The 57,671-nt window shown below is 55.4% G+C and carries 38 protein-coding genes and 1 tRNA gene (2 of these 39 running past the window's edge); 17 read left to right on the top strand and 22 right to left on the bottom strand.

Features of this window, described 5'->3' with window-relative positions; all coding sequences use genetic code 11:
- Together NF78_RS13165 and NF78_RS29420 are read left to right on the top strand one after the other, a co-directional pair.
- On the top strand, window positions 1-2,230 hold the 3' portion of the coding sequence (locus NF78_RS13165; protein WP_197064827.1) for an Eco57I restriction-modification methylase domain-containing protein. 1,712 nt of this gene lie to the left of the window's left edge; 2,230 of the gene's 3,942 nt are visible here — the last part of the coding sequence; its start codon lies beyond the left edge, outside the window; the stop codon is at window positions 2,228-2,230.
- Window positions 2,231-2,232: 2 nt separating this feature from the next.
- Window positions 2,233-3,927 carry an ATP-dependent nuclease gene (locus tag NF78_RS29420; RefSeq protein ID WP_072016068.1) on the top strand — a complete coding sequence of 565 codons (1,695 nt, stop codon included), beginning with the start codon at window positions 2,233-2,235 and terminating at the stop codon, window positions 3,925-3,927.
- 45 nt (window positions 3,928-3,972) lie between these two features.
- Here the strand turns inward: NF78_RS29420 and NF78_RS31845 are convergent, their stop codons facing one another.
- Window positions 3,973-4,149 (bottom strand): hypothetical protein, encoded by a 177-nt coding sequence (locus NF78_RS31845; protein WP_197064825.1) that lies wholly within the window; start codon window positions 4,147-4,149, stop codon window positions 3,973-3,975.
- Between the two features lie 179 nt (window positions 4,150-4,328).
- Here NF78_RS31845 and NF78_RS13160 point away from each other — a divergent pair, with 179 nt between their 5' ends.
- From NF78_RS13160 to NF78_RS13140, 5 genes are all read left to right on the top strand, one after another.
- Entirely contained in the window at window positions 4,329-6,803 is a 2,475-nt protein-coding gene (locus tag NF78_RS13160) for a serine/threonine-protein kinase (protein ID WP_035987013.1), read from the top strand.
- A 353-nt stretch (window positions 6,804-7,156) separates the two neighbouring features.
- Window positions 7,157-7,402 (top strand): DUF2281 domain-containing protein, encoded by a 246-nt coding sequence (locus tag NF78_RS13155; RefSeq protein WP_052050338.1) that lies wholly within the window; start codon window positions 7,157-7,159, stop codon window positions 7,400-7,402.
- Window positions 7,395-7,781 (top strand): type II toxin-antitoxin system VapC family toxin, encoded by a 387-nt coding sequence (locus NF78_RS13150; RefSeq protein WP_035987011.1) that lies wholly within the window; start codon window positions 7,395-7,397, stop codon window positions 7,779-7,781. The genes NF78_RS13155 and NF78_RS13150 overlap by 8 nt, the downstream gene beginning before the upstream one ends.
- Window positions 7,782-7,837: 56 nt before the next feature.
- The gene (locus NF78_RS13145; protein WP_035987009.1) at window positions 7,838-8,695 is read left to right on the top strand and encodes a ParA family protein; all 858 of its coding nucleotides are present in this window, start codon (window positions 7,838-7,840) and stop codon (window positions 8,693-8,695) included.
- Between the two features lie 3 nt (window positions 8,696-8,698).
- Window positions 8,699-9,424, top strand: a complete 726-nt coding sequence (locus tag NF78_RS13140; RefSeq protein ID WP_035987007.1) for a hypothetical protein — start codon at window positions 8,699-8,701, stop codon at window positions 9,422-9,424.
- Between the two features lie 24 nt (window positions 9,425-9,448).
- Here the strand turns inward: NF78_RS13140 and NF78_RS13135 are convergent, their stop codons facing one another.
- The gene (locus NF78_RS13135; RefSeq protein WP_035987006.1) at window positions 9,449-11,173 is read right to left on the bottom strand and encodes a DUF262 domain-containing protein; all 1,725 of its coding nucleotides are present in this window, start codon (window positions 11,171-11,173) and stop codon (window positions 9,449-9,451) included.
- Between the two features lie 336 nt (window positions 11,174-11,509).
- On the opposite strand from NF78_RS13135, the gene NF78_RS13130 reads away from it, so the two are divergent.
- Both NF78_RS13130 and NF78_RS13125 read left to right on the top strand, forming a co-directional pair.
- A complete protein-coding gene (locus NF78_RS13130) occupies window positions 11,510-13,618 on the top strand; it encodes a 3'-5' exonuclease (RefSeq protein ID WP_035987004.1) in 2,109 nt (702 codons plus the stop codon).
- 8 nt (window positions 13,619-13,626) lie between these two features.
- A complete protein-coding gene (locus NF78_RS13125; protein WP_035987002.1) occupies window positions 13,627-19,002 on the top strand; it encodes a DEAD/DEAH box helicase in 5,376 nt (1,791 codons plus the stop codon).
- A gap of 22 nt (window positions 19,003-19,024) precedes the next feature.
- On the opposite strand, the gene NF78_RS13120 is transcribed toward NF78_RS13125, so the two are convergent.
- The 10 genes from NF78_RS13120 to NF78_RS31145 form a co-directional block, all read right to left on the bottom strand.
- The gene (locus tag NF78_RS13120) at window positions 19,025-20,632 is read right to left on the bottom strand and encodes a site-specific integrase (protein WP_081972609.1); all 1,608 of its coding nucleotides are present in this window, start codon (window positions 20,630-20,632) and stop codon (window positions 19,025-19,027) included.
- Window positions 20,633-20,925: 293 nt separating this feature from the next.
- Window positions 20,926-22,077, bottom strand: coding sequence for a site-specific integrase (locus tag NF78_RS13115; protein WP_035986997.1), 1,152 nt, complete (start codon window positions 22,075-22,077; stop codon window positions 20,926-20,928).
- A 175-nt stretch (window positions 22,078-22,252) separates the two neighbouring features.
- Window positions 22,253-22,325, bottom strand: a tRNA-Thr gene (locus tag NF78_RS13110).
- A 54-nt stretch (window positions 22,326-22,379) separates the two neighbouring features.
- A complete protein-coding gene (locus NF78_RS13105) occupies window positions 22,380-23,819 on the bottom strand; it encodes a cation:proton antiporter (protein WP_225885292.1) in 1,440 nt (479 codons plus the stop codon).
- Window positions 23,820-23,932: 113 nt separating this feature from the next.
- On the bottom strand, window positions 23,933-24,745 hold the full coding sequence (locus NF78_RS13100; protein WP_035986994.1) for a carbon-nitrogen hydrolase family protein: 813 nt from the start codon (window positions 24,743-24,745) through the stop codon (window positions 23,933-23,935).
- Between the two features lie 131 nt (window positions 24,746-24,876).
- Window positions 24,877-25,617: a hypothetical protein gene (locus NF78_RS13095; RefSeq protein WP_035986993.1), complete on the bottom strand. Its 741-nt coding sequence runs from the start codon at window positions 25,615-25,617 to the stop codon at window positions 24,877-24,879.
- Window positions 25,618-25,741: 124 nt separating this feature from the next.
- Window positions 25,742-27,379 carry an acetolactate synthase large subunit gene (locus NF78_RS13090; RefSeq protein WP_035986990.1) on the bottom strand — a complete coding sequence of 546 codons (1,638 nt, stop codon included), beginning with the start codon at window positions 27,377-27,379 and terminating at the stop codon, window positions 25,742-25,744.
- Between the two features lie 99 nt (window positions 27,380-27,478).
- Complete coding sequence (locus NF78_RS13085; RefSeq protein ID WP_035986988.1) at window positions 27,479-28,870, bottom strand: NAD-dependent succinate-semialdehyde dehydrogenase; 1,392 nt, start codon at window positions 28,868-28,870, stop codon at window positions 27,479-27,481.
- Between the two features lie 316 nt (window positions 28,871-29,186).
- Complete coding sequence (locus NF78_RS13080) at window positions 29,187-31,619, bottom strand: putative bifunctional diguanylate cyclase/phosphodiesterase (RefSeq protein WP_225885351.1); 2,433 nt, start codon at window positions 31,617-31,619, stop codon at window positions 29,187-29,189.
- A gap of 315 nt (window positions 31,620-31,934) precedes the next feature.
- Window positions 31,935-32,075, bottom strand: a complete 141-nt coding sequence (locus NF78_RS31145) for a hypothetical protein (protein ID WP_156119754.1) — start codon at window positions 32,073-32,075, stop codon at window positions 31,935-31,937.
- Window positions 32,076-33,122: 1,047 nt separating this feature from the next.
- Here NF78_RS31145 and NF78_RS13075 point away from each other — a divergent pair.
- Window positions 33,123-34,166: a septal ring lytic transglycosylase RlpA family protein gene (locus NF78_RS13075; protein WP_081972608.1), complete on the top strand. Its 1,044-nt coding sequence runs from the start codon at window positions 33,123-33,125 to the stop codon at window positions 34,164-34,166.
- 13 nt (window positions 34,167-34,179) lie between these two features.
- Here the strand turns inward: NF78_RS13075 and NF78_RS13070 are convergent, their stop codons facing one another.
- Window positions 34,180-35,232 (bottom strand): aromatic ring-hydroxylating oxygenase subunit alpha, encoded by a 1,053-nt coding sequence (locus NF78_RS13070; protein ID WP_035986986.1) that lies wholly within the window; start codon window positions 35,230-35,232, stop codon window positions 34,180-34,182.
- A 251-nt stretch (window positions 35,233-35,483) separates the two neighbouring features.
- Here NF78_RS13070 and NF78_RS13065 point away from each other — a divergent pair, with 251 nt between their 5' ends.
- Complete coding sequence (locus NF78_RS13065; RefSeq protein WP_035986984.1) at window positions 35,484-35,750, top strand: UPF0175 family protein; 267 nt, start codon at window positions 35,484-35,486, stop codon at window positions 35,748-35,750.
- A 90-nt stretch (window positions 35,751-35,840) separates the two neighbouring features.
- Here NF78_RS13065 and ftsH4 read toward each other — a convergent pair whose 3' ends face one another.
- From ftsH4 to glnT (NF78_RS13040), 5 genes are all read right to left on the bottom strand, one after another.
- Window positions 35,841-37,712 (bottom strand): ATP-dependent zinc metalloprotease FtsH, encoded by a 1,872-nt coding sequence (ftsH4, locus tag NF78_RS13060; protein ID WP_035986982.1) that lies wholly within the window; start codon window positions 37,710-37,712, stop codon window positions 35,841-35,843.
- A 148-nt stretch (window positions 37,713-37,860) separates the two neighbouring features.
- A complete protein-coding gene (locus tag NF78_RS13055) occupies window positions 37,861-38,151 on the bottom strand; it encodes a YkvA family protein (protein ID WP_035986980.1) in 291 nt (96 codons plus the stop codon).
- 96 nt (window positions 38,152-38,247) lie between these two features.
- Window positions 38,248-39,708 carry an aldehyde dehydrogenase family protein gene (locus NF78_RS13050; protein ID WP_263970592.1) on the bottom strand — a complete coding sequence of 487 codons (1,461 nt, stop codon included), beginning with the start codon at window positions 39,706-39,708 and terminating at the stop codon, window positions 38,248-38,250.
- 317 nt (window positions 39,709-40,025) lie between these two features.
- Window positions 40,026-41,207 carry an iron-containing alcohol dehydrogenase gene (locus tag NF78_RS13045; protein ID WP_035986974.1) on the bottom strand — a complete coding sequence of 394 codons (1,182 nt, stop codon included), beginning with the start codon at window positions 41,205-41,207 and terminating at the stop codon, window positions 40,026-40,028.
- A 372-nt stretch (window positions 41,208-41,579) separates the two neighbouring features.
- On the bottom strand, window positions 41,580-42,905 hold the full coding sequence (gene glnT, locus NF78_RS13040; RefSeq protein WP_052050329.1) for a type III glutamate--ammonia ligase: 1,326 nt from the start codon (window positions 42,903-42,905) through the stop codon (window positions 41,580-41,582).
- Window positions 42,906-43,218: 313 nt separating this feature from the next.
- Between glnT (NF78_RS13040) and NF78_RS31140 the strand changes: the two genes are divergently transcribed.
- From NF78_RS31140 to NF78_RS28245, 5 genes are all read left to right on the top strand, one after another.
- The gene (locus NF78_RS31140; protein ID WP_156119753.1) at window positions 43,219-44,130 is read left to right on the top strand and encodes a glycine zipper family protein; all 912 of its coding nucleotides are present in this window, start codon (window positions 43,219-43,221) and stop codon (window positions 44,128-44,130) included.
- A gap of 266 nt (window positions 44,131-44,396) precedes the next feature.
- Entirely contained in the window at window positions 44,397-45,125 is a 729-nt protein-coding gene (locus tag NF78_RS13030) for a type 1 glutamine amidotransferase (RefSeq protein ID WP_035986970.1), read from the top strand.
- A 115-nt stretch (window positions 45,126-45,240) separates the two neighbouring features.
- On the top strand, window positions 45,241-46,605 hold the full coding sequence (gene glnT, locus NF78_RS13025; RefSeq protein ID WP_035986968.1) for a type III glutamate--ammonia ligase: 1,365 nt from the start codon (window positions 45,241-45,243) through the stop codon (window positions 46,603-46,605).
- A gap of 357 nt (window positions 46,606-46,962) precedes the next feature.
- Entirely contained in the window at window positions 46,963-47,748 is a 786-nt protein-coding gene (locus tag NF78_RS13020) for a FecR domain-containing protein (protein WP_225885291.1), read from the top strand.
- On the top strand, window positions 47,729-50,767 hold the full coding sequence (locus NF78_RS28245) for an EAL domain-containing protein (protein ID WP_081972607.1): 3,039 nt from the start codon (window positions 47,729-47,731) through the stop codon (window positions 50,765-50,767). The genes NF78_RS13020 and NF78_RS28245 overlap by 20 nt, the downstream gene beginning before the upstream one ends.
- 87 nt (window positions 50,768-50,854) lie before the next feature.
- On the opposite strand, the gene NF78_RS13010 is transcribed toward NF78_RS28245, so the two are convergent.
- From NF78_RS13010 to groES, 4 genes are all read right to left on the bottom strand, one after another.
- Window positions 50,855-52,249: an acetamidase/formamidase family protein gene (locus NF78_RS13010; RefSeq protein ID WP_052050322.1), complete on the bottom strand. Its 1,395-nt coding sequence runs from the start codon at window positions 52,247-52,249 to the stop codon at window positions 50,855-50,857.
- A 469-nt stretch (window positions 52,250-52,718) separates the two neighbouring features.
- The gene (locus NF78_RS13005; protein ID WP_263970591.1) at window positions 52,719-54,209 is read right to left on the bottom strand and encodes a glutamine synthetase family protein; all 1,491 of its coding nucleotides are present in this window, start codon (window positions 54,207-54,209) and stop codon (window positions 52,719-52,721) included.
- Window positions 54,210-54,568: 359 nt separating this feature from the next.
- A complete protein-coding gene (gene groL / locus NF78_RS13000; RefSeq protein WP_035986963.1) occupies window positions 54,569-56,200 on the bottom strand; it encodes a chaperonin GroEL in 1,632 nt (543 codons plus the stop codon).
- A gap of 212 nt (window positions 56,201-56,412) precedes the next feature.
- Window positions 56,413-56,724 (bottom strand): co-chaperone GroES, encoded by a 312-nt coding sequence (gene groES / locus NF78_RS12995; protein ID WP_035986961.1) that lies wholly within the window; start codon window positions 56,722-56,724, stop codon window positions 56,413-56,415.
- A 373-nt stretch (window positions 56,725-57,097) separates the two neighbouring features.
- On the opposite strand from groES, the gene NF78_RS12990 reads away from it, so the two are divergent.
- Window positions 57,098-57,671 carry the 5' portion of a DMT family transporter gene (locus NF78_RS12990; RefSeq protein WP_225885290.1) on the top strand. The gene runs 335 nt beyond the window's last position, so the window shows 574 of its 909 coding nt (coding positions 1-574); the start codon lies at window positions 57,098-57,100; its stop codon lies off the right edge, out of view.

The raw sequence follows: 57,671 nt of genomic DNA, 5'->3' as shown, positions 1-57,671 counted from the left end.
CATTCAGCACTGTGTGTATGGGGTCGATTTGAACCCGTTGGCGGTAGACCTGTGTAAGGTGGCGCTGTGGATTGAGGGGCTGTGTTGCGGGGTGTCGCTGAACTTTTTAGACCACCGCATTAAGAATGGCAATTCGCTGGTGGGGGTGTTGGATCTCGATTGCCTGAAGGAGGGTATTCCCGACAATGCCTACAAGCCGGTAACGGGGGATGACAAGTCGCTGGCCACCCAGTTTAAGAAGCGCAATAAGCAGGAGCGGGAGAGTAAAGCGGCGGGGCAGCTTGCGCTGCTGTATGACAACACCTTTGAGCGCGATCGCGAGGAGTATGCCAAGGCGTGGCGCGAGATTGAGGGCATGAAGGATGATGACCCTACGGCGGTGCGGCAAAAGCAGGAGAAGTATGAGCGCAGTCGGCACTTGTACTCGTGGCGGCGGGATAAATCGGCCTGCAATTTGTGGACGGCGGCGTTTTTTATGCCGCTGACGGAGCAGAATTTACAGCTTTTGCCGACTTCGGCGGTGTTGGATAATTTGCTGAAGGGTAACTGGGCGACGAAGGAGATTGTGGCGGCGGCGGATCGGTTGGCGGAAGAGAAGCAGTTTTTCCATTGGCCGCTGGAGTTTCCGGAGGTGTTTGAGCAGGGCGGGTTTGATTGTGTGTTGGGAAATCCGCCTTGGGAGCGTATCAAACTTCAGGAGAAGGAATTTTTTGGAGCAAGAGATGCAGAAATTTCAGAAGCAAAAAACAAAGCCAAAAGAAGCACACTAATCCAAAAATTACGAGCAAACAATCCTCGATTGGCAGAAAAATGGTTTATCGCCAAACACGATGCGGATGCTCAAGGCAAATTCATTCGCAATTCATGCCGTTTTCCACTCACTGCAACAGGGGATATTAATACATATGCTATTTTTTCGGAGACAGCCAGAGATATGCTTTGCAATTTAGGAAGACTAGGGATAATTGTCCCAACAGGCATTGCAACCGATGATACATGCAAGTCATTTTTTGGTGATTTAGTCAAGAAAGAAAACCTGGCTAGTATCTACGACTTTGAAAACAAACACAAACTTTTCCATGGAGTTGACAGCCACATGCGCTTTTCTCTCCTTGGAATCAACAAGGGCAAGGTAGAGAAAACCATCTTCTCTTTCTTTTTAGCACTACCTCGTCACATGGAAGATGAGAAAAGGACTTTTAGTCTTACTCCTAAAGATATTAGTATCATCAACCCGAATACTTTAACTTGTCCAAATTTCCGAACAAAGGCGGATGCAGAGCTGACAAAAAGAATTTATCAGCAGATTCCAGTGATTGAGAATGAAAGCTTACAAAAAAATCCCTGGAAGATAACTTTCAAAAGCATGTTTCACATGTCAAATGACAGCGGCTTGTTTGAAGATAAACTATGTGATGACTATCTACCTTTATACGAAGCAAAAATGTTTCATATATACAATCATAGATTTGCTCATGCAAAACCTCCAAGGACTGATTCCGGCCTCAGAGGATCTTCTGAAATAATCAGTGAGCAAGATTTAAAGGACACAACTTTAACAGCAAAGCCGAGGTATTTTATAAGAAGAAAAGATATTGAAGATAAAATGGAAGGCAAGTTCTCTTGGATTTTAGCAATCAGAAAAATAACAGGTGTTGTCTCAAATGAGAGAACAGTTGTTGCGGCTTTGTTGCCACAGGTTGGCTTGGCTGATAGTGCCACAGTAATGATATCAGGCATCAAAAAAGTTTCTGTAAATGCATGTTTACTAGGAGCCTTTAATAGTTTGATCTTTGACTACGTAGCTAGACAGAAAGTGGGCGGAGTCAATCTAAATTTTTTCCTTTTAAAGCAGTTCCCTTTGGTACCACCTAGTCAATATAGCCAAGCCGACATCGACTTCATTGCCCCTCGCGTGCTCGAACTCACCTACACCGCCTGGGACTTACAACCCTTCGCCCAAGATATGGGCTACCACGGCGACCCCTTCATCTGGAATCCAGACCGCCGTGCCCACCTCCGCGCCGAACTCGACGCCTACTACGCCCACCTCTACGGCCTCACCCGCAACGAACTCCGCTACATCCTCGACCCCGCCGACATCCACGGCCCCGACTTCCCCAGCGAAACCTTCCGCGTCCTCAAAAACAACGAAATGAAACAATTCGGCGAATACCGCACCCAACGCCTCGTCCTCGAAGCCTGGAATCAGTTGTTTGGAGAGAAATAAAAATGAGGCTTAAGAATATCCGGATAAAATCATACAGAACTATTTCTTCTGAACAGTCTTTAGATCTCTCTAAAGGTATGACTATTGTCGGCCCAAATAATACTGGAAAAACTAATATATTAAGAGCGATTCAGCTTCTTTTCACAGGACTTGATAACAAATATAATTATCAAAGAGACTTAGACTTAACTTTTAGAGACACACGCTCTAGAACAAGTCTAGTTGCTGTCTTCGAAGGCGATCCTCTTGAGAATGATAAAGATATTTATGACTCATTAGATGAGCTACATAGTATTTTAGGTACTAGTCGAAATGATGAGACAGAAATCTCACTTAATCTCCAATTCAGCTCTAATTCTAATCCAACATATCAATTTTTTCCAAATGCCAAAAAGCCTAGAGGTAATAAGCAAGCTCAATTTTCAGCTAAACATCGACAGCTAGTAACAGATCTACTATCAAAATTTGCATGCTTCTACATTCCTTCTGAGAAAGGCGTAAAAGAACTTTACAACGATCTTTTAGTTCCTTCATTGAAAAGCTTAGTGGCGGAAAAGATATATACATATATAGATGATATTCGCGGCATCTTAGATGCTACGGCAGAAAATATTAACTCGGTTTTTTCTGATGTAGGTATTTCAGGAATAAAAGCATCTTTTGGAGTTCCAAATGATTCTTTGGAAGAATTTATTAGTGGCTTTGATTTTAGGCTTCGTGATCCTGAAGAAACGTCGATTTTTAGAAAAGGAATGGGAATCCAATCTACAGCAATGATGGCATCATTCTTATGGATTACAAGCGAAGAGATATCTAGAGGAAGAAGTGTCATATGGTTATTAGAAGAGCCAGAATCATATCTGCATCCAGGATTATCTCTTAACTGCGACAAAATCCTGAAAAAGCTTAAGGAATATGCACTAGTTGTGTCTACTACGCATTCCTTGAGCTTTATTCCTCAAGATCCAAAAATCGTTATAGGAACAGAGTTAGACTCTTCAGGAAGAACTAAATTTAATAGCTTCAAGACATATTTTGAGGCGGGCAAATCTCTGCGTGGTTCATTAGGAGTGAGATTTAGCGATTACTATAATTTCTCAAAATTTAATGTGCTACTTGAAGGCCCAACAGATCGAGATTACTTCTTATGGATTTTAGATTTAATACCTAATAATCATGACGGATTTAGCAGCTCTTGGCCATATCTTAGATCAGCAGAAAACAGCTTCATGGACTTTGGAGGTATCAAATTTTTGACGGGATTCTTACGCGCTACATATGAATTTATAAGCAAAGAAACTATTGTAGTCTCTGTTTTTGATGGCGATTCAGCCGCTGAAGATGAAAGAAGAAAACTTCAACACTACTTCAGCAACAAACAAATTCCGTTCAATCCTAACCTACACTATGTTTCTGTACGAAATCGATTTGCTATAGAAGGACTATTTCCAGATGAATGGATTATTAACGCATATGAAGAACATTCCTCATGGTTCGATGATTTTTCTGTAGATGCCTCTAATTATGTTGAACCTTTCAGAGTTAAGGATACTAGCAAAACTCAGTTTTCTAACTTTATGAAGGCATTGGCAAAAGAAAAAAATGATTACAAATGGGCAGAACGGTGGATAAATGTTTGTCAAGTTATAGATTCTGCTTTAGAAAAGTTGACACAACAAATGGAGTCTCAGCGTTAATGTACTTGGACATTTTCATTTGCCAACACCTTCTTTAGCGAACTGCTAAACCTTCTCTGCGCCGAACTCGATGCCTACCACACCCACCTCTATGGCCTCACCCGCGACGAACTCCGCTACATCCTCGACCCCGCTGACATCCACGGCCCCGATTTCCCCAGCGAAACCTTCCGCGGCCTCAAAAACAACGACATCAAACAGTTCGGCGAATACCGCACCCAACGCCTGGTTCTTGAAGCTTGGGATAGGCTATTTGGGAGTCCTTGGCTTAAACAATGATGTAATTTTAGTGAGTCAAGAGGCTGTTTATCTTTATGTCTTCAATTCCATGAAAATGTTTAATCAAATAATTTTTGTCAGTGAGTTGAACTAACCCCTAAAAAATAATAAGGTAAAAATTTATGGCTATCGACTCTACAAGAATAAAGGAATTTATTAGTCAAGATCCCTTCAGGAAAACCTTGCATGACCTATTAATCTCTTCTGGGTTCAAAGTCACTTGGATACACTTCAAGTCCTTTAGGCTTTGGGGATTCTATCTTAAACCGACAAAGAGAATCAAGGATCTTTTAGGTGTTGGGAACTTAGAGATACTTATCTGGGTTGTGCAATTTGACGACTTTCAGGCAAAAACCATTGAGCAAGCAGTTGAAATTGCGACTCAGGAAAACAGATTAGGCAAAGATTTTGTTCTTATCATTACTGAAGACAAGGAAACAGCTAAAAATGTAGCGCAGATATCTCCACAGATATCCCCCATAAATATCATTGGATTTTCAATCAGCGAAATAAGGGGTTTATCAACTAATCCAGAGAGTTTTCTGTCAACACTCCAATCTAGACTATATGTAAAAGATTTGTACTGGGTTGTTGATCCCATAAAAATACCAAGATACTTTTATGGGCACAATAAGTTGCTCTCTGAGATTTCTTCATCACTTGCAAATTCCACCTCAAATATAGGCTTATTTGGCCTACGGAAAATGGGAAAAACTTCTTTCCTATATCGATTAATAGAAATATTGAAGGAAAGTTATAGTGTTTATATTGCTTACTTAGATATTCAACGGATTGATGGAGTTTCACCTACAGCAGAATATCTTTTGTGGAGTCTTGGCGAATCTATACTAGATTCTATAGGAAAAAAGAGAATAGATAATTTAGTTCTTTTTGGTAAATATGAGCTTTTTTCCGCTATAGATAACAAAGATTTTATCAGAGAAGGTTTTGTTGTAGATTTCCAGAAAATCATCAAAGCGACCAACAAAAAATTTATTATAGCTTTTGATGAAGTAGAGCTGATGGCTCCACCATCAATGATTTACGGTTCTTCTTGGGCACCACAAGACTTTCTTAGGGTTTGGCGTATTCTAAGAGGAATGTATCAAGAGCATTCAGGCAGAATTGCTTATTTTGTGACGGGCACCAATCCAAAAATTGTTGAGCAGACAAGCATTGAATCTTCAGATAATCCAATTTTTAACTTTTTCCAAAAAAAGTATTTAGGCCCGTTTATTTTTGAGGATAGCAAGAATTTGCTCGAAGATATCGGCTCTCTTATGGGTCTTTCTTGGCAAAGTGATGCTCTGAATATGGTTCATCAAAGAACTGGAGGTCACCCTCTCTTAATGCGAGCTTACGGATCAGCAATTCATAACGCAAGATCTAATAAGGGACAAAGCAAGAGCGTCTTAAGCAGTGATGTTTCTAAAGAAGCAGCTAATTTCTTAAAACTAGTAGAATCTCAAGTAAGTCAAATGGTTGATGTGTTGTCTCAATATTATGAAAACGAATTTATCCTCCTTGAAACCTTAGCAAAAGGAAAAATTGGAGAATTTAAGGAACTCGCTGAATTATTTCCTAACGATATTTCTCATCTTGAAGGTTATGGAATTATAGAATTTGATGGCGAGGCATGTAATATCAAAGTCGAACCTCTTCAAACGTGGATGGTTAAAAGGAAAAACACTCGGGAAATAAGAGCAAGTGTTTATCAAAACGATAGTACTCTAGTATTGGGGGAAAGAATAGGAACCTATAAAATTGAGAGCTTGGTTGGTCATTCAGGAGGATTCTCAAAAGTATATAAGGCTGAAAGAGTTGAAGGAGGAAATTTATCAGAGCAGTCGAAATATGTAGCTATAAAAGTTTTAGAGTCGGGATCAATTTTCAAGCTCCAAAGGGAAGTTGATATTCTATCAAAATTTAACCATCCAAATATCGTTAAGTTAATTACATTTGGACAAACAGGGGATGGAAAAGCTTATTTAGTCATGGAATATTTGGAAGGACAATCCCTCCGGTCTAAATGTCAACGCAGTTTTAGATTGGCACCCGATGAGCTAAAGGATGTTGCTGTAAAGCTATTGAAAGCCTTAAAGTATATTCATCCTGACCATGATCTAGTAGAAAAACTGCGCAGCAAGAAGGATCTATTGCCTCAAGAATTTACTCAAATGGAGCAAGCGAGGCATGGAAAAGTGCATCGCGACATAAAGCCTGAAAATATCATTTTGACGGATGTGAGAGGCCCTGTGTTGATAGATTTCAACATATCAGTTGCTGCCAATGAAGAAGTGAGGACTATGTCACATACTCCAGGTTACTTGCCTCCTGATTTTGTAGTGGGTCCATGGACCCCGGATATAGATCTTTACCAATTAGGCTTGACCCTGGCACAGGCAGCCACAGGTATGGATATTAGCTTGAGCCAGGCCGGTGAGTATGATTTGGAAATTATTCAAAATTTATCTGAGCAAGTTAGAAATGACTTACCAGAAAAGTTAGCGCAGGGGATCTTGAAGTTGTTTGCAGGAAACAAGATGGATAGATTTCAATCTGCTGCTTCTGCCCTCAAGTTCATTCGTAATACTTAAGCACTTCCCCTTTAAATTAAGTCCAAAGAAAATGAAGTGTCTACAGATAGAAGGATGATTTAGCCTCTTTATAAAATAGGATAGAATTTATTTTTAGTCGTATAGCATGGGCATTGCCCAGTCATTGTTATCCTGTGACTCTGTCATCTCTCGACTTCATCACAATCATTGACCTGACAGACAAACAGTTCTATAAACTTTGTCAAGCCAATACCGATATCAAGAGCACAACGCTAACGGAACCTTAGCCCTTGTAAGGTAGACATTGCCCACTACTTACCCCAGATTGTGTTGAGCCTAGCCATAACGTGCTACCTAAGCAAAACCGCTGTAAGCTCCCATGCGAGGTCATCATGCCTGCCTTAGACCACATTCAGCAAGATATTCAAGAGCTGCCCGAAGAAGCCCAACAGCTCATCCTCGATTTCGTCAGCTTCCTCAAACAGCGCTATCAGCCCCAACCCAACAAACCCCATCAGCCCATCAGCTTTACCGACCAACCCTTCGTCGGCATGTGGAGCGACGTTCCCGAAATGCAAGACAGCGCTGCCTGGGTCAGGCAAACCCGTCAGCAGCAGTGGCAGCGTCACCATGGCTGATCTTCTCATCGACACCGATATCTTGATTGATGTCGCCAACAAAGAGGCCACCGCCCAGCAACGCCTTACCACCGAAAGCCAAACCGCAACCCTCGGCATCTCCACCATTACGGTTATGGAACTGCTCGTTGGCTGCCGTAACAAAACCGAACAGCAGGCCCTAAACAAATTCCTCCAGCAGTTTGAAGTCTGCCCTCTTTCCGAAACAGCCTCTGACCAAGCCGTCGAACTCATGCAAACCTATACCCTCAGTCATGGTCTCCAAATCCCAGATGCCCTCATTGCAGCCACAGCCCTAGCCCTCAACATCCCTCTACTCAGCAAAAATCAGCGCGATTATCGTTTTATTTCCGGGCTCTCCTTGCTCCCCTATCCCTAAAACTATTACTCCTTAGAGTGGCGCTAGCCATCATTCATCCCCATTAAACAAATCCTATGAAAACCATCGCTATCTATCACAACAAAGGCGGCGTGGGCAAAACCACCACCGCCGTTAATCTCGCCGCCGCCTTCCAAAACAAAGGCAAGCGCGTCCTCCTCATCGACATCGACGCCCAGGCTAACTCCACCTTCAGCACCGGGCTAATCAAATTCCAATTCGAGGAAGACGACGATCTCGTCAACCGCAACGTCTTCCAACTGCTCGAATCCGGCGAGTTCAACTTCATCCCCGAAATCGTCAGAAAGTCCAACGGCTTCAACACGCCAGAAATCGACGTAGTGCCCGCCCACATCTCCCTCATCGACAATCAAGATCGCCTTACCAAGCTGGCCGCCAGCCGGTTTCGCCTCAACAGCAAACTTCAAAAAGTTGAAGACAGCTACGACATCACCATCATCGATGCCCCACCCTCCCGCGACATCTACGCCGAAATCGCCCTCATCGCCGCCGACTACCTGATCATCCCCTCAGACATGAAGCCCTTCGCCAACCAGGGCCTCAACAACGTCAAATACTTCATCAGCGAAGTCAACGAAACCCGCTCCAACATTGGCAAAGCCCCTCTAGAGGTGTTAGGGGTGCTCGCCTCCAAAATTCTGACCAACACTCAATACCTCAAGTTCGTCTTCCCTCGGCAAAAAGAAGCCGTCACCCAACGCTACGGCTTCCCTACCCTAGAGACCGTCATCTACGAACGGGTAGCCCTCTCCAACTGCGTTAACAAAACTCTTCCCGTCGGTATGATAGAAATCCCTGATCCAAAATCCATCTTTGAGTTTGATCGCGACTGCGACTCCGTTAAAGAGTTCAGAAACCTCTCCTACGAAGTCATGACCAAAATGGGGGCCTAATCCATGACCGAATACTACCTAGTCGATGTCAAAAGCATCACATCCACTACACCGCGATCCAACTTCAAAGTAGACCAACTAGAAACCCTGGCCCAAAGCATTCTAGCCACCGGGGCATTGCTCTCCCCCCTCATACTCAAACAAACCGGGGCCGAAACCTACGAAGTCCTCGCCGGAGACCTAGAGTACTACGCCGCCGTTCGCGCCAAAGAACTCGATCCCCGCAAAGGCGAAATGGTCAACGCCTTTGTTATCCCTCCCAAACAGCAGGAGGCAGCAGTCGAGCAGGCTGCCCTTCTCAGCCCAAACCCACAGCCCACGCCAACCTCAGACCAGCCAACCCCGGCGGCAACCCCAGCCCCCTCTGGCAACTCTGACCTCCGCATCACCAACCTAGAATCCCGCCTAGACGAAGCCATCCGCGACCTCAAGCGCTCTCAAGATCGCGAAATCAACCGCCTAGAGCAAACCGTCAACGACCTCAAAGCCCAGCTCCCTCAACGGGTAGAACCCCTAGACGCCTTCAACAACCTCAGCCTACCCGAACTAGCCCAAAAGCTGGCCTCTGCCAACGTGCGCGGCAAAACCGCCGAACGAATGCTCAAAGGCATCGAACAAGAACGCAAGAAGGCCAAGTTCAAGTCCTTCACTGACATCGTCGAACGAGTCGATGGCCTCGGCGACAAACGAATGCTCGCCATCATCGACACCTGGAGCGGCCTGTACTAAATTACTCGCCGCCTTGGCCTATGACTACAAACCATAATGGGCATTTAGCTTTTTCAGCACCAGATTATGGTTCTCTTGGAAGGAATCTGGAGTCCAACTAGAGTACTTGTTGAGAATTCGTAGAGAGTTAGGGCAAGTATCAACATTTTGCTCAAAGTATCTAGTCTTTTTATCTTGGTAGTCGCGCCTACCCTGAGAAGCATTCTTGCGGCGGGTAATTAAGACTAGGTTGCCTAGCTTATGAGTCATTTCCTTTCGCTGTTCTTGAGTGAAGTCTTTGACCCACTGGCTCCCAGCATCTGGATTTTGCGGCAGGATATGCTCCACCGATAAGGTCGAGAAATCCATTTTCTGAGCATGATTCTTATAGAGATAGTCCAGCTTCAACAGAACGTATCGCGCAAACCTTCTTCCATAGACATCTCCCATAACCATGTGCGAAAAGGGATGACGGTCTATATCGAAGCACCCAGACTCAAAAAGAGCCCCCACAGTAGAAGCCTGATCAATCTCCTTGATCACATTATTCATTGCGTCAATACGCACCGTTGGTGCATACTGACAAATCCAATCCGCAGAGAATTTGTTGTCAAGAGCAACTAAGAATTCATGAATTTGCTTTTCGCCAAACTTGTCATAATATCTCAGCAGAGGTGGAATCCAGTCCGTCGATTGCAGACCTGTGAGCATAACCTGAATTAAGTTGTCAAAGATAAAGCTATTAGTGAAGTCGTAGTTATTTCCACTAAATAGCTTCGTGTAAATATCAAGATACCTTTCCAGCACCAAAAAAGTATCCTTGCCTTTCTTCAGCAAGGGTTGCTTTGTTTCGGCAGAAGACTTTCCTTTGTCCTTGCTACTATAGATTTTAGATTCAAACTCTTGAAGCAAGTTTAATCTTGCCTTCTCCTTTACCAAAATAGTTCGGATATGATTTAAGAAACGGTCAAAATCATCGCCGAGTTCGCTTTCTGCGTTTTCCCAGAGTTCAGCGAACTTCTTTTTTTCGCTCTCTAGTTCAATCTCACCTAGGTTGATGGATTTTAAGATGTCACTATTCCTGAGGGGCACTCCTCGATCATTCAGAATCATGAACAACCGAAAGGCGTCTTCTAGATCTTCAGTGGCAACAAATATTAGCAAGACATTGTTGAGGAGAAAAGCAAGAAGGTCTTCAGAGTTGACCTCATACTTCTCAAAAAATCTGCGAATTTCTAAAATTGCAGCAGCCATGTTGCGTGAAGAAATATCCGCTGTACTCTTGCGAACACTTTCTAGTTCATCAATCAGATTGGTGCCGCCAACAACCTTGATAAATTTATCCAAAAACTTTTCAACATCTTCTCTAATGCTAAAGACAAGTCTTGTTCTTTCTGGAATTTTCTTGAATTTGCTAGATTTTTGGTAAATGCACTTCTGGCAGTCTTCCTTAGCTTCTTCATCCGTTGTTAGATCCCGTATGACTGCTAGCAATAGCAAGAGGGTAGTCATCCTCTGTTGACCATCCAGGAGATCGTTTTCATCAAACTCTTGCCCCAACTGAGGATTAGCAGCTTTTGCCTGAAATACAAAAGAACCCAAAAAATACTCAGAGTCAGGCTTCTCTTGCATCGCAAAAGTTAGATCATCCAGTAGATCATTAACTTCCTCATAGCCCCACACATAGGGGCGCTGGTATTCGGGAATGCGAAACCACATGTTGCCAAAAATATCTTTGACAAGAATCTTTTCGCTTTTGATCTCGCTCATGGTCTATCTTCCTGTTCTCTAAATTAGAATAATGCTTGAGTAAAGTCTGGCTGTGTAAACCTTCAATCTTGACTAAGAAGTGCGACGATTTTTCGAGCTAAAAAAGATCACAAGTGGTCACACTAAAAATAGTGCATTAGGTATGCCTTTTCAATAAGATTACCCGCACCGTCCTGATAATGCCCAAGAATGCCAATGAGAAATCTTCATGAAGTTCTCTCAACTTACCGAAGGTTACCCAAGTAGATTGGGCAAAATTACTGATAGCGGAATAATTTACCTGAGCTTAACGCCGTAAACTCGTCCGCTCATTAAGCCCCCCCATTCTGGATTGCCGTGACTACCTGGGCCATCTCCGTAGCCGATACCTTCTTCAACGAGCTTCTGAACCTGCCTCAAGCCGTTCAGAAGAAAGTCAGCAAAGTCGTCAAAACCCTTGAGGCAGACCCCATCTCAGCCCAGGGCGACGCCAAAAAACTGAAAGGCTACACCAACAACGTGTATCGAGTCCGCCTAGGCGACTATCGGCTGTTCTACAGCTTTGGCCAAGGCTGGGTCAAACTCCTCAGCATCCGTAAGCGCGACGAGCGCACCTACGAAATCGAGATCCCTGACTTTGATGCTCCTTCCCCGCCCCCCAGCGACAGCATTCTCACCCCCCAGCCCATTGCAGGCAACCCCGTCCCCTCGACCCCAACCACTAAGGGTGGTGTAGATGTCGGGCCGGAAAGCAGCTCTACCACTGGCCAAATCACCACATCCTTGCCGGTAGCGCTCACCGAGTCACTCTTGCAGCAGTGGCAAATTCCGGCTATCCACTGGCCAGATGTGCTCAAGGTCAGCAACGCCGAAGGCATTCTAGAGCTGCCTATCTCCGAGAATCTCATCAGCCGCATTATCGATAACCTCTACCCTCGCCCCATCGAAGAAATCGCGGCTCAGCGAGAGTACATTCTCCAGCAGCCCGAAGACCTTGATCGCTTTGTAGAAGGCAACCTCAGCGCCTTTCTGCTCAAGCTCGACCCCGAGCAAGAAGCCCTGCGGGACTTTGGCAAACAAGGCCCCGTGCTGGTTAAGGGTGGCCCCGGCACCGGCAAATCTACCCTGGCTCTCTACCGGGTAGAAACGCTGCTGAGCCAAGGGTACAAGCCGATTCTCTTCACCACCTACACCAAAGCCTTGGTGGCCTACTCCGAGCAACTGCTCACCCAACTGCTAGAGCAGCCCCCCGAAAAAGCCGGGGTTAAAGTCAGTACGGTGGATGGCCTGGTTTATCGGCAGTACACCACCACCTACGGCAAACCCAAGTTCGCCCAAGACTACCAAAGCCAAAACCTGCTAGAAGAAGCCATCAAGACAACCGCGATACCCGGCAGCAATGCCTTTGACCGACAGGTGAGGCAGCAATCCCTACAGCGTTTAGGCAGCCCCTATCTGCTCCAAGAATTTGACACCGTCATTGAGGGCTGGGGTATCGACACCCTCGAAGCCTACCTGGCCCATGAGCGCCGAGGTCGCGGCATTCCCCTCAAGGCCCCTGTGCGCGAAGCCCTCTGGGCTACCTACCAGCGCTGGCGGCAACTTATGGCCCAAACCGGGCTGATCACCTGGGCTCAGATGCGAATGCAGGCTCTAGAGGTCGTCCTTAAGCTAGACCTGAAACCTTATCAAGCCGTGGTCATTGATGAGGCTCAAGACTTATCCCCAGTTTCCCTACGTTTTCTGCTGGGGCTAGTGCCAACCCTAGAAGGGGTCTACCTCACCGCCGATGCCTCGCAATCCCTCTATCAGCGAGGCTTTAGCTGGAAGCAAATTCACCAAGACCTGCGGGTCACAGGCCGAACGCTGTTGCTCAAACGCAACTATCGCAACACAGCCCAAATTACCGCCGCCTGTACCGTCATCCTCCAGGGCACCGATGCGGGTGATTCAGAGTGTGTGGTGCAGGAGCCATCTCCTCACCAGGGCGAGATTCCAGCTGTGCTCATGACCGACAGTGCCGATCAAACCGCCCAGTTAGTCCGAGACTTTTTCATTCAGGCAGCTAAGACCTACCGCATGCCGATCCACGGTGGGGCCGTGCTGTGCCCCAGCAACCAGATGGGCGAAGACATTGCCGAGCGGCTGTCGAGCCTGGGCCTTAAAACTCAGTTCTTCCAGGGCAATCAGCTCGATCTCAACGCCACCTGTGTCAAAGTGCTCACCCTGCATTCTGCCAAGGGGTTAGAGTTTCCCTTTGTCGCCGTGGTTGGTCTACAAGAGGGGCGCTTGCCCAAACTCGACCCCAACCTTCCTGAAGAAGAAAGCCCCGCTGCGATCAATGAACAACGGCGACTGTTCTACGTGGGATGTTCCAGAGCCATGCGAGCACTGACCGTAATTGGCTCCCGCTCTAGCCCATCCCTACTGCTCGAATCCCTCACTGCACCCTCCTGGCAAAGATAGGCAAGGTTATGAAACTACCCGTTAAACTCCAAGATCTGATCCAGCAAGGGGATGAATTGATTGCCCAGATCAGCCAACTCATGGCTCTGGGCAATGTTTGGATTGATTGCTCTGGGGTAGACGCAGCTCCCGACGACAAGCTCGACCTGTTGCTGTCAGCAGCTCCCTCAGGCTGGGACTTACTGGAGTTCTCTGAGGTCATCGACTCCAGCACGCTGACAGAAACGTTTGCTGAGCAGCTCATTGCGAGAATTAACTTTCGACTGGGGCGTGTTGTCTCTCCCCCTGCCCCCCTAGCCCTATCAGCAGCCGATTCAGAGCCTTCTACTCCCCTCGATATCTTTAACCTGCGGGATGAGGTTATCAGCGACTACCGTAGCTATGTCAAAAGCTTCCTCAAAATTCGCGACAGCAAAGTTGAGTCCTTTGTCGATCAAGAGCTAGAGAAAGGCGAACTCTGGCCCGACCCACTGGTACAGCTCAACCCCTCCTACAGGCCTGGAGCCTACATTGCGCCACTGGTCGAACAGGGTGTCTTGCACCCAGACTGTGCCCGCTACTTCCCCGACTACGTTTCCAAATACCCCTTTAGGTACCACCAAGAGCAGGCCTTTCGCATTGCTCGCCAAGAGCAGCCCTATGTTTTGACCACAGGCACCGGGTCTGGCAAAAGCATGACCTACGTTGTGCCCATCATCGACGATCTATTGCGCAATCCAGGCATCCGAGGGGTGCGGGCCATTTTGGTCTACCCCATGAATGCTTTGATCAACTCCCAAAAGCAAGAGTTCGATAAATTCCTGGGGGGCATCCCAGGCTCCCCTATTCGCGTAGAGCAATACACCGGCCAGGAAAGCCTGACCAAAAAGACCGACATTCAAAACAATCCACCCCAAATTATCCTCACTAACTACGTGATGCTAGAGCTGATGCTCAGCCGCACCCACGAAGAAAAGCTAGTAGCCTCCAGCGACTTGAAGTTTCTCGTGCTCGATGAATTGCACACCTATCGCGGTCGGCAGGGGGCCGATGTCGCCATTCTGGTGCGCAAACTGCGCCAGCGCTGTGGCCAAGACTTCCTGTGCATTGGCACCAGCGCCACCATGTCCACCGAGGGCAACCGCGACGATCGCAAGCAAACCGTTGCGGAGGTTGCCAGCAAGCTCTTTGGCACCGAGGTCAACGCTGATCATGTGATCGACGAAACCCTAGAGCGTTCGATTAAACGACCAGAACCAACCCCCGAAGAACTCAAGACAGCCCTTGCGCAGCCCTTACCCAGCGAAAATGAGCAGTCCTTAGCCACGTTTCAGGCCCATCCCCTCGCCGCCTGGATGGAGTTGGCCTTTGGCCTGAAGGACGAAGCGGGACACCTAGTGCGGCGTACCCCGATCGCGCTTTCTGCCGGGGCACAACAGCTATCAGAGTTAACTCAGACGCCTCTGGAGCTATGCCAGGCTACACTCCGGCAAATGTTTCTCTGGGGCAGCAAAACCAAAGGCTTGGCCTTTAGGTTGCACCAGTTCATCTCCCAAGGCGGAAGCGTCTACGCGACAGCAGAACCGGCAAAAAGCCGTGAGCTAACCCTAGAAGGCCAGTACGCCACTACCGAAGACCGGCTACTCTACCCCCTGGTGTTTTGTCGGGAATGCGGACAGGACTACTACATGGTGTTCTACAACCGCGATCGCGACGAGATCCAGCCTCTTCTACCCACTCAGCTCGATTTCAATCCCGATGAGTCGGTCATTCAGGAAGGCTACCTCACCCTCAACGAGCCAGGGCTATGGAACGAAAGCGAGGCTGATCGCCTGCCAGATACCTGGTTCCGGGAAACTAAGCGGGAAGGGCGAGTGCCGAAAAAAGAGTACGCCCAATTTATCCCTCAACGCCTGCGGGTGCTACCCAATGGGCGCGTCACCAGCTCACTATTGCAAGGCACTGAGTTTTGGTTCTCTCCCAAACCATTCAGCGTTTGCCTCAATTGCGGTATCGTCCATGACCGCCGCAAGAGCGAGTTTACTAAACTCTCTCGTCTCAGCAGTGAAGGTCGCAGCACCACCACAACCCTGCTATGCCTATCGACTGTCAACCGGCTGAAAAGCAGCAATGCGGTAAAACCTACCGCCCAAAAGGTGCTCAGCTTCACTGATAACCGTCAGGATGCTTCGCTCCAGGCAGGACACTTTAACGACTTTGTGCAAACTAGCCTGCTGCGAGCAGCGCTAAATCGTGCCCTCACGGCCAAATCATCTCTCACCCATGCCGACTTAGTACGGTGTGTCGTGGAACAAATGAATCTGGCGCAGACCGTCTACGCCAAACAACCCGCCGAATTTGATGGCCCAGGCAAGCGCCGCAATGAGCGAGCCTTTCAGAAGCTAGTGGAATATCGGCTCTATGAAGACCTGAGAAAGGGTTGGCGCTTTGTACAGCCCAATTTAGAGCAGTGCGGTTTGTTAGCCATTGAATATGATGGCATTGAGGAAGTTTGCACCTCCAATAGCCTATGGGAGAGATACCCTCACCGCATCTTATTGCAGGCTACAGCTCAGCAACGCTGTGAGGTGGTGAAAGCGTTTTTAGACCAACTCCGCAAAGACTTGGCGCTCGATGCCGACCTGCTCCAGACTGAGAAGGTAGAGCAGCTTCTCAGGGAAGTTAATCAAGCGATCGCCGATCCCTGGTCGTTCGATATGTATGAAAAGCTTCATGAAGCCAAATGGGCCACATACCACCAATCAGAGCGCGGTACAGATTGGGGCAAGGCCCAGGTGAAGCTCACCGCCCGTAGCAAAATAGGCCGTTTTCTGCGGTCTGAGCGAGCTTGGCCCTGGCTGAATCAACCAATTTCCGAGGCTGACTATGACGCGCTCGTTCGAGCGTTTGTAGCGGCTCTAGCCGATGCGGGCTTTCTGCTCCAAGAGCAGGACAAAATTCAACTCCGGGTAGATTCTCTGAAATGGGTCGCCCAAAAAGCAACCCACATCCCTCCAGACCCCATGACCGCCAAGCGGCTTCAGGGAAGTGAGGTGGCCTTCACCGAAGTAAATAAGTTCTTCCAAACCTTCTACGAACAAAGCAGCTCAGGCATCCACAACCTAGAGGGACGAGAACACACCGGCCAAGTCAAAAACGAAAAACGCCAGGAGCGTGAAGCGAAATTTAGAGACGGCAAACTCGCCACCCTATTTTGTTCTCCCACCATGGAGTTGGGTATCGATATTTCCGATTTGAACATCGTTCACATGCGGAACGTCCCTCCTAGCCCAGCAAACTATGCCCAGCGCAGTGGTCGAGCCGGTAGAAGTGGGCAAGCTGCTTTGGTCATCACCTATGCCTCCATCGGCAGTGGCCACGATCAGTATTTTTTTAAGCGGCAAGATCAAATGGTGGCTGGGGTCGTTGTCCCTCCAAAACTAGAGTTGGGTAACCAAGATCTCATTCGTGCCCACATTCATTCCATCTGGTTAGCCCATACAGGGCTATCGTTGGAAAATTCCATGAACCAGCTGCTTGATCTGGAGCAAGTAAGCTATCCCCTCAAGGAAAGCATCCGCAACGAACTGCATCTCGCATCAGACCGCCTAGAGCGTTGTCTAAAGGCAGCCCAGACTATCTTGCAAGATAGGATTTGCCAAAACGACTTAACCCAGGCGGCCTGGTACAGCGAAGATTGGTTGCGCTACGTGCTGGAGACGGCCCTTAATAGCTTTGACAGGGCGTGCGATCGCTGGCGAGCCCTTTACAGCGATGCCGTGGCTCAGCTAGAAACCGCTCGCCAAGTTATTGACCGCTCGGCCCGAGGCAATGTGACCCATGAAGAACGGAAAAATGCCGAGGCCCTGGAGCGCGAGGCCCGGCGACAAATAGACCTGTTGGTTGGCCAAGTAAAACCTGGCAGTGGTCACACCCAGTTTGAGTTTTATCCCTACCGCTACTTTGCCTCTGAGGGGTTTTTGCCGGGTTACAATTTCCCCCGCTTGCCCGTGCGCACGTATATCCAAGCCGGAGATGATGGGGAATTCATCTCGCGACCAAGGGTTGTAGCCATTCGTGAATTTGCCCCAGGCAACATTGTCTACTACGAAGGGAGTAAATTCCAAATATCTAAAACCCGCACCCCGGTTGGGGGTATAGAAGCCGCCTATCAACGGGTGGCGCTATGTCCAACCTGTGGTTATTTCCACGATGGTGACAACTCCTTAAGAGAATTCTGTGAAAACTGCGGTGCTCAGCTCAAGGCTGATAGCCGTAACAACCCGCCGAAGCTAAACCGCTTACTCACCATGGAAACCATGCTGACCCGGCGGCGAGAACGCATTACCTGCGATGAAGAAGAACGCCTCAAATATGGTTACAACGTCACTACACACTTCCGCTATAGCGAAGGGCGAAAAGTCGTAGCCACCGTTGAAGCCGAAGATGGCACTTCGTTGCTCAAGCTCACCTTTGGGGAAACAGCCAAACTATGGCGTATCAATCGAGGCCTAACTCGCAACCGCCAGGAAGCTGGCTTTAAGTTAAACACGGCCACCGGCTTATGGGGTGAACCCAAGCAAGAAAAAGAACAGCTAGCTCCAGACTCACTACACAGCCAGGTACATCTGGTTGTAGATGACACCTGTAATGTCTTAATGGTGGAGCCTTGCCAAGTTCCTGCCGAAAACTCAGAAGCGTTTTTGGCCAGTTTCCAATACGCACTACAGAGAGCTATTCAAGCTGCTTATAAACTTGAGAACGATGAGCTAGCCTCTGAGCGGCTGGGGCAAGGCCACCATATCTTATTCTGGGAGGCCTCAGAGGGTGGAGCTGGGGTGCTCTCACAGATTCTGGAAGACCCCAAATCATTTCAACGGCTAGCTGCCGAGGCTTTGGATATTTGCCACTTTAACCACGAAAAAGAAAGCTGCATCCAAGCCTGCTACGAATGCTTGTTGTCCTATCGCAATCAGTTTGACCATCCATTGCTAAACCGGCATCTGATCCGGCCCTGGCTAAATCAGCTCACCACCAGCAATGTTTGCCTCCATGTAGATAGCGATAAACGAGATGAGCATTATGCGTGGCTTATAGCCCAAACGGATCCTAGCTCTGATTTAGAGCGTCAGGTGTTAGACGCCATTTATCAGCAAGGTCTTAAACTGCCCGATACCGCCCAAACCCTCATTGAAGTTGCTAACTGTAAGCCCGACTTCCTCTACACAAGAGAAAAAGTGGCTATCTTCTGTGATGGCTCTGTCCACGACCATCCAGATCAACGGGAGCAAGACCAGATTGACCGAGACAACTTAAGGTACAGCGCTGGCTACTCCGTCCTAGTTCTTCGCTATGACCAAGACTGGCGCAGTCAGCTCTCGATTCTTTCCAGCCTGCTCCCCTAAGCAGTCTGTTAACCCGTAGTGCTCAAGACGATTGAGCCTTCCACCAATTTTGAGCCTTCTCGGTTCTCTCACGGCTGGTCAACTGGCTATAGGTTCTGTCAGCCTCCCGAACTGAATGCCCCATCATCTCCGCCAACGCCTCATCCTGGTCACGGCTGCCATGTTTTCGCTGCCAAGTGATGGCAATTCGTCGAAAATCGTGGGGTGAAGTCCGCTTCGGCTCGCCGTACAGAACCCCTGTCACCTTGTACATAGTGCGAGTGACTAGCTCGCTAATCCTAGTACCCAAATACGGGCTCCCAAGATTCTCAGGCAGTTGAGGTGAAATTTGAAAGAAAACAAGTTGATGTGCCTTTGTAGCCTTAGGTCTCCAGACATTTATCCACTCATCTAAATCAGCAGTCAAGTGAGAGGGTAAGGCAAATTCCCTTTCCTTGCCGGTCTTACTCCCGGTCTTATGGTCTTCAGGACTGAGTCGCACCACATAGCCATCCTCCTCCCGAAATAAGGTTCTGCCTATCTCTAGTTCTCTCAGTTCCCGCTGACGAATTGGGCAGTATGTCAGAATTGCGATAAGCAAGTATCGTTGCCAACTCTGCATAATTGCTAGATCAGATCGCTTCCCTCCAGCAACATTACGCTTGCCCTCTCCCCTAATCAGGCGTGACAGTTGGGGAGCACAGCACTTTCTTAAATAGTTCACCACTTCAATACATTGTTCGAGAGTAATCAATTTTTCAGCCAGCACCTCCTTAGAAATAGTGCGCTTGGGTTCTCTTTCTCGCTTATGGGAAATTTGAATCATCAAAGCTCGAATATCCTCGATTTCTTCTATATCTCGGTATTTGGCTTGTTTTGAGCGTTTATAGTGTTGCCACTTTGCAACATTTAATGCCGCAGCACTAGTAACAATAGCCCAGCCATAGCTATTTTTACGTTCATTGATTCCCCAGGCTATGAAGTCATCTAGCCAATCTCGGTCAGCCATCATCTCTAACCTAATTTCATCTAAAGGAAGGTCTTGAACCTTATGAAGCCACCCACCGAAAAGTCGGATGGAAAGTTCGTAAGACTTATAAGTAACCTCTCTTAAGGGGCGATCTTGGCGCTTAGGAATTTCTGGTGCTGTCAAAAAATTATGGAATTGCTCTATCTGCTTGACCAAAGTCGAGTTGAGTTCATGAGCTTTAAGGCTATGAGGGTTAGCGGCTCGTGGTCGTCCCTTGCCCCTTCGAGCCCTTTTAAGACTGTAGTCAGTTCTCAATCGAGGAGCGAGCTGACCGTCATAGGTACCAGCGGCATCATGGTACCAAGCTTGATCTTGCGCCCAGCTTAGGAATCGGCTAAGTACTGACTTGTAATTAGCAAGGGTTCCTTTGCTAACACTAGTAGCAGTTTTTAGCAAGTAAAACTCCACATTCTTAAAGTCGCGAAACTTCAGTGACTTCAGGGAAGCAACTAAACATTCCTCCTGCTTCAGCGACAAAGGAGATAAGCCATAGTTCGGCAAGATATATTTCCGAAGAACAGTCTTTAGGTTACCCACAAGCTTTGGGTTACTTCTTGCAGGAGCTGAACTATTGAATAGCTCCAGAACATCAAATAGCGAAACAGGAACATAATAGGCCATCGTCTTGGAGTATTAAAAATGAAACTATAGCACGATTATAATGCTTGTAAAGACGGCTAATAAATACATATCTAATAATATCCAATACCTTTAGACTCCCTTCACGGCAATGCTTTCAGCTGCCGCCTATTGATAGGCTTTAGGATTTTAGGAGAATTAATCCTAGCGCTTTTTCAGGTTATCGAGAGCCCTCAATCGACATTTAGTTTGTTGATTTAGAGAATTCTTGAAAACAAAAACGCCCATAGGTTTTGACCTAGGGCGTGCGCGATTGAGAGCCTTGAGTTTGAGTTTCACAACTCTGGCACCTGAATATGATCTGTCGGCTTAGCATAGACCCGATCAATCATCTGCGCGGAGTTACCTACCCACTTAGCAATTTGAATGCTGGGTATATCTGCCTCTCGACAAAGGCTACAAAACGTATGCCGAGTCTGATAGGGATTGCGGTACTCAATATCTGTCAAAGAAGCCATCACTTTGGCCCAGGCCCGGTTCGCGAAGTTGTGCCAATCGATGAATTTGAATTCCCGACTGGGAAATACCAACGCTTCAGGATCAGCTGAAGCGGGCTTGATCGACTCCAGCAGTTCGGTCAACTGGGCATTGACTGGAAACCTCCTCAACTTCTGAGTCTTGAGGCCTTCCTTCAATACCAGCCTTCTACCGTCATAAATCACCGCTTGCCTAAAAGTTATGACTTTGGATCCGATATGTTTCCACTGAAGCGCGATCGCTTCTGATGGGCGACACCCAGTGAAAAACAGAAATTGCATCAAAGGGGCATAGTAGCCGTAATACCGATTTGCCTTGAAGGCCGCGATAACTTGATCCCGCTCATCGCGGGTGAAGGGATTGATCTCCTCCTCCTCTGTCCCGGCCTTCTGCACTTTGACATCGGCAGACATCCCATCAAACGGGTTTGAGCCAATGATGTCTGACTTCTTGGCCCACCGGCAGCAGGCCCCCAAGTGCATTAAAACCCGCTTAGCCGAGTCAGCGGGCACGTGGGTAGTAACCCAATCAAACACGGCCTGAGAGTCAGCCAAGTGCTTGTGAGGACACCTTTCCAAATGGTTAGCCATCCACCCGTACATCCGAATTGTTGCAGGAGACTTGCCAGTCTTCCTGGCATCAACGTACTGCTGCCACAGCTCATTCAGCTTGGGTGTAGTTTTGGGTGTAATGTCCAGCGATGCCACACTCATTGCTGACTGAGGCTTGTACTTTGCCAGAGTTTGGTCGAAGTTGCCGGAAAGAATATCTAGCTCGATCTCTCTAGCCTTCATCTCAGCTAGTTTGCGCCCTTCTGGGCTGTCAGACAGCCCTATGGAAATGTAATGCCGCTCGCCAGCATGGCGAAATCGGAGCTGCAACCGGCCATTAGAGGTGATTACCGTAACAGTTCCTTTAGAAGCTTTGCCAGTGGGGGTTTTAGAGTACATAGAGCTACCTCAGCAGTACGTTTGAATTACACCCAATTTACACCCAATTTACACCCAAAAAGCTTGGAAGATACCCAAAAGAGTGATGAATTTAGAACATGGGTACTTGGGCTCTACGGATTCACTGACGACAAAAAACCCCTGAAACCTATTGATTTCAGGGGTTTTAGGGATAAGCTGGTGACAAGACTCGAACTTGCGACCGGCTGATTACAAATCAGCTGCTCTACCAACTGAGCTACACCAGCAAAAGCATACTCAGTATAGCAAGGTTGGTCAGGGAGTTCATTCTCCTCAAACACCTATGGGGCGGATTCTACCTCTTCGGCTATAGGTTCACTGATGGCCTGAGCGATCGCCTCCTCGTCATCCTTAAACACCACCCGCAGCAGGGGCGGAGCCAGAAATGTCGTGAAGATCACCATAACGATGATGGCGGCATCGAGGGATTCGGTTAGGACGCCACTGGCGGCTCCGACCCCGGCAAACACCAGCCCCACCTCGCCCCGGGGAATCATACCCACTCCAACCGCCAGGCGATTGATGCCGGGTTGGCCAAAGATCACGAACCCAGCTATGACCTTACCTAGAATGGCCACCACCACCAGAAACGAGGCAATGACCAATCCAGCCCGGTTGGCTGGTTCTAGTGGATTGAGCACGCTCAGGTCGGTGCGGGCCCCAACGGTGATAAAGAAAATCGGCACCAGCATGTCGGCAATGGGGCTGATCTGCTCCTCCAGCTCTTTGTGCTTAGAGGTTTCAGCTAAAATCAGGCCCGCTGCAAAAGCGCCTAGAATGGCCTCTAGCTGAATGGCGGCGGCGATATAAGCCAGTACAAAGGCAAAAATCAGCGAGCTGATGATCACCTGACCGCGAGTTCGCATCTGGTTGACCACCATGACAAAGTAGGGGCTGAGCAGGCGACCAATAAAGATTGACCCCACCAGAAAGGCGGCGGCTCCAGCGATCAGATAGACCACGTTGAGAATTTCAATTTCGCCAGTTTTGGCCAGGCTGGCGACTACGGCCAGGACAATAATGCCGAGTACGTCATCCAGCACCGCCGCCCCGATGATAATCTGCCCTTCCTTGGAGCTTAGTTGCTGCATTTCAGCCAGCACCTTAGCCGTAATGCCAATGCTGGTTGCCGTGAGTGCAGCCCCAGCAAACACCGCCGGAATGGTGCCGATGCCAAACAGCGCAATCAGCCCCGCCGTACCGGCGGCAAAGGGTGCGACCACGCCCACAATGGCCACCATCGCCGCCTGGGGGCCAACCCGAATCAGCTCTTTGAGGTCAGACTCTAGGCCAATCTCAAACAGGAGAATAATCACCCCCAGTTCGGCCAGAATCGAGATGACTTCGCTCTCGCCCTGAAATACCCTGAGCAAACCCTCGGGCGACTGGTTGGTGGTCATACCCACCAGGTTCATCAGCAGCGACTGTACCTCGCCGCCGCCCTCGGGAAACACGATCAGGTGCATGGCCGAGACACCGACAATCACCCCCCCAACCAACTCTCCCAACACAGCGGGGAGGTTGACGCGGGCACACAACTCACCGCCAATTTTGGCAGCCAGGTAGACCACTATCAAACTCAGCAGCACGCTGGCGAGAATCAGCGGCTCTAGCTCCGCTTCCGATTCTGCAACTTCGGCAAGCCAGAGACTGGCACCAGAGGTCAACGGGAGAAAGGGGGGGGAGACACTAATCAGGTCGCTGCCGATGAGGGCACTCATCCAATTCGCCATGCAGACCGCTACAACTCGTCCCATACAATGTACATGAGATTTCTTCCTGTAAAGAGTTCACAGGGATCGTTATAGCCGTTGTTTTCCTTAGGAAAAGAGCCTCAGGGAAAGACCCGGTGGGCCAGGGAGGGCATCTGTCGGCGCACCTGAGAAATGCGATCGGGATTGATTTCGGCGATCGCCACTCCCGTCTCAACCCCGGCATCGGCCAGCACCATACCCCAGGGGTCGATGATCATGGCGTGGCCGTGGGACTGGCGGCGGGCGTTGTGGAAGCCGGTTTGGGCGGGCGCAATCACGTAGCAGGTGTTTTCGATCGCCCGGGCCTTGAGCAGCACCTGCCAGTGGTCTTTGCCGGTGAATTCGGTAAAGGCGGCGGGCACCACCAGCACTTCGGCCCCCTGCTGAGACAGGTGACGGTATAGCTCGGGGAAGCGCACGTCGTAGCACACCGACAAACCCAAAATGCCAAAGGGCTTGGAGGGAAACACATCCGGCAGCAGGTGGCCCGAGATCACGGTGTTGGACTCGCGGTAGGTGTTACCGTCGGGCAGGTTGACATCGAACAGGTGCACTTTTTCGTAGCGCAGTAGCTCCTGTCCTTCGGGGGAAACCAGCAGTGCCGTGTTGAACACCTTGCCCTCTTTGGCCGGTACCGGATAACCGCCGCCAATCAGAGTGACCTGGTAGCGCTGGGCCATGGTTTTGAGAAACGCCTCGCTGGCCCGGCTGATGGCGTCGGCCTGGGCAATCTTGGCGGCTTCGTCGCCCAAAAACGAAAAGTTTTCGGGCAGACTGACCAGTTCGGCCCCCTGGCGGGCGGCTAGGTCGATCAGCTCCTCAGCCTGGGCCAAGTTCTTGGCCAAATCTGGCACACTGGTCATCTGTACGGCGGCGGCCCGATACGCTCTCATAAATTACCTGACTGGAGATGAGACTGGAACGGTTAACAGTTCCCTACGCATCAATTTTATTCGCTCAGGGGAACGGTTTACTCAGTTAGCCCAAAACAGCCGTAGCCCAAAACAGTCAGGCGCGCAAAGACTTAGGGATCTAAGCCGACGGTAATGGCCAGCGCTTCGGGCCGGGTGCTGAGGGCAATGGCCGCTGGGGAAGGGGGCAAGGGGCGATCGCTCTGGGCTGCGCGCAGGCTGTCGAGCAACCAGGGCTGATCCACGTCTGGGGCGGTCAGGGCGACAAACTGGTGGGCGTAGACCATCTGGGCCATGGTAAGTGGAGCGCTAGCCTGGGGACGGGGTAGCACCAGCGTCGCCCGATCGCTCGTCAACTCTACGCTAGCCAGTCCATCGGCGGAGCGGCCAACGGTGCTGGCATTGGGGCCAGGGGCAAAGCTAAAGCCCGGTTGGGCAGCGGCCAGAGCCATTTGCAGGTCGCTGACGGCAGGGGAGGCGGCTCGGGCCGCAGCCAGGCGATCGCCTGCGATCGCCCGATTACGCCGGTACTCCTCGGCTTTAGCCTGGGCCTGGGCATAGTTAGGGGCATCGGCGGGCACGCTCTCCAGGGCGGCGATCGCCTGCCCCCACAGATCGCTGACCCGCTGCCAGTCGGCCTCTATTTGGGCGCTCTGGGCCGCCACCGCCGCCTGCCAGCCCAGGTCAATGCCCTGCTGCCAGGGGGACACCGTGAGGTTGTTAAGGGTCAGCTCAGGCTCCGGGCCAGGGTCGCTGGCGGAGGGCAGGTAAGAGAGGCCGATGACGAGGGCCGCGATCGCCCCCACCCCACCAATACTGATCGCCAGCGGCGACTTTGCCAGATTGAGCACCATAACGCTTTACGCCGTAGGGTAGACCCTCCATTTTTCAGTGGTGCCGTGGCCTCAGCCGGGAAATTTTAAGTGGGGTTAACGGCTCCAGGCACCTGAAACCCAAAACCTGGTTAAATTCAACAACCTAGACCAGACAACTCAAATCTCCCGCTTTCTGGCTAAACAGCAGGTTCTCGCGGTAGTCCACCGGGCAGTCAATCACCGCCGGAACGTCATCTTCCAGGGCGGTCTTCAAGGTGGGAACAAAGTCCTCCGCCGACTCAATCCGGTAGCCCTTCAGGCCCATGGCCTCCGCCAGCTTGACAAAGTCGGGGTTGGTGAAGTGAATGTAGGTCGACTCGCCGTAGTAATTCATCTGCTTCCACTCAATCAGCCCGTAGCCGCCGTCGTTGAAGATGATGGTGACAAAGGGGGTGCCCACCCGCAGCGCCGTCTCCAGTTCCTGGCAGTTCATCATAAAACCGCCGTCGCCCGTCACCGCCACCACCTTACGGTTGGGGTGCACCAGCTTGGCCGCCATCGCCCCCGGCAGAGCAATGCCCATTGCGGCAAAGCCGTTGGAAATTAAGCAGGTGTTGGGGCGCAGGCAGTGGTAGTTGCGGGCCATCCACATTTTGTGGGCCCCCACATCTGAGATCACGATGTCGTCGGCGTCGAGTACCTGGCGCAGATCGTAGATCAGCTTCTGGGGCTTGATCGGGAAGCCGTAGTCATCGGCATACTGCTCGTAGTCGGCGCGGATCTCGTCGCGCACCTTGAGGCTGAGGGGCTCAGGGCGACCCTGGCGCTTCACCCGCTTCAGAATTTCGTGCAGGGAGTCGGAGATGTCGCCAATCACTTCTACTTTGGGAATGTAGCTGCTGTCGATTTCGGCGTGGGTGAGGTTGATGTGCAGAATGGGCAGGTTGCCGTCGGGGTTCCACTTTTTGGGCGAATACTCCACCAGGTCGTAGCCAACGGCGACAATCAGGTCGGTCTGCTCCATGGCGCAGGTGATGTAGTCCCGCTGCTGCAACCCGATGGACCACAGCGCCAGCGGGTGAGTGTAGGGAATCACCCCCTTGCCCATAAAGGTGTTGGCCACAGGAATGTTGAGCTGGGTGGCAAACTCGGTCAGGGCTTCGCTGGCGCCGGCTCGGATGGCCCCATTGCCCACCAGGATCATCGGGTTGCTGGCCTGGGAGATGGCCACCGCCGCCTGCTGAATGCTCTGCAGCGAGGCGTAGGTCTTCTCCTGGCTGTCCTTGCGCAGGGTTGCCCCCACCACTTCCATTTCGGCAATGTTTTCAGGCAGGTCGATGTGCACTGCGCCGGGCTTTTCGGTCTGGGCTAGCTTAAAGGCTTTGCGAACAATTTCGGGGGTGTTGCTGGGCCGCACAATCTGAGCATTCCACTTGGTGACCGGGGCAAACATGGCCACCAGGTCCAGGTACTGGTGCGACTCAATGTGCATGCGATCGGTGCCCACCTGGCCGGTAATGGCGACCAGGGGGGCGCGATCGAGGGTGGCGTCGGCCACGCCGGTCATCAGGTTGGTTGCCCCCGGCCCCAGGGTCGAGAGACACACCCCCGCCTTGCCCGTCAGCCGCCCGTAGACATCGGCCATGAAGGCCGCCCCCTGCTCATGGCGGGTGGTGATGAACTGGATGGAGGAGCGCTTCAGGGCCTGGAGCAGCTGGAGGTTTTCTTCGCCGGGCAGGCCAAAGATGTATTCGACGCCCTCGTTTTCGAGGCACTGGACGAGAAGTTCGGCGGTGTTCATAGGGGTGGGGGGTAGGGGTGGATGGGTAGGGGGTGGATGGGTGGAGGGTAGAGGCAAGCCCACGGGTTTGCCCTGGCGAGGGGCGTGGGCGGGGTAAGGCTATTTGATCCAGATGGTTTTTGGGTTGACGAATTCAAGGATGCCGGGGCGACCCAGTTCGCGGCCATAGCCCGATCGCTTGATGCCGCCGAAGGGCAGGCGCGGGTCAGACTTCACGAGCCCATTGATAAAGACTGCCCCGGCTTCGAGTTCGCTGACCAGGCGATCCAATTCGGCGGGGTCCTGGGTCCAGGCGCTGGCCCCCAGGCCAAAGGGAATGTCGTTGGCCCGGGCGATCGCCTCGTCCAGGCTATTTACCCGAAACACCAGCGCCACCGGGCCAAAGAACTCCTCCTGGTCGGCGGGGGTGCCGGGGGGGAGGGCGGCCAGAATAGTAGGCGGGAACCAGTTGCCGTTTTGCAGTTCAGCAGGTAGTTGGGCTTTGAGCGCGGCGACATCACCGCCGATCAGGGCGGTGCCGCCCAACTCCAGGCAGGTGTTGACCTGCTGCTCTAGCTCGGCGGCAATGCCGGGGGTGGCCAGGGGGCCGACGGTGACCCCGTCGCTGAGCGGGTCGCCCACCTGGAGGGCGGCAAATTTTTCAGTCAGGCCCTGCTCAAAGCGTTCGGCAATGGCTTCATGGACGATGAACCGCTTGGCGGCAATGCAGGACTGACCGCTGTTGAGCATGCGGGCGGTGGCGGCGGTGGCGATCGCCCCCTCCAGGTCGGCGCTGGGCATAACAATAAACGGGTCGCTGCCGCCCAGTTCCAGCACGGTTTTTTTGATCTGCTGACCGCAGGCGGCGGCCAGGCTGGCTCCGGCGGGCTCGCTGCCGGTGAGGGTGGCAGCCTTGATGCGATCGTCGGTGACCAGTTGGGCAATGCGATCGCCCCCGATCAGCAGGGTTTGAAACGCCCCCTCGGGCAGACCCGCCTTCTGAAACACTTCTTCAATCGCCAGGGCACACTGGGGCACATTCGAGGCGTGCTTGAGCAGGCCCACGTTGCCCGCCATCAGCGCCGGGGCAGCAAAGCGAAACACCTGCCAGAAGGGAAAATTCCACGGCATCACCGCCAGCACCGGACCCAGGGGCTGATAGCGCACAAAGCTGCGGCTGGCGTCGGTGGTGGCGGGCTCATCGGCCAGAAACTCGGCCCCGTGGTCGGCGTAGTAGCGACACACCAGGGCGCTCTTTTCGACCTCGACGATCGCCCCAGCCAGGGGTTTGCCCATCTCCAAAGCCATGATTTCGGCGTAGGCAGCTTTGTTGTCGTCGAGCACCTGGGCCGCCTGGCGCAGCCAGGTAGCCCGCTGGTGGAAAGAGGTCTGTCGGTAGGTTGTGAATGCCTGGGCGGCTTGGGCAAGCTTACGCTCGATTTCGGCCTCGCTCAAGGGTTCAAAGGTCTTGAGTACCTCAGCGGTGGCGGGGTTAATACTGGCAATGGGCATGGTTTGACCTCCTGTTGGTCACCTTGAGGTCGACGGCCCGCCCGATCGCTCCTGCAGCCAGAGCTGCCCCTGGAAGGTGGTGCGATCGCGGCACGAATTGCAGCGATCGCAGACAGCAGACCTGGGTCTAAATCTCGACAACCCAGACCGGCCAGCAAGTGGAGTGTATTAGCGCTCGAAGCGAGTGCAGCGTGAGTAGCCAACCTCAAAAACTCAGTCTCTCTTACTGTGCCCTGAAGCACAAAAGCTACCCCTTCATCCTATTACTTCTGCACAAAACATAGTGTTATGTAACGTTGACCAAATACCGCTAGTTTCAAGCCGTTTGAGCATGGTTAGCGAGGCCGGTCTGGAACTGGGGCCAGGGGTTGGCCAGCAGGGCCGTGGCGGCCTCGCGGCCCAGGGGTTGGGCAAACCAGTAGCCCTGCCCCCGGCAGCAGCCCATCGCCCGCAGGCGCTCCAGCTGGGTTTCGGTCTCAATGCCTTCGGCCACCAGATCCATGTTCAGCTTCTGGCCCAGGGTGATGATGGTGTGCACAATTTCGCGATCGTCGTCGCTCTGGTCCATCCGCCCCACAAAGGACTGATCAATTTTGAGGGTATCGGTAGGAAACCGATGCAGATAGCTCAGCGACGAGTAGCCAGTCCCAAAGTCATCGATCGCCAGCTTCAGCCCCAGCTGCTTGAGGCGGTGCATCAGATCGACGGCCCCGTCAACATCGCGCATGATCATGCTTTCGGTAATTTCGAGCTGCACTCGGTTGCCGACCAGGGCCAGTTCCTTTAGAGTGTCGCCAAACTGATCGACCAGGTCAGCCTGGTGAAACTGCCGCCGCGACAGGTTAATGCTCATGGTCAGCGGGTGGTCAGGGAACTGCTGCTGCCAGATCTTGAGCTGGGTGCAGGCGGCCCGAAAAATCCACTGGCCCAGGTGCACAATCAGCCCAGTTTCTTCGGTGACCTGGATAAACTGCCCGGGGGATACAAACCCCTCCTCAGGTCGGTACCAGCGCACCAGCGCCTCAAACCCAGCAATGCGACCGCTCTGTAGGCACACAATGGGCTGGTAATGGAGCAAAAACTCGTTGTTTTCAAACGCATTGAGCAAATGACTCTCCAGCTCCAGGCGGCGCACTGCCTCCTCGTGCATGGTGCTGGCAAATACCTCGTGGCGGTACTCGTGCAGGGCCTTGGCCCGATACATGGCGGTGTGGGCATCGCGCAGCAGGTCCTGGGCCGTGGGGGGGTGGTCGCGGTGGGCCATGGCCACGCCCATGGAACTGGTCACCGAGAGCCGCCGCCGAGCAATGGAAAAGGGGGCCGACAGCTCGGTTTGCAGACGGCTAAGCCATTGGTCGACGGTGGCCTGGTCGTGCACCGGCAGCAAAAAGGCAAACTCGTCGCCCCCCACCCGCGCCAGTTGGGCCGAAGTCGGCAGAAACTGCCGCAACCGTTGACCGATGGTTTTGAGCACGCGATCGCCCGTCAGGTGGCCAAAGGACTGGTTGATCAGCTTGAAGCGATCGATATCTAAAAACACCACCGTCACTGCTGTACCGGGATGGTGTTGCAGCGCCCGCTGCACTTGCAGCAAAAACATATCGCGCCCCGGCAGCAGCGTGAGTTGGTCGTAGCTGCTGCGATACAGCGCTTTCTGGGTCAGCACCAGGCCCAGGGCCAGCAGGAAAGCCGCCACCGGTTCTACGGTGGGAACCCAGATCATCTGGGCCAGGGCCAGTCCGCTAAGGCCCCAAATGCCCAGGAGTACGCCGCCGCTGAGCACCAGCAGCATGGCGGGCCGCCGCACCGTCCAACCGGTGATACCGGCGATCAGAGTACAGCCCAACAGCCAGAGAAACTCGCCCCACTGGGGTAGGAACCGGTAGAGGGCGGGTTGACCCGCGATCGTATCGAGCATTTGGCTGATGCTCTGGGCGTGGATTTCAACACCAGACATCACGAACTGCGACGACTGGTCCTGGCTGAACGGCGTAAAAAATTCGTCCTTGAGGCTGGATGCGGTCGAACCAATCAGCACAATTTTGCCCCGCACCCAGTCGGGGGGGACCGCCCCGGCCAACACCTGAGTAATGGTCAAGCTGGGGGCTGTTTGGTAGGGCGTCCGATACTTCATCAGCACCTGGTAGCCCCGATTATCAATGGCGGAATAGCCGCCATCTCCCTCCAGTAGGGCCGGAAACTCGGTAGTCCCGATCCGCAGCAGGTCATTTGGGCGATCGACCTCAAAGCTCAGATCATCGTGGTAAGCCAGCACCACCCGCAGCGGAAACGAGTAAAACGGATGTTCCGGGGCCGACACGTACAGCAGATTGCGGCGCAACACCCCATCGGGGTCAATGGCCAAGTCGTTAAAACCCACCTGGTCGGCGGGCCAGGTAGCAGGAGCCGGCACCTCAATGGTGCTGCCCTGCTTGCCCACGTTGTAAATCCCAATCACATTGGGAGACTCAAAGGCTTGGGCCAGGGCGGCCTGTCCGGGCATATCCTGGGGCGTGTTGCGGTAGAGATCCAGGCCGACCACCGCCGGGTCGTGGCGCTGCACCTCCGCAATAACATCAGCTATCACTTGATCAGAGAGAGGCCAGCCGTGGGCTTCGAGATCGGCCTCAGTCACTTCTATCAGCAGCAGGCGGGAGTCTGGCGACCCGTTAACCTGGAGCCGGGTGAGCAGATCGAAGCTCGACATTTCAAGGGTTTCAAAGAGCTGTAGCCGCTTGCCGCCCGACACCAGGGCCAAGGCCAGCAGGCTGGAAACCAGTACAGCTCGACTGCCAAAATTAATCGGTTTTGAAAAACAGGACGCTAAATTAGCAAGCAGTTGGCCCAGGGGCCAATTCCGGAAATGCACCATGGATTGAACCGACAACGGCAGATGTGACAATGACAGGCATTGACTTAAATCCCTGAATATTCAGATATACAGGGCATTATCGGCGCTATCCGGACAATGTGTTAGATTGGCTGTCGTTTACTATCCCATAGTGCGATTGAACTGCGATTGGGCTGGCCAAGGCTACAGTGACGTTCCACGGTAAAGCTCTCGCTACGCCATGGTGTCGTGGGGTGGGGTGTTGACCCAGTGGGTGCCGCCCCCTCGCCGCTGTCCCGGAAATTCGTCGCGGGGGTTCCTGGCCTGGCGATCGCCCCCCAGCTGGGGCCAGTGCAGCAGTAGCAAAGTTAACATGCTAATTCCCACTAGCACTGCCGCGCCACTGGGCCAAACAAATACTCGGATGAGGGTTGCCTTCATGGCTGGAACCAACTCTAGGATAGTGACAGAACTCCCGACCCCGGTCAGCGAAATGCACTGTTGCAGCCGTGACGCCGCTGGGGGCCTAGGGTGATTCTTCACCTGCTGAGTTTGATTCGATACCTGAACACCCAGGCGTTTACGGAAGCTTTATGCTCCCATAAAGGGAAAGGGCTGAACATGGCTCTGTTCCAAACCATCGCCCCAGTTCCCATGGGCAACTTGCGTTGGGCAGCGTCCAGGCAAGGGGAGCGAGGCCTAACGCATTAAAAACTTGTTAAGGGAAAGCGCTACCTTCCCTTTCCCCAGATATGCTTGAGCCAAGATACCTCCTAACTGCGTCTCCAGCCCCATCCGACCCCTCTGTTGGTGTCATTCAGGTGGGGCTGCTACTTTGGGAAGACGACAGTCTGGGTTGAGCACTTTAGATTGCTAGTGGGCCAAATCTTTAACGGTGATATTGATTGTAGTGCCAGGGCGTGTAATCAATGGCGGCCAGACGCTTGGTATATAAGCCTTGCCACGCCCGACTCAAGTCAGGCTAGGGGCTGCACTCGTTGATTTTTGAGCATTAACTGTTAACTGATGACAGTCCCTAGAGTCAAGCTTGCCAAACCGTTGGGTGCATAGCGCCAAGATGTGACTCTGCTTGCGTAGAGAAGCAGAATTTGGCAGCAGTCCTAGCTTTCCACCCAAAGTTTTTGCTTCTGCCTAAGTGACCTTTAAAAATCAAACTTGAGATAGATAGCCTAAATTGTTTGTAAAGAATGTCGTTGCATATACAAATTTTAGGTGTTAGTCTGAAAAATTATTTGCTTCTTTGCAAATTCCTTTGAGAGCTGGCTTTTTTTGCCCTGGTAGCTGAACAAGCGCTGTTATTGGGGTTGCTGCTTTCTCTTGCCCACAGGCACGGCTTGTCGCTAGGTCTAGCATCAGTTAGGTCTGCGGGTGCTACGGGCGTTGATTTCAGCACACGCACAAATGACGTTATTTGGACTTCTCTGGGTTGCCATCTTACCGCCGTACCTCCATCCATCGGTCACGCTGCAGGCGGTCAATCCCTACGCAGTGGCTCCTTTGCACCGCGAAGCAGCCATCGACCACGGCGCATGGCCTTATCCACCCCTGCCTCTCCAGGGGTGGGGTCATCAGCCCCTGTGGCTACAGCCTCAGCTAGGCTGGCCCCACACAGCCACCGTTGACTGGGACCACTGGGGTGCAACCGCGGCGGTGGCTGTAGTGGGTCAGAACGACAATACGCACGTCAGCAGCGGTGTGACTCAGATTGCCCCGCTTGCCAGCGCCTGCGGCGGTGCTCCTGCCGCTGAGGGCAATAACTCAGCGGCAGACTTCACAATTCACGTGAAAGATGTGCCGATTGGCCGGGTATCGTCTCGCCAGGTAGCCGATCGGATCGCTGAACAGATTCGTCAGGTTGTCCCTGTTTTAGAAACCAACCCCGATCGCCTCACCCCAAGCCTGAGTCCAGAGCAGGCGGCGGCCCAGATTGATGGTCAAACCGTATTTGTGCTGCCCGAGGAGGACCAGGACCATAATGCGGCTAAGCCGGAACGCCCCGCCCTTCAGGCGACCCATTGGGTGAATAATCTGCGCCTTGCGTTTGGGGCTCCCCCCCTCGACTCCAGCCAGGTACAGATGGTGGTCAAAGGGTTAGGCGAAACCCAGCAGACCATTAGCGGCATAGCCTCCTGGTATGGGCCCTATTTTCACGGTCGGCAAACAGCTACTGGCGAAACCTTTAACCAGCACGACCTCACGGCAGCTCACAAAACCCTGCCCTTCGGCACACATCTCAAGGTGCGCAATCAACTCAATGGCAAAACCGTTGTGGTGCGCATTAACGATCGCGGCCCGTACATCGGCGATCGCTCCCTCGATCTCTCCTACGCGGCGGCCCAGTGCCTCGGGAGTGAACACGTGGGCGTCATTCCCTACCAGGCCACCATCCTGGCCCCAGGCTTTCCCCACGCCTGGCGAGAGGAGGTAGTGGCAGCACTGCCCTAACGGTATCGGCCTGCTAAGCGCGCCACTTCAGCAGCTGAGTTTTGACCGGGGTGACAAACTCGCGGTCTTCGGCCTGGGAGCGCTGGTACTCCTTTTTGAGCTGGTAGTACCAGCGGGCCAGAACGTCAGAGTCTTTGATCAGCCGCAGCACCGTCTCGTGCTTGAGACCTTCCTGCTGTTTGATCACCACATCGCGATCCTGGCCTAGGAAAGAGCGAATCAGGGTCGGCAGAATGGGCTTGAGCAGAGCGCCCCAGGGCAAATCCCAGTACAGCTCAAAGGTGACGTCGGTCTGGTCGTCGGTGAGGGGGGTGACGGTGGTCAGGTTCACTACCCGGTGCTTGGCGGTGGTGGTTTCCTCGGTGCGCACACCGGGCAGGTAAAAGATGATTTCGTTGTCGGGCACGCCGCCAATCAGCCAGTAGCCGTAGCCCATGTTTTCGCCCATGCGGTGCTTGCGCATGGTGAAGCCGTAGGTAGAAGGGTCAAACCATTTAATTTCATCGCTGAGGGTGGCCCCGCGCCACCACCAGGAGCGATGGACAAAGGGTGAATGGGCCGGATCCATGAGTCCCACCACGGCGTGGTCGATGTAGCAGGGAAAGCGCATGGTGTAGGTGACCTGAGGCCGCACGTCGTCGCCAAAGCCCGGCACGCGGGGCACGTCGAAGCGGGGGGGGTGCGGGTTGGCTGGGTCGGCCATATAGACCCACAGGTTGCCCTGGACTTCTTTAACCTCGTACTTCCGCACGTCAAAGCGGCTCAGATCCATCTGCTGCTCGGGCATCAGGGAGGGAATTTCGGTGCACTTGCCATTTTCGTTGAACCGCCAGCCGTGGTAGCAGCACTCGACCTCGGTGCCGTCGAAGCGACCGCAGCTCAGGGGTACCGCCCGGTGGGGGCAGATATCGCGGATGGCAAAGGCTTTGCCCTGGTCTGTGCGGCCAAACAGAATCGGCTCGTTGAGCAGGGTTTTGGCCACCATCTTGCCTCGCTTCAGCTCGCGGCTGGGCATGGCGTGGTACCAGATGTTGCGCAGCAGGTAGATGTCGTTAACGGCAACCACAGGTTTCAGCAGGATTAGAGATCGAAGCAATCAATACTGTAGCAGAGGGCATGCAGCGGCGAAGACCTGGTTTGGGCCAGTTTTCAGGGCTGCCAATTGAACTAAAGTGAGGGCTAAAGTGTGGGGAATAGCGCCTTCCCAAACGGAAAGACCGCTTTGCTCTGTACCATAGGAATAGGAACGAGCTTAGTTCAAGATGTCGCCTCCCACGCGGCTGGTTCAGTGAGTTGCGCGGCCCTGGGGTTCAATTTATGCAAATCACCGTTGACTTGCCTGACGAGTTTGTCCAGCGGCTAGACCTAAATCTGGACTATCTATCGCGCCGCGTTTTAGAAGCTTTTGTAGTTGATGCCTACAATACTCAACAGTTGACGGCTGCAGAAGTTGGGCATATTTTGCACCTCAATCGCTTTGAGGTGGATGGCTTCCTCAAGCAGCATCGCGCTTACTTACACTACACTTTGGCTGACTTCAACCAGGATCTACAAACAATTCAGCAGGTAACGCAGCAACAGTGACTGTTGTTTCGGACACATCGCCGCTACTTTCTTTCGGGTCTCGCCCCAGCTCATTCAAGATGTGCTGGGGCAGTTTTCGTAGACCTATGGCTAGGCGTTAGCCACCGCTTGGGGATCCTGCACCTGCTTGAGTTGTTCGCGCAGGGGCGGGCCTTCGATCACCTCGGCCTCTAGCAGCTGCTGGGCCAGGGTTTCCAGCAGTTCGCGGTTTTGCTTGAGAATGTCGAGGGCGCGCTGGTGGCCTTCTTCCACGATCGCCTTCACCTCTTCATCGATCGCCTTGGCCGTCTCTTCGCTGATCGGGCGGCGGGCGTTGCCCATGCCGTTCTCAAGGAAGGCGTTGCGCTGGGCGCGATCGTAGGCCAGGGGGCCGAGCACCTGGCTCATGCCATAGGTGGTGACCATTTGCTCGGCCATATCAGTGGCCCGCTGGAGATCGTTAGAAGCACCAGTGGTGATGCTGCCGAAGATGATCTCCTCGGCGGATCGCCCGCCCAGCAGGGTGGCGATCTGCCCCTTCAGTTCCGCCTCGTCCCGCAGAAAGCGGTCTTCGGTGGGCAGTTGCAGGGTGTAGCCCAGGGCGGCCATACCGCGCGGCACGATGGAGATTTTTTCGACCTCGTCGGTGCCGGGCATCATCGCTCCCACCAGGGCGTGGCCGACTTCGTGGTAGGCGACGATTTTCTTCTCTTTGTCGCTGAGCACGCGGCTCTTTTTCTCTAGACCGGCGACCACCCGCTCGATCGCCTCGGCAAAGTCTTCCTGCTCCACCACGGTGCTGTTGCGGCGGGCGGCCAGCAGGGCGGCTTCGTTGACCAGGTTGGCCAGGTCGGCCCCAGCAAAGCCGGGGGTGCGGGTGGCGATCGCCTTCAGATCCACTGTATCGGCCAGCTTCACATCCTTGGCGTGGATGTTGAGGATGGCCTCGCGGCCCTTGAGGTCGGGGCGATCGACGAGCACTTGGCGATCGAAGCGACCGGGGCGCAGCAGGGCGGGGTCAAGGGTTTCGGGGCGGTTGGTGGCGGCCAGCACAATTACCGTGGTGTCGCCCGCCTCAAAGCCGTCCATTTCGGTGAGCAGCTGGTTGAGGGTCTGCTCACGCTCGTCGTTGCCGCCGTAGAAGCCGCTGCTGGAGCGGGATTTACCGATCGCATCCAGCTCGTCAATAAAGACGATACAGGGGGACTGTTTCTTGGCCTGCTCGAACAGGTCGCGCACCCGGGAAGAGCCGACGCCCACGAACAATTCCACAAACTCAGAACCGGAAATGCTGAAGAAGGGTACCCCGGCCTCCCCCGCCACGGCCTTGGCCATCAGGGTTTTACCCGTTCCCGGCGGCCCCACCAGCAGCACGCCCTTGGGAATTTTGGCCCCCAGGTCGGTGAAGCGCTTGGGGGTTTTGAGGAAGTCCACGACTTCCACCAGTTCAGTCTTGGCTTCTTCAACACCGGCCACGTCGTCAAAGGTGATTTTGCCCGCGTCGCCTTCCACGTAAACCTTGGCCTTGCTCTTGCCGATGGAGAGCGCCCCCTGGGGACCGCCCGCGCCACGGGCCAAGAAGAACCGCCAGACGCCAATGAAAATCAGCGGCGGAATCACCCAGCTCAGTAGGCTACCAAACCACTGGCCCTTGGGCGGCGGCACGGCGGCAAATTCTACACCATTGTCTTCGAGCCGCTGGGGTAGTTGCAGGTCGAAGATTGGGGTGGTGGTGTACACATCGCCCGGTTCGCCCGTAGCGGGGTCTTTGACCTGGTAGCGAATTTCATTCTGGCCCACCGAGGCCCGCACCACCTCCTGCTCATCGACACGGTGGATGAACATGCTGTAGGGTTCGCGGGCGGTTTGGCTACCGAAGCCCGAGAAGACAATATTGAGCAGCAAGAGGCCGGTGGCGGCCCAAAGGACAAGGTTGGCGATCTGGCGCGATCGCGGCGGCTGAGGGTTTTTATTTACAGGCATAGGTCACGTATTGAATTTTAAATTTTGGCTTGGGGATTTTGGGGGGCGATCGCCTCTCTTTCCTGCGGCGTAGGGTGAGTCAGGCTTGCCCAGATGTTGCACTGTCCAGTCCAATTGCGAGCCGTCACCCAACACCAGGGCATCTCTGCTAGTTAAAATCCACATCCACAGTGGTGTTGGCGGCGTCGGGGGCATCAGGCCGCAGCCCCGACTGCCGTTTGCTGGTCAAACTTGCCAGCACGATCTGCGACAGGGCACCCACAAACATAGAGGCCACCACGGCGTCATCCACCAGACCCAGGATGGGGATAAAGTCGGGCAGAACATCGATAGGGCTGAGCAGGTACAGCAGGGTTGCCCCCACCATTAGCCAGCGGTACTTAGGATTTTCGAGGGTGGTCTTGTACCAGGTGTAAAAAGACTGTACGGGGGAGCTCATGGGGCAAGGTTGAATGCGATGGCTTTATGGTGCCACGGAACCCCAGGGTTGCCCCTTGGTGGATAGCCGCCCGATGGCAGGGCGAGGGCCGAACCCTTATCCCGCTCTCAGGTGCCAGGCGCGGGGCTGCAAGAATGTGGCGATCCCTGCCAGCGAGAGGGTGGTGCCCAGGCCCGAATGGCCGCGACCGCTCCAGGGCAGGCGGGGGCTGACGCGATCGCAGCAGTTCCAGTAGGCGCTGCCGGTTTTGAGCTGGCTTAGAATGTCCACCGCCCGCTGCCGATCCGTGCCGTACACCGCCGCTGTTAACCCGTAGGGCGTGTCCTGCATCAGAGCCACGGCTTCGGCGTCGCTGGCCACCCGCTGAATGCCGATCACCGGGCCAAAGGTTTCCTCCTGCATGACGGTCATGGTGTGGTTGACCTCGGTGAGCACCGTGGGGGCAAAGTACCAGCCGGGGCGATTGAGGATTTTACCGCCGCAGCGTAGGGTAGCGCCCTTAGCCAAGGCATCTGCTACCTGATCAGCGAGGACATCCAACTGTGGTTTGCGGCTCACCGGGCCAAGGTAGGTGTTGGGGTCGGTGGGGTCGCCCAGCTTGAACCCCTCCACCGTTTGCAGAAACACCTCCAGAAACTCGTCATAGACATCGGTGTGGACATAGATGCGCTCCACCGCACAGCAGCTCTGGCCGTTGTTGTAGAAGGCGCCATCCGCCAGCCCCGCCGCCGCTACGGCCACATTGGCGTCGGCACATACGTAGGCCGGGTCTTTGCCCCCCAGCTCTAGCTGGGGGCGGATCAGTTTGAGTGCTGCTGCCACAGCGATCTTCTGCCCCGTCGCGTAGGAGCCGGTGAAGAACACGCCATCGATCGGCTGCTCCAGCAGGGCAGCGCCGGTCATCCCCGAGCCGATCACCGGGATGAAAATGTCCTCGGGAATGCCGGACTCGTGGAGTAGGGCGGCGATCGCCCCCCCAGTCAGCGTGGCAAACTCCGACGGTTTGTACAGCACCGCATTGCCCATCAGCAGTGCCGGAACAAACACATTGCCCCCCACAAAGTAGGGGTAGTTCCAGGCCGAAATGTTAGCGACTACCCCCAGGGGCTCTTGGGTGATCACCTCCTCCAGCGCACCACAGCCGGGTAGGGCATGGGCGGGCTCGGCATAGACGGGCTCCGGGGTTAGCACGCGATCGCTGTGGGCGACGAAGAAATCGATCCGCCCCGGTAGAGCCAAGATCTCATTGCGGGCCTGGGTGATGGGCTTGCCAGTTTCCGAGGTCAGCAGAGCCGCCAGGGCATCCACCCGCTCGACCAGCAAGTCCCGAAACCGCAGGATGGGCGAGATGCGATCGGCCAAGGGCAGCGCTCCCCACTCGGGCTGAGCCCCCCGCGCCTGGTTATATTTTTCGGCAACGGCAGCAGGGTTGTCTGCCGGAAGTTCTTGGATCAGCGCCTCGGTGGCGGGGTTGATGATTGAGAGTAGGTCGGCCATATTGCGGGGAGTGAAGTAGGTCGGTGATGACGGTTTTGGCGCGGGGTGGATGGTGGGCACTGCCCACCCTACGGGATCTACATCAATTGCAGAGAAGGACAGGTCACCTGGCAGAACATATGCAGAGAAGGACAGGTCACCTGGCAGAACATAGGTTTAAACCGATGATCAGCAACTCCTTTCCGTGAGGTCCAGGACGACGGAACGTCCTGGTCGAGGGGGTCTGGGGGCTGCGAAATGCCCCCAGCGGCAGGTTTGGCTTCTGACCCAAAATGTGCGCCGCAACATCAAAGGATTTGCAATTTGGAGGATTTACGTGAGTGGTGCATCACTGCGCGGATGCACCCTACGGTTGGCTGGGAAAACGCACCGAGTGTTCAAAAGGCATCCTGGTAGATGGCGTAGAAATCCTCCTCCGTAACCGGTCTCGGATTCAGCGGATGACACCCATCCTTAAGCGCCACCGCCACCAGTGGCCCCAGCCCGTCGGGCGTCACCCCCAACGCCCCCAGCGAAGTCGGCATCCCAATCGCCGCCGATAGCCCCACAATCCAATCCACAAACGCCTGCCCATCGGTCGCCCCCGGCTGCACCACCCGGGCCATCCGCAAAAACCGCTCCGGCTCCGCCGACAGGTTAAACCGCATCGCCGCAGGCAGCATGATGCCATTGGCCAGGCCGTGGTGGGTGTCGTAGACCGTCGAGAGCGCGTGGGCGCAGGAATGGGTAACACCCAGGCCCTTTTGGAATGCGATCGCCCCCATCATCGACGCATTCAGCATTCCCCCCCGTGCCACCAGGTGCGCCGCCGCCGTCGCCTCGTCAAAGACTTCCCCCTCCCTTAGCCGCTGGGCAAAGTCCACACAAGCCTGCAAATTGTGCGCCACTAGATGAATGCCCTCCAGCGCAATGCCATCGCAGAGGGGATTGAACCCCTGGGCCAAAAACGCCTCAACCAGGTGGGTTAGCGCATCCATCCCCGTAGCAGCGGTGATCTTTGCGGGCAGCCCCAGCAGCAGTTCCGGGTCGGCCAGCACCACCCTGGGCAACAACTGCGGGTCAAACATAATCTTCTTCGCGTGGGTGTCGTCGTCGGAGATTACGGTGCTGCGGCCCACTTCGCTGCCGGTACCTGCGGTGGTGGGCAGGGCAACGATGGGCGGAATCGGCTGGTCGATGGGGCGGGTGCTAGCCCCATCTTCGTAGTCGAACAGGTGGCCGGGGTGGTGGGCCATCAGGGCGATCGCCTTGGCCACATCCATGGGCGCACCGCCACCCACCGCCACAATGCCGTCGGCACCGCTGGCTTTCCAGGCCTCAATCCCGGCATTGACCTGGGAGACCACCGGGTTGCCCCAAACCCCGCTAAAGGTGGCGGCTCCGAAATCCGCCAGGGCCGCTTCTAGCTCTGGAAACCAGGGCAGTTGCGCCACATCCTTATCGGTGATAATCAGCACGCGCTGAATGCCGAGGGCGGTGAGTTCGGCGGCGAGTTCACGCCGTGCCCCCGGCCCAAAGCGAATGCGGGTGGGGAAGTTGTAGGTGTAGATGGAAGTCATCGAGAATTACGCCCTTTAAAAGAGGAACCGTAGGGTGCATTCGCGAAGCAATGCACCGCTGTCTTTGAGTGGCTTAAAACCCTGCATGCTCATGAGATCTTGGGGTTGAAGCCAGATCTGCTGCTGGGGCCATTTCGCTGGCCCCAGACCCCCGTCGAGAAGGACGTTCCGCCGTCCTTCACCTCACGGAAAGGAGTTACCGATCATCGGTTTAAACCTATGTCCGACTAATGAATCTGTCCTTCTCTGCAATTGGCTTACTCTGCAATTGGTCTAAGCAACTGTAGGGTGGGCACTGCCCACCACCCATATCAACCACCCGCCAATCATCCCTATCGCAGGGCAAACAACCGTTTGCCCCTACGGAATCTCCTAAATATTCACGTATTGGTTCATCTCCCAGGCGGTGACCTGAGCGTTGAAGGCATTCCACTCCTTGGTTTTCATTTCTAAAAAGGTCTTGGCCCCCAGATCACCTAGGGTTTCCATCAGCAGGCTGTCCTGCTTCAGGGCTTCCATCGCCTCGTAGAGGTTGTGGGGCAGGGTTTGCAGGTCGGGGAACTCGTCGGCGCGGGCAAACAGGTTTTCGTCGATGCGCTGGCCGGGGTCGGTCTGCTGCTGCATCCCCTCCAGCCCGGCGGCGAGGATGCCAGCGGTGGCCAGGTAGAGGTTGGCGGCCCCATCCACCATGCGGCACTCAAACCGGCCCGTATCGGGAATGCGGATCAGGTGGGAGCGGTTGTTGCCGCCGTAGGAGATGTAGCGGGGGCTCCAGGTGCTGCCGCTGGCGGTGGTGCTGGCCCCCAGGCGGCGGTAGGAGTTGCAGGTGGGGGCGCAGAGGGCGGCGAGGCCCTGGCCGTGGGCCAGCACGCCGCCCAGGAAGTGGTAGCCCCGGGGAGACAGCCCGCCCCCATCGGCCCCCTCGGCGAAGGCGTTGGTATCGCCCTGCCACAGGCTGTTGTGGATGTGGCCACCGTTGCCGGTGATGTGGCTGAAGGGTTTGGGCATAAAGGTGGCGACAAAGCCCCGCTGCTCCGCCAGGGTTTTGACCATGTATTTGAAGAACACATGGCGATCGCACGTGGTCTTGGCATCGCAGTAGGTCCAGTTCAGCTCAAACTGGCCGTTGGCGTCTTCGTGGTCGCACTGGTATGGCCCCCAGCCCAGGTCTTCCATGTAGGTGACCAGCGTTGAGATTAGCTCAAACTGCCGCATCAGGTTGAGCTGGTCGTAGCAGGGGCGATCGGCGGTGTCCTTGGGGTCGGCGATCTCGTAGCCCTGCTCGGTTTGCCTGAGCAAGAAAAACTCGGCCTCGACCCCGGTTTTGTAGGTGTAGCCCAGGGCCGCCGCCTGGTCCAGCACCCGGTTGAGCACCATGCGCGGGGCAGCGGGGAAGGGTTCCCCCTCAAAGTACACGTCGCTGGCCAGCCAGCCCACGGTGGGTTCCCAGGGTAGCTGAATCAACGAGTCGGGGTCGGGCACCACGGCGATCTCCGCCGCCTCAGGCCCTAGGCCCAGGTTGGAGGCAAAGGAGCAAAAAAACGCGCCGTCTTTTTCCACTCCGGCGATCTGCGAGGCGGGCACCAGTTTGGCCCGGGTGCCCCCCAGCAAATCGGTGTAAGACACTAAGAAAAACTTGATCCCAAGGGCTTTTGCCCGCTCTGCCAGGTTCTGGACCTGGGTTAACATGCCGACCATAGAACGACTCCGGGAGTTTCAGCCTAGTAAAACAGGCGAGCGAAGTCGCTTTTGTAGCTGTAGATACGAGCCAAACGAAGAGACCTCTCCTGCACTGGTCCTTCTAGCCAGGAATATACCTTCATTTATCCTCCAGAACGGTTTGCCCCAAAGCAAATTCAGCCCCGTTATAGAGGGTCAAATTCTATCCCGCTACCGACCCGGCTGAGCTTAAAAAAACCTAGGTTGTAGGCAATGTTTTGTGCATTTAGTTGAGACTCAACTCTTTTTTGACTGGCATAAAACGCTGTTCTCAATTTGGAATTTAAATCCCATGCGAAGCGATAGAGAAGTCCCTAAAAACTCAAAAAACAACCCCAACGCCAATCCTGATCCGATTACGGGCCAGCCTGGTGCCCATCCAGTTGGGACTGGAGTCGGGGCCGCTGGGGCCGGTGTCGTTGGTACGGCGGTCGGTGGCGTGGTCGGTGGTCCGGTCGGTGCTGTTGTGGGTGCAGCTGTGGGTGCGGTCGCTGGTGGGCTCCTGGGCAAAAACACCGCCGAGCAAATTGACCCCACTATCGAAGACAACTACTGGCGCACAAACTATAAAAACCGTCCCTACGCTGCGTCCGACTACACCTACGATGACTACAGCCCCGCCTATCGCACCGGCTACACAGGGTACAGCAGCTACGCCCAGCAGGGAATGACCTACGACCAGGCCGAACCTCGGCTCAGGGAAGACTACGAGCGGCAGTATAGCGGTCACCGTGTGGGCTGGGACAGCGCCCGTCATGCCAGCCGCGATGCCTGGGACCGGGTCGATCGCAACAACAGCCGCTACCGGGCAGAGGAAGACTACTGGCGCAGCAATTTCTCCTCTCGCCCCTACCGCGAGGCGGACTACACCTACGATGACTACAGCCCCGCCTACCGCACGGGCTACGAGGGCTACAACACCTACTCTGGCCAAGGCCTCACCTTTAGCCAGGCGGAGCCGCACCTGCGGCGCGACTACGAGCGTCGCAATGGCAACGGGCGACTGGGCTGGGAGAAGGCCAAGCACGCTATTCAGGATGCGTGGCACCGCCTGGAGTCAGCGGTGACCAATGACCCTGGCGATCGCGATCGCCGAGTTGACTCAGGCTACGGCGTCAACGTTGGCCAGCCCAACAGCTACGTTGACGATCGCGGCCGCAACCAACCCCCCAGGCCCGACACTGGCACAGCCGATATGCTGTAAAGCCTGAGCAATAGCTAGCCATACGGCACACCCCCCAGGAGCAGACCTGCTCCTGGGGGGTGGTTGTTTAGCTGCAATTCGGCGGCAAGTCTGCCGCCCAGGGACTTGGGCAACGAATTACTTGCCAATCCAGAAAAATCCTGAGATAACTTGATATAACAAGTTTAGTACGCTTCAGTAGGGACAGTCCAGCCGAACTTATCCACTACGGATAAACGACGATGACCCCCCCGAGCGTCCGTCCAAAGGCCAGGTTGAACCCGCTTATGGATATTTTGATTGTTCAACATGTTGAGGCCGACCCGATTGGTATTTTGGGTCGTTACCTGGAGGTAAATGGAGCCTGGCTGCACACCTGGCTGGTGCCTCAGCAGCCCACTCCACCAGCGGGGCACTACGACGGGTTGATCGTACTGGGCGGCCCTATGAATGCCTGTGAAGACGACAACTTTCCCCACCTGGCGCGGGTAATCCAGCTAATTCAAGAATTTCACGATCAGGGCAGGCCGGTGCTGGGCATTTGCCTGGGGGCCCAGCTAATTGCTCGGGCCTTTGGCAGTCGGGTCTACCAAAACGAGAGGCCTGAACTGGGTTTTACGCCCCTGTTTCCGGTAACGGCGGCGGGCGAAGCCTGGATTCAGGACTATCCGCCAGGCATGCCGATGATGCAGTGGCACTTTGACACCTTTGACTTGCCGACTGGAGCCCAGCTGCTGCTAACCAATGACGTCTGCGCCAATCAAGCATTTCGCCTGGGCAGTCACACCTACGGCTTGCAGTTTCATCCCGAGGTCACGCCCGAAATTGTGATGAACTGGATTGCCTTCAAGACTGACTGGATTGAGGCCCATTACCCCCACCTGTTTGAGGAGCTACGGGAGCAGTTGATCCTGCACTGGGTGCAGTCGGCCCAGTTCACCGAAAAGTTAGCCAATGCCTGGTATAGCCAGGTCGTTGCTGCCGCCCAGACGGTTTCCCTACTGCGGCAGACCTGAGTCAGCCCAGGGGCTCGCTGCTGTGTGCTGGATGACCTGCCTCGTCCAGCCTGCTCAGTGCGTTGATTTTCTCCCCAGCGCTGGGAGGTCACGGTTGTTGTGAGGATTAAAGGTCATGGTCTATCCCGATATTCAGCCGCTTTCTGCCGAACTCCAGGCCCTCCAGCAGCGGTTGGAGCAGCAGGGGGTGAAGTATGCCCTGGCCAGCTTTGTGGATATCCACGGGCTCTGCAAGGGCAAGGTGGTGCCCCTGAGCCACTTCGATCGCATGATGCAGGGCTCCGAGCTGTTTACCGGTGCGGCCCTCGACGGCGTCCCCCAGGAGATTAGCGACGACGAAGTGGGCACCATGCCCGACCCCGCCAGCGCCACGGTGCTGCCCTGGAACCCGGAGGTGGTGTGGTTTGCCAGCGATCTGTACCTGGCGGGGCAGCCCTTCGAGGCCTGCTGCCGCACCATTCTGCGGCGGGCGCTGGACCAGGCGGCGGCCATGGGCTACCGGTTTAACCTGGGCATCGAGACCGAGTTTTTTATCCTCAAAGATACCGAGACCGGGTTTGGGCCGGTGAGCGATCGCGACACCCTAGCCAAAGCTGCCTACGCCATCCCCACGGTGCTCGACAACTACAAAATCCTCGACACCATCGTCAGCGCCATGAACGGCCTGGGCTGGGATGTGTACTCCTTTGACCACGAAGATGCCCAGGGCCAGTTTGAAACCGACTTCACCTACTGCGACGCCCTGACCATGGCCGATCGCCTGACGTTCTTTCGGCTGATGGTGAAGGAACTGGCCCGCGCCCAGGGCTACTTCGCCAGCTTTATGCCCAAACCCTACGCCAACCAGACCGGCAGCGGTGCCCACTACAACATGTCCCTGGCGGATCTCGAAACCGGCCAAAACCTGTTTGAAGACCCCACCGACCCCTGCGGCCTCTCCAAGCTGGGCTACCAGTTCATTGCTGGGGTGCTGAAGCATGCCAAGGCAATCGTCGCCGTCACCTGCCCCACGGTGAATAGCTACAAGCGGCTGGTGCGCCAGGGCAGCATGTCGGGCTTTACCTGGGCGCCGGTCTACATCTGCTACGGCAACAATAACCGCACCAACATGCTGCGCATTCCCATGGGCGGGGGCCGGGTGGAGTGCCGCGCCGCCGACATCTCCACCAACCTATACCTGGGGGCGGCGATGATTTTGGCCGCTGGGCTGGAGGGCATCCGCGAAGGGCTGGACCCGGGTGAACCCCACCGCGAGAACATGTACACCTATCCTTTGGCTGAGCTAACGGCCATGGGCATCGACACCCTGCCGCGCACCCTGGGGGAGGCGATCGCCGCCTTTGCCGCCGACCCCCTCAGCGAAGCGGTGATGGGGCCACTGATGTATAAAACCTACGTGGATTTCAAGACCCAGGAGTGGGAGGAATACCACAGCCACATCTCCGACTGGGAAATTCAACGCTACCTGAAATTTTTCTAGGGATTCTAGAGAACGCCTGGCGATCGCCTGCAATGCCTACCCTGGCTGCCCTCGTCCCCTTGCCCTGGTGCCCCAAGGCAGGGTCTGATTTCCCCGCTTGGGCAACCTGTTTGAGCTTGGCCTGCTTGAGCCTACTGTCTTGCTCTCCGGTAGCACCCACCAGGCCATGTAATAATTATCACAGGGCAGGCGGACAAGGCTGAAGAATTACTACAGGGTTTTGCGGATCTCAAGGGAGAGTATGGTAGAAAATACACAGATACTGATCATTGAAAAGAGCCAATGGCTTGCCCCCCCCATAGACAGCCCAGACGGCGGCAACAGCTCCTGTTGGGAGTCTTAAGTATTACTACGGTCTTGCTGGTATCTTTTGCGGCCAGTGCTATCCCCGTGCGGGTCGATCGAGGCCTGGTGGTCAGTCGAGTGCAGGGCGACGTCACCCTGCTGCGTCCGGGGCGGTCAACAGCGGCCCGAGTCGGTGACCACCTCGGGGCGGTAGGTGACGGCCTGCGCACGGGCACGCGGTCTTCGGCGGTTCTCAACGTCGATACCGATGTCGGGTTTTTGGACGTTTCTGAGCGCACTGAGCTACGGATTCGCACCCTGGAAATGGCTGCTGATGGTGGACGCATTACCCATCTCACCGTGCCCCGTGGGCAGGTGAGAACGCGGCTGCGGCGCTTTACCCACGAGGGTTCGCAGTTTGAAATCGAAACCCCTGCGGGCATTAGCGGGGTGCGCGGCACTGAGTTTGGGGTCAACGTGCAGGACGATGGCAAGACCGGCATCGCCACCTTGAGCGGAGCCGTAGACACAACGGCGGTAGGAGAGACCGTGGCGGTGCCTGCGGGGTTTCAAAACCTGATTTTCCCCGGAGAGCCGCCTACCGAGCCCGTGCCCCTGCGGGATGACCCAGGTCTGGAGTACGAGCGACGGGTGATTTTTGAGCGCGGTACTCGTTTCGTCACGCTGATAGGCCGCGTTGACCCGGTCAACACGGTGTTTGTGGATGGAGCCCCACAGACCGTCGATCGCCAGGGAGAGTTTCGCCTCACCCGTCTGGCGACGGCCCGGTTGCGAGTCGAGGTTGTAGTGATCACTCCCCTTGGCCGCCAGGAAATCCATGAGATCTACCTTCTCTAACCTGTTTCGGCAGAGTTTGTTAGCCCTGCTACCTGTAGGTGTTGCTGGTTTGGTAGTGGTAGGTTTCAGCGAGTTGGGCCTGCTACTGCCCATAGTTCAGGCCGAATATGGTTTGCGGTTTCGCCTGCGGGGGGAGCGCCCCTGGGCCAACCAGGTGGTGCTAATCGCCATCGATGACGCCAGCCTGGCGGCATTGGGATCGTTTCCCTGGCCGCGCCAGCGGTATACCGAACTGCTGGGGCGACTCCAGAGGGGGTCGCCCCAGGTGATTGTTTTTGATCTGGTGTTTAGCGAGGCCAGTCCCGACGATGGGGCCTTTGCCGAGGCGATCGCCACTCACCCCGCCGTCATTTTGGCTTCGGCCTGGAACCGCCAGGGGCAGCCCCTGGGGCCAACTCCCCCCCTGGCCGCTGCGGCCCTGACCAGTGGACACATCCTGCAGCAGCACCAGGGCGGCTACATTCACAGCGTGACCCCCGAGCTGGGGGAACAGCCCGCCCTGGCCATCGCCACCGCAGAGGCCCTGAGCCTGAGCCAGCAGGCTGTTCCTCTGCCGCCGCTTGATCGGCCCCTGTGGGTCAATTGGCCTGGCCCCAGCACCCGTCTGCACACCTACTCCTTTGTTGATGTGCTTGAAGGGCGGGTGGCGCCCCAGGCCTTTGAGGGTAAGGTGGTGCTGATTGGGGCTACAGCCCTGGGCCTCGACGACTGGGTCACCCCGTTTGACCGTGACCCACCCGCCAGTGGGGTGTACCTGCACGGAGCCCTGATCGACAATTTGCTTCACCAGCGCTGGCTCAAGCCGCTGCCGGGGAGCTGGGCCGGAGCGCTGGCTATGGCCTTCGCCCTGGCGGTGGTGTTCCAGCGGCGGCTGCCCCACGGCACTCTACAGGGCACCGTGTGGCGGCGGGTCGCCCTGATCGGTGGCCTGGTCATCCTCTGGTGGGGGCTGGCCCTGGCTCTGTTTGGGGTTAACCTCTGGCTGCCGGTGGTGGGGCCAGGGCTGATGGCCGTGACGGTGGGTAGTTTGGGTATCGCCCAACAGCTGGGGCAGCAAAATCGGTGGCTACGGGAGCTAACGGCTGGGCTGCAGCGCCGCTACGGAGCCATGCTGGTGCTGCCCCCCCTACCGGCCCTGCCCCAGGAGGAACGGATAGAGCCACCTGGGCTCTCCTCTCGGGTGGCTCAACTGGTCGATCTGACCCAGCAGCTGGGGCGATCGCAGGCGATTCAGGCGGCCATTGCCCGCAGCCTCCCCCTGGGGCTGGTGGCGGCTGCGGCCGATGGCACCGTGTGGTTTGCCAACCCTCTGGCCACCGACTGGCTGGGACTGACGGCGGGGGACAACCTGAATGCCAGTCCCCTGGCCGACTGGTTTGACCCAGGGGGCTGGTCGGCTCTGTGGCAGCGGGTGGTGGCGGCTCAGCCGGTGCCCACCCAGGTCAGGCAGCGGGGCGATCCCAAGGCCGCGAACCGCTGGTACGAGCTGCGGCTGGAGCCCCTGACCGCCGAAGATAACCTGCTGGTCGCCGGGGAGCGGGGGGCGATCGTCTTGATTGAGGACATCACCTACCGTCAGCACATGGAAACCGAGCTGCGCCGGCTCAACGAGAGCCTGGAGGACCAGGTGCAGGTGCGCACCCGGCAGCTAGAGCAGCTCAACCGATCGCTGCACGAGCAGATTGCCGAGCGCCAGGAGGCCCAGAACCAGCTGGCCTACGAAGCCCTGCACGATGCGCTGACCGGACTGCCCAACCGCCGCCAGTTTCTCAGCCACCTGAGCGCCCAATTTGGCCAGCCCCAGGATGAGCGCTTTGCGGTGCTGTTTCTCGACTGCGATCGCTTCAAGCTGATCAACGACTCCTTTGGCCACTGGGTTGGCGATGAACTGCTGAAGCAGGTGGCCACCATCGTGCAGGATTGTGTGCGCCCCACCGATGTAGTGGCGCGCTTTGGGGGCGACGAGTTCACCATTTTGCTGACCACCCTGGAGCAGGTCGAGGATGCGATCGCGGTGGCCCAGCGCATTCGCCAGCGGTTTGCCCAGCCTCTGAGCCTGGCCGGGCAACAGCTGTTTACCAACACCAGCATTGGCATTGTGATCGGCGGTTCCCAGTACCACCACCCCGACGAACTGCTGCGCGACGCCGATACCGCCATGTACCAGGCCAAGGTCAATGGCCTCGGCTACGCGCTGTTTGCCCCCGATATGCACCTGGATGTGCGCCGATCCCTTCAGATTGAGACATCACTCCGGCTGGCCCTGGAGCAGCAGGAATTCCAGCTCCACTACCAGCCGATCGTTGGCCTTATGTCCCAGCATCTGATGGGCTGTGAGGCGCTGCTGCGCTGGCGACACCCCTCACGGGGGCTGCTGTCGCCCAGCGATTTTTTGACCATTGCCGAAGAGTCTGGGCTGATGGTACCGATTGGTGGCTGGGTCCTGCGGGAAGCCTGCAATCAAATGCAGCGCTGGCGTCGTCGCCTTCTCATGCCTGCGGATGCAGTCATGAGTATTAATCTGTCAACGACTCAGTTTTTGCAGCCCGACCTGGTCGCCGTGATTGAAGACAGCTTGGCGGTTAGCGGCTTGCCCCCGGCCAACCTCAAGCTCGAAATCACCGAAACCGTGGTGATGGAAAACCCGGCTCAGGCTGTGCAGATGATTCAGGCGCTGCGCGATCGCGGCATCCGGCTCAGCATTGACGACTTTGGCACCGGCTACTCCTCCCTGGGCTACCTGCAGCAGATCCCCGTCGACATGCTCAAAATCGATCGCAGCTTCATCGACAGAATCCATCAAAGTTCCCAGCAGTACGGCATCGTCGAAGCCATCCTTCGCCTCGCCACCCACCTCAACATCCAGGTCATTGCCGAAGGGATTGAGCAGTCTGCCCAGCTGCAGGCGCTCAACCGGCTGGGCTGTGAATTTGGTCAGGGGTATCTCTTTGCCCGCCCCCTCAGCGTCAGTCAGTTCAGCCAGTACCTGCGAGGGGAGAGGGGAAGCCGAGAGCGGTAAAAGAGCGCCCAGGGACTGCACACTCCCCAGGCGCTCTGGACCTTTGCGGATGTAGTCAGGGTGGTAAACAGACCGTTACCCAGGGGATCACCCGGCTACGGGCTTGGGCTTCACATTGGCCGGGTCAAAGATGCCCTTAGGAATAATGCCGTGCACGCCCCAGTTGCCGTCCACCACCTGGGTTATGGCAAAGTCGGCCCCCACGGTAATCAGCGAAAACGCTTCGTCTTCAGTGAGGTTCATGCCGTTCATCAAGAAGTCGCGCAGCTTGGCCGAGCTATCCTTGAGCGCCGGGTCCAGGGAAGACAGCGTGTAGATTTCGCTCTGGGCATCATCGCCTAGGGCTTCAAGATAGTTGGGGAAGGTAAAGCCGTGGACAATCCAGCTGTCCGGGGTTTCAAGCAGCGGGTAATTGACTCCTTCGAGAATGGTGCCCGCCAGATCCGCCTGCTTGTGCAGCACGAACTGGAACACGCCGGTAATTGAGGTCTCAATGGCGGTGCCATCCAGCTCAGAATCGCCCTGGGAGGCGTGGGCGTCACCGCCGGAGAACAGCGCCCCCGGCACCGCCACCGGATAGTACATGGCGGTACCAATGCCAATGTTGCGGTTGTCGATGTTGCCACCAAAGTAGCTGGGTGGAATCGAGTCGACTACCTCCGCCTCGCTGGGGGCCACCCCCATGGAGCCCAGGTGCAGGCGTAGGGGCACCTTTACCCCTTCCAGGGTTTCGCCAATTTCGGTCACGGTGTCGTGATCAACAATGATGCCGGGGTAGTCGATAGTTTCATGCACCGTACCGTCGGGGGTGGTTTGGGGCGTCCACTGGTAGCGGTAGAGGGCGGTGGCGTAGTCCTGCTCCCCGGTGGCGTCCATCTCATAGAGGGTGATCACTTCGCGAGGGGCAGGCTCTTCGCGGTGGTTGTCGTACTGGAAGCCCCACCAGGCGGCGGCGTTGGATCCGTAGGTTTTGGTGGGGTCGCTGCCGCTGGGCCGCAGCTTCAGGTCAACCATCCTCACCTCCAGCAGGTCGCCCGGCTCGGCCCCGCACACGTAGACCGGACCCGTGAGAATGTGTACGCCGGGGCCGCGATCGCTGATGGTCTTTTCCTCCGCCGTCCAGTTGTAGATCGCCTCGATCGCTGGGTCACCTGCAATCATGCGATCGTAGTCGTCGCCCGCGTGGTGGGTAATGGTCTCTAGGGTCACGTAGTCTTGGGAATTGATCGCAACGACTGGGGCCAGATTTTTGCTGTAAAAGCCCCAGTGCACCGTTTCGGGGCTAGCGGCCACCTGGTAGTGGCGGGGGCTGCTAGAAGCGTTAGAGCAGCTTGTAGGCAGCGTGCTTTCGAGGGGAGGCACCGCCGCGCTGGCCCGGGGCATGCCCGTAGGCAAAAAGCTGGCCCCAAAGCAGAGAACGACCGTGGCAACAAACAACGACGGCCACAGCTTCGGCCACCGTTTTTTGCGATTTTCAGACATTTTAAGTCTCCTGCGAGAATTTTTGACCATAAACCTCCCCTATGGTTCTGCATCAGGTGTCTCGCTTCTGTATACTGAGAAACTTAATTTTTCCAGGTTCCCATGACAAGGGAAATCTGCTGCACAGACCCCAGGGTGCTTGTAGGGGTAGACTGATTTGCACAGCGCCAAGGGCAGAAGAACCCTGGGGTCTCGCCTGCGACAACTCTCTTTAGAGGTAGGAACCAGAGGGACAGCGTAAAAAGAATACGCGCCCGGAAACCAGGTTTCTTCGGCGCGCCCCAGAGGACCTATTTGTCGCCCCAGAAACCCAGTTTTTCTATCTACCTAGGAGTCTGCCAAGCCAAAGATGACAGATTGGCGGGGCTCACGGTACACGGTGTACGGTTCACGGCAGTCCTTAAACCGTACACCGTGTACCCTGCACCGTTAGACGGTTGGAGCCTGTCACAATCAGGTTGGTCAAGTACTAGGGCAGACAGTCCATGTAGTTCTCCACATCCCAGTTAGTAGTGGTGGCCAAAAAGCGGATCCACTCATCCCGCTTGTACTGGTCGTAGAGGCGGTACATCTCCCCCGGCAGCGCCGATTTGATTACCTCGTCGGAGGCCAGGGCATCCAGCGCTTCACCCAGGGACATGGGCAGCTTTTTCACCTGCTTGCCGCTGTCCATCGCCTCGTAGATATTGCGCTGCTCTGGCTCGCCGGGGTCGAGCTGGCGGCTGAGGCCGTCGTCAAAGGCCTTGAGCATGGCGGCGGCCATCAGGTAGGGGTTGACCATGGAGTCAACCGCCCGATACTCAAAGCGACCGGGGGCGGACACTCGCAGGCCACAGGTGCGATTTTGGTAGCCCCAGTCGGAGTACACCGGAGCCCAAAAGCCCGCATCCCACAGGCGGCGGTAGGAGTTGACCGTGGAGCAGCCGATCGCCGTCAGGGCGGGCAGGTGCTCAATCACGCCGCCGATGCAGTGCAGCCCCACCGGGCCAGGAATGCGTTTGGAGGTGCCCTCCACCGGCATGAAGGTATTCTCGCCGCCCCGGTGGTAGGTGTAGTTGCCCTCCAGACCGGGCAGGCTGTCAAAGCCAAACATCTTGATCGCCGGTTCACCGCCGCGCCACAGGGACAGGTTATGGTGGCAGCCCGAGGCCGACACCCCCATAAACGGCTTCGACATGAAGCAGGCGATCAGGTTAAACTCGCGGGCCACCTGGGCGCAGATCTGGCGGTAGGTGGTGAGGCGATCGCAGGTCCTGAGCGCGTCGTCGAACATAAAGTTCAGCTCTAGCTGTCCCGGCGCGTCCTCGTGGTCGCCCTGGATCATGTCCAGGCCCATGGCCCGGCTGTACTCGATCACCCGCAGAAAGACCGGGCGCAGCTCCTCAAACTGGTCGATGTGGTAGCAGTTGGGCTTGGTGACGCCGCCGTCGGGCCTGCCGTCGGGCCCTTTTTTCAGCCACATCATCTCGGGTTCGCAGCCGTGGCGCAGCTGCAGGCCGTGCTTCTCCTGAAATTCCGTGTGGATGCGCTTGAGGTTGCCGCGACAGTCGCCGGTCAAAAACGCCGCCGCATCCACCTCCTCTTCGCGGTTGCGGAAGCAGACGCAGTAGACCCGGGCCACCCGCTTATCCCAGGGCAGCTGACAAAAGGTCTCCGGGTCGGGGATGGCAACGAGTTCGGCGGCCTCTGGCCCGTAGCCCAGGTACTGGCTGTTGCGATCCATCGCCAGGTTGACCGTCGCCCCGTAGACCAGCTGAAAGCCGTTCGCCGCCGTAGCTTCCCAGTAGTCGGCCGGAATGCCCTTGCCGACAATGCGTCCGGTGACCGAAATGAACTGGTAGTAGATGTACTGAATCCCCAGTTCGTCAATTTTGGCCCGCACTTGCTTGACCAGCTCATCGCGCCCCTCGGCGACGACGTAGCGCTCCAGATCCGTCGAGGTGTCAACCCGTGTCAGCACTCCAGTCACCGTGAGACCTCCTAAGCTTTGGATAAAGCGGTTATGGCTGGTTTCAGTAAAGCCAACTTGTTATGACAAGTTTGTAGCCTTTGATACGTCGATCTAGAAACCTGAAGGGGGCTGATATCCAATCCTGTCTGGTTGGCCCCGATTCAGTCGGGCGAAGGGCATCGAGCCTGCTCGGCTACGGCAATGCGCTACGGGCTCAATGTTTTCGAACCAGGTTCCGCGGGTCGGAGCTGGCAGGAGACGGAGCTGGAGTGGTGTCAAGGGCCAATAAAAAAAGCCGCCCTGATGATAGTCAGGGCGGCTTTCAAGCTAAGTCAGGTGATCATCGCCACCTGGTGTTGGGCGATCGCTTAGTAGTCGAAGTCGCCGCCCATGCCAGCGCCAGCGGGAGCGCCTTCTTTGGGTTCGGGCAGATCGACCACGATGCACTCGGTGGTCAGCACCATACCGGCGATGGAGGCCGCATTCTGCAGGGCAGAGCGGGTCACCTTGGCGGGGTCAACAATACCGGCGTCAAACATGTCGACAAACTCGCCGTTGGCGGCGTTGTAGCCAACGTTGAAGTCCTTCTCTTTGACCCGCTCGGCGATCACAGCACCGTTCTGGCCAGCGTTTTCGGCAATGCGCATCAGCGGCGCGGCCAGGGCGCGGGCAACAATGCTAGCGCCGGTGTGCTCTTCGGCGCTGAGGTTGGCATCAACCCAGGTGATCAGGTCGGGCACCAGGTGGGCCAGGGTGGTACCGCCGCCGGGGACGATGCCCTCTTCCACAGCCGCCTTGGTGGCGTTGATGGCGTCTTCCAGGCGCAGCTTGCGGTCCTTCATCTCGGTTTCGGTGGCAGCCCCGACCTTGATTACGGCCACACCGCCGGAGAGCTTGGCCAGGCGCTCCTGGAGCTTCTCTTTGTCGTAGGTGGAGTCGGTCTCTTCGATCTGGCGACGGATCTGCTCACAGCGGGCCTTGACATCCTTCTCGTTGCCTTCGGCGACAATGGTGGTGGTGTCTTTGGTGATGGTGAGGCGGCGGGCCTGACCCAACATGTCGAGCTTGGTGTTGTCGAGCTTGAGGCCGGTGTCTTCAGAGATCACCTGACCACCAGTCAGCACGGCGATGTCTTCGAGCATGGCTTTGCGGCGATCGCCAAACCCAGGCGCTTTCACAGCGGCCACGTTCAGCACACCGCGCAGACGGTTGACCACCAGGGTGGCCAGGGCCTCTTTCTCAATGTCTTCGGCAATGATGATCAGGGGGCGACCGGAGCGAGCCACTTGCTCTAGCACGGGCACCAGATCCTGCACCAGGGCAATTTTCTTGTCGGTGATCAGGATGTAGGGCTCATCCAGCACCGCTTCCATACGCTCGGTGTCGGTGACAAAGTAGGGGGAGACATAGCCCTTGTCGAAGCGCATGCCCTCGGTGACCTCCAGTTCGGTGGTCATGGACTTGCCCTCTTCCAGGGAGATGACGCCTTCGCGGCCCACTTTCTCCATGGCTTCGGCGATCATGGCACCGACTTCTTCGTCGTTACCGGCGGAGATGGAGCCGACCTGGGCGATGGATTTGGAGTCTTCCACCGGGCGGGCGTGCTCAGCAATTTTCTCCACCAGGAAGGCGGTGGCCTTGTCAATGCCGCGCTTCAGCGAAATCGCGTTGGCACCAGCGGCCACGTTGCGCAGACCTTCTTTGACGATCGCGTGGGCCAGCACGGTAGCGGTGGTGGTGCCGTCGCCAGCAGCGTCATTGGTTTTGCTGGCGGCCTGACGAATCAGGGCCACACCGGTATTCTCGATGTTGTCCTCGAGCTCAATTTCTTTGGCGATGGTGACACCGTCATTGACGATTTGGGGGGCACCAAATTTCTTTTCGAGCACCACGTTGCGGCCTTTGGGGCCGAGGGTGACGGCCACAGCTTCGGTCAGAATGTCCATCCCTTTTTCGAGGGCGCGACGGGCGTTTTCGTTGTAAACAATGCGCTTAGCCATGGAATCGATTTTCTCCGCAAGAAGAGTTAGGAGTGAACGGGAACGTGTCGGTCAGACGGTTTTGGTCAGAGGGGGGAGGCAAACGGCGGGTTTCAGCGGTTAGGAGGGCTGGGCAAGGCGATCGCAAAACCCAATAAAATCCGGCGTAGTCAGTGGTGGGCAGTGCCCACCCTACGCGGCCAAAATTCACCAGCTAAAATCCAAAATTGGGCCTAGCCCAGCACCGCCAGAATGTCCTTCTCAGACAGCAGCACAAATTCGTCGCCGCCCAGCTTGATATCGGTACCGGCGTACTTGGAGTAGAGCACCTTGTCGCCAACCTTGACTTCCATAGCCTGGCGGCTGCCCTTGTCATCGGCTTTGCCGGGACCTACGGCGGTAATTTCGCCCACCTGAGGCTTTTCCTTGGCAGTGTCGGGTAGCAGAATGCCGCCAGCGGTGGTCTCTTCGGACGCACTTACTTTAATCAAAACTCGATCGGCTAGGGGCTTAACGCTAGATGCCGCCAACGTGATAGCTGCCATACAATGCTTCTCCGAATTTGCTATTAAGACAGCGCCTGAGGGACATACCCTACGCAATACAGGCGCACCACACAGACTTTAGAGCTTAGCACTCACAAGCTCCGAGTGCTAATTTACGGCGCGGAGGGGGGCGATCGCAACGCGGAGACCTGTACGGGTTCCCGAACTGGGGGGATGAGTGGGAGGGTGGATGGGTAGGAGGGTGGATGGGAGGGAGGGAGGGAGGGTGGGTGGGTGGATGGGTGAGGGAGAGAGGGTGGATGGGTGAGGGAGAGAGGGTGGATGGGTGAGGGAGAGAGGGGGGCGATCGCGGTCAGAATCGGGCTGGGAATGGCTGCGTTTGAACGCTTATAGTATTTATCTCCTCAGAGCAATGGCTATGTCCTTTTTGCCCGGTTCCAAGGTTTGGCTGCCCGTGCTGACCAGCTTTCTGTTTGCCGGTAGCTTTGTGGCGGGCAAGTACACCACGGTGGACCTGGGACCGCTGACGACATCTCTGCTGCGCTACGTGATTGCGATGGTGGTGCTGGGGCTCTTGATCAGCCGTAGTGCTCGGCCGAGTAAGGCGCTAACGGTGGCGCGATCGGACTGGGGTGCCATGGCGCTGCTGGGGCTGTTTGGGGTGGTGGGCTACCACTATTTTTTCTTTCTCAGCCTGCGCTACACGGCCACCGCCAACACTGCCATTATCAACGCCTTTAACCCGGTGGTGACTGGGGTGATGGCGGCTCTGTTCATTGGCGAACGGCTGACCCGCCGCCAGTACGCAGGCATTGTGCTGGCGCTGCTGGGGGTGCTGACGCTGCTGACGCGGGGTAACCTGACTAACCTCTTGACCCTGGAGCTAAACCGGGGCGATGGGCTGATGCTGTGCGCCGTGCTGTGCTGGGTGGTGTATTCGCTAATCATCAAGCAGCTGAGCCAGCGCTACTCGGGGCTGACGATCA

Source organism: Leptolyngbya sp. KIOST-1, from assembly GCF_000763385.1.
In the GTDB taxonomy this organism is placed as follows: Bacteria; Cyanobacteriota; Cyanobacteriia; order Phormidesmidales; family Phormidesmidaceae; genus Nodosilinea.
The sequence above is the reverse complement of the archived record's forward strand: the minus strand, read 5'-3'. Positions and strand labels throughout refer to the sequence as shown.

Excerpts from the sequence above, each read along its gene's own strand:
- NF78_RS13065 (WP_035986984.1), top strand. The coding sequence starts at position 35,484 with ATGCAAATCACCGTTGACTTGCCTGACGAGTTTGTCCAGCGGCTAGAC.
- NF78_RS13135 (WP_035987006.1), bottom strand. The coding sequence starts at position 11,173 with ATGAGCGAGATCAAAAGCGAAAAGATTCTTGTCAAAGATATTTTTGGC.
- NF78_RS13155 (WP_052050338.1), top strand. The coding sequence starts at position 7,157 with ATGCCTGCCTTAGACCACATTCAGCAAGATATTCAAGAGCTGCCCGAA.
- NF78_RS13125 (WP_035987002.1), top strand. The coding sequence starts at position 13,627 with ATGAAACTACCCGTTAAACTCCAAGATCTGATCCAGCAAGGGGATGAA.
- NF78_RS13120 (WP_081972609.1), bottom strand. The coding sequence starts at position 20,632 with ATGGCCTATTATGTTCCTGTTTCGCTATTTGATGTTCTGGAGCTATTC.
- NF78_RS13115 (WP_035986997.1), bottom strand. The coding sequence starts at position 22,077 with ATGTACTCTAAAACCCCCACTGGCAAAGCTTCTAAAGGAACTGTTACG.
- NF78_RS28245 (WP_081972607.1), top strand. The coding sequence starts at position 47,729 with ATGAGATCTACCTTCTCTAACCTGTTTCGGCAGAGTTTGTTAGCCCTG.
- NF78_RS13100 (WP_035986994.1), bottom strand. The coding sequence starts at position 24,745 with ATGAGAGCGTATCGGGCCGCCGCCGTACAGATGACCAGTGTGCCAGAT.
- NF78_RS31145 (WP_156119754.1), bottom strand. The coding sequence starts at position 32,075 with ATGTTAACTTTGCTACTGCTGCACTGGCCCCAGCTGGGGGGCGATCGC.
- ftsH4 (WP_035986982.1), bottom strand. The coding sequence starts at position 37,712 with ATGCCTGTAAATAAAAACCCTCAGCCGCCGCGATCGCGCCAGATCGCC.
- NF78_RS13140 (WP_035987007.1), top strand. The coding sequence starts at position 8,699 with ATGACCGAATACTACCTAGTCGATGTCAAAAGCATCACATCCACTACA.
- NF78_RS13105 (WP_225885292.1), bottom strand. The coding sequence starts at position 23,819 with ATGAGTGCCCTCATCGGCAGCGACCTGATTAGTGTCTCCCCCCCCTTT.
- NF78_RS13150 (WP_035987011.1), top strand. The coding sequence starts at position 7,395 with ATGGCTGATCTTCTCATCGACACCGATATCTTGATTGATGTCGCCAAC.
- glnT (WP_052050329.1), bottom strand. The coding sequence starts at position 42,905 with ATGGTCGGCATGTTAACCCAGGTCCAGAACCTGGCAGAGCGGGCAAAA.
- NF78_RS13095 (WP_035986993.1), bottom strand. The coding sequence starts at position 25,617 with ATGGTGCTCAATCTGGCAAAGTCGCCGCTGGCGATCAGTATTGGTGGG.
- NF78_RS13030 (WP_035986970.1), top strand. The coding sequence starts at position 44,397 with ATGGATATTTTGATTGTTCAACATGTTGAGGCCGACCCGATTGGTATT.
- NF78_RS31140 (WP_156119753.1), top strand. The coding sequence starts at position 43,219 with ATGCGAAGCGATAGAGAAGTCCCTAAAAACTCAAAAAACAACCCCAAC.
- NF78_RS29420 (WP_072016068.1), top strand. The coding sequence starts at position 2,233 with ATGAGGCTTAAGAATATCCGGATAAAATCATACAGAACTATTTCTTCT.
- NF78_RS13010 (WP_052050322.1), bottom strand. The coding sequence starts at position 52,249 with ATGTCTGAAAATCGCAAAAAACGGTGGCCGAAGCTGTGGCCGTCGTTG.
- groL (WP_035986963.1), bottom strand. The coding sequence starts at position 56,200 with ATGGCTAAGCGCATTGTTTACAACGAAAACGCCCGTCGCGCCCTCGAA.
- NF78_RS13145 (WP_035987009.1), top strand. The coding sequence starts at position 7,838 with ATGAAAACCATCGCTATCTATCACAACAAAGGCGGCGTGGGCAAAACC.
- NF78_RS13090 (WP_035986990.1), bottom strand. The coding sequence starts at position 27,379 with ATGAACACCGCCGAACTTCTCGTCCAGTGCCTCGAAAACGAGGGCGTC.
- groES (WP_035986961.1), bottom strand. The coding sequence starts at position 56,724 with ATGGCAGCTATCACGTTGGCGGCATCTAGCGTTAAGCCCCTAGCCGAT.
- NF78_RS13075 (WP_081972608.1), top strand. The coding sequence starts at position 33,123 with ATGACGTTATTTGGACTTCTCTGGGTTGCCATCTTACCGCCGTACCTC.
- glnT (WP_035986968.1), top strand. The coding sequence starts at position 45,241 with ATGGTCTATCCCGATATTCAGCCGCTTTCTGCCGAACTCCAGGCCCTC.
- NF78_RS13085 (WP_035986988.1), bottom strand. The coding sequence starts at position 28,870 with ATGCCCATTGCCAGTATTAACCCCGCCACCGCTGAGGTACTCAAGACC.
- NF78_RS13045 (WP_035986974.1), bottom strand. The coding sequence starts at position 41,207 with ATGACTTCCATCTACACCTACAACTTCCCCACCCGCATTCGCTTTGGG.
- NF78_RS13160 (WP_035987013.1), top strand. The coding sequence starts at position 4,329 with ATGGCTATCGACTCTACAAGAATAAAGGAATTTATTAGTCAAGATCCC.
- NF78_RS13055 (WP_035986980.1), bottom strand. The coding sequence starts at position 38,151 with ATGAGCTCCCCCGTACAGTCTTTTTACACCTGGTACAAGACCACCCTC.